This is a genomic window from Azospirillum sp. (assembly GCF_050789165.1).
This window is the reverse complement of record NZ_JBOZRT010000105.1, coordinates 112,752-167,811: the sequence shown is the minus strand read 5'-3', so window position 1 is coordinate 167,811 and position 55,060 is coordinate 112,752. Positions and strand designations below refer to the sequence as shown.

The following is a 55,060-nucleotide window of genomic DNA, read 5'->3' as shown; positions in this document are numbered from 1 at the left end:
GCGAAGGCGGGGATCCAGTGCTCGCGTCCGCGAGCCTCATGACTCATGTCGCCCCTGTCGGGGCTCATCCTGGATCCCCGCCTTCGCGGGGATGACGGTTTGGGACAGTGATTGGTCGCCGAAACCGGCCGCCAACCGCTAAACTGAGCGCCCATGGGGTCAAGCCCGGCCATGACGGTTAAGGGAGGGAATGCCGAGCAATCCGGCGAGACGCACCATGTCCAGGCCTTCCCATGGCAGGATGGGTTTCCCGCCTCAACGGTGCCTTGGCGGTCAGGTTCCTGCCACCGACGGGAGTCCTCCCAGCACGTCCTCGGCGATGCGGCGGGGCGTCGGCGCGATGCCGAAGGGGTGGGCGCCGGGCGGGCCGATCTCGATCAGGGGCATGCCGCGCTCCACCCGCGTGCCGTCCCGCATCAAGCCGGTCAGCACTCCATCCTGCGGCGCCCACAGCAGCGCGTTGCCGACCATGCCCACGAACTTGCCGCGCGGCACCCGCGTCCCGATGGACAGCAGCGTGCGGAACAGCCCGCCCATGGGGGACGTCAGCACGACGCTGTCTTCCGGCAGGCCGGGGTCGTACGGGCGGGCATCGACGATGGCGCGCCAGGGCGCGGCGGCCCACGCCGCGCCGGCGTCCATGCAGAGCACCGGGATGGTCGGGGCGCGGAACAGGCTTTCCTCCGTTCCAGCCGGGTCGCGCAGGCGGTGCGCGCCGATGCCTTCCAGACGCGCGAAGCCCTCGGTGGCCGCGTCGGCGAAGCTGTGGCCGCGGCGCAGCACGCGCTCCGGTGCCTCGTCGTGCAGCGCCACCGCGCAGCCGGAGGTGAACAGCCAGTAAGCGACAGCCGAACCGACCTCGCCCAGCCCACGCACCAGCACCGGCCCGCGGCGGGACGGCACGTTGGCGGGGGGACCGGGGTCCCGCACCACGGTGGCCACCGGGCGGATCGGGCGGACGTGCGTGCGCGGGCGCATGGCGAACCTCCTCCTCTTCGAAAGGGGTGCGGTGCGCTCTCCGAAAAAGCGCCACCACTATCCGATAAGGCTCTTGACCGGACTTTGGTTCCCGATGGAGCGCCGAGAAAGGGGAGGGGCCGAAACGCAAGCGGGCCGCGAAGACGCGGCCCGGCGAGACATTGCTGTGTGATGGTGAGGGCCGCGGCCTACGCCTTGCGGTCGGGGTCGTGCGAGTGGCGCACGTCGCGCTCACCCCCGCCGCCGGATGTGCGGCTGCGGTCGGGGTTGGTCGGTTCGCCGGGTTTGGGGCCGGCGCGGTCCGTGGTGGTCTGCTTCTCGTCCACCCGGTTGTCGGTCTGCGTGGCGGGCCGACCGTGATCGGACTTGGTCATGGTCAGCGGTCCTGCTGGTAGCCTTGATGGGTGGTGTTGATCTTGCTGTTGCCGGTGCGGCCCTGCTGGTCGGCGTTCTCCGGCACGCCGCGGTTCGGGCCGCCGGTGTCGGCCTCGACCTCGGGCGCGCTGCCGGGGCCCTTGTCGCTGCGGCCGGCGGGCGGCACGGGGGGCATGTGCTTGGTCATGGGTCCACCTCCTGCGGGTTCGGACCCAGGACAACAGGAGCCCGGCGCGGCGGTTCCCGCGTCAGCGGCGCAGCAGGTCGAGCGCCGCCATCGCCATCACCTGCGCCGAATGCACCATGTCGTCGATGCCCACGTACTCGTCCGGCTGGTGGGCGAGGTCGAGGATGCCGGGGCCGTAGGCGATGCAGTCCTTGAGGTGCCCCACGCGGACGATGTGCTTCTGGTCGTAGGTGCCGGGCGACACCACGTGCTCCGCCTTGCGGCCGAGCACGGCCGCGATGGCGGCCTCGACGGCGCGGACGACGGGCGAGTCCGCGTCGGTCATGGTCGGCAGGAAGGCCAGCACCTCGCGCAAGTCGTAGTCGAAGCCGGGGCGCGTGCGGCGCAGGTCGTCGAGGATGGCGACGATCTCGCCCTTCACCTCCTCGGGGTCCTCCTCGATCAGGTAGCGGCGGTCGATCACCATCCGGCAGGAGTCCGGCACCATCGGGCTCGGCAAGCCGTCGCGATTCTCCACCTGCCCGCCGTGGATGGCGTTGATGTTGATGGTGGACTGGCGGGCCCCCTCCGGCACCACCGGCATGGAGGTCCGCTTGGCCGCGAGGCGGGGGATCAGCTCGTGCTCGATGCGGTGCAGCACCTCGCCCATGTGGCGGATCGCGCAGTTGCCGAGGAACGGCATGGAGCCGTGCGCGACGCGGCCCTTGGTCTCGATCTCCGCCCACCAGACGCCGCGGTGGCCGATGCAGACGCGGTCGACGTTCAGCGGCTCGGGGATGATGACGTGGTCGACGCGGGGCTTGGAGAACCAGCCCTTCTTCGCCAGGTAGCCGACGCCGCCGTAGCCGCCGGACTCCTCGTCCACCGTGCCGGAGATTTCCAGCGCGCCGGGGAAGGGCAGGCCGGAATCCAGGATCGCCTCGACCGCCACGATGGAGGCGGCGATGCCGCCCTTCATGTCGCACGCCCCCCGGCCGTAGACCTTTCCGTCCTTCACCACGCCGCCGAACGGGTCCACCGTCCAGCCGCGCCCGGCCGGCACCACGTCGATGTGGCCGTTGAAGTGCACGCACGGGCCGGGGCTGCCACCCTCGATGCGGGCGACGACGTTGGTGCGCGGGTAGCGGTCGCTGTCGCCGGTCACGCCTTCGGCGCGGACGTACTCGACCTGGAAGCCGCGCGCGGCGAGGCGGCGGCCGATGAACTCGGCGCAGTCGGTGTAGACGTCGCCCGGCGGGTTGACGGTGGGGATGCGGATGAGGTCGCGGGTCAGCTCGACCAGCTCGTCGGTGCGTCCGGCGATCAGGCGGGACAGCGTGTCCTGTGGGTCGAGCGGCATCGGTCCTCCCTCATTGTTCTGTGTACTGGCCCCCCCCGACCCTCCCCCCGCGGAGCAGGGGGAGGGGACCAAAGGATACTACATCTCCTTGTAGTTCCCGTCGTGCCAGACATAGATCGAGTACGCGGGGTTCTTCACGTCGCCCTTGGCGTCGAAGCTGAGCGGCCCCAGCACCGTATCGCTCGGGGCCCCCTCCTTGAGCGCCTTGGCGACCGCCTCGGGCTTGGCGGCCTTGGCGCGCTCGATGCCGCTGGCGATCACCTGCACGGCGGCGGTGCTGAACAGGGTGAAGCCCTCGGGGTCGAAGCCCTGCGCCTTCATCTTGTCCACCGTCGCCTTGGCGGCGGGAATGTTGCGCGGCTCCTTGGGGAAGCTCATCAGCGTGCCTTCGCCCGCCGGGCCGGCGATCTTCCAGAACTCCGGGCTGGCCAGCGAATCGCCGGTCATCAGCGTGGCGTTCAGGCCCTGGTCGCGCGCCTGGCGGATCAGCAGCCCGGCCTCGCCGTGGTAGCCGCCGAGATAGATGATGTCGACGCCGGTCTGCTTCAGCTTGGTGACCAGCGCGGAGAAGTCCTTCTCGCCGGCGGTGATCGCCTCGTAGGTGACCTCCTGGAGGCCGCCGGCGTTCATCGCCTTCTTCACCTCGTCGGCGAGGCCTTTGCCGTACGCCGACTTGTCATGAAGGATGGCGACGCGCTTGCCCTTCTTCGTGTCGGCCAGCCACTTGCCGACGAAGGTGCCCTGGGCGTCGTCACGGCCATAGGTGCGCAGGATGGTGTTCCAGCCGGCCTTGGCCGCGGCGTCGGTGAAGTTCGGCGCCGACGAGGCCGGGCTGATCATGAACACCTCGTTCTCGCCGTAGACCTGCGAGGCGGGGATGGACGAGCCGGAGCAGGCGTGGCCGACCACGAACTTCACGCCCTTGCTGACCAGCTGGTTGGCGACGGCGACCGCCTGCTTGGGATCGCACTGGTCGTCGCCGACCTCGATCTTCAGCGTGTTGCCCTGGACGCCGCCCTTGGCGTTGATCTCGTCGATGGCGGCCTGGACGCCGCGCTTCATCTGCTCGCCGATGGCGGCGAGCTGGCCGGTCATCGGGCCGACCACGGCGACGCTCAACTCCGCGGCCTGCAACGGCCCGGCGGCGACGCCCGCCAGCAGCGCCACGCCCAACAGCACACTCCGCCTCATGCTTTCCTCCCCGTTTCCAATTAGGGTTCTGCTATGACCATACAGAACAGCATGGAGCGGCGCTCGCGCGGGCGTCAAGCGGGCCAGGGGGCGCAGGGCATGGCGAAGAAGGACGGAGGACCGGCGGCCGAACGCCTCAGCCGCGCCGACTGGATCGCCGCCGCGCGCCGCGCGCTGGTCGAGGGCGGCATCGCCGCGGTGAAGGTCGACCGGCTGGCTGCGCGCATCGCGGTGACGCGCGGCAGCTTCTATTGGCACTTCAAGAGCCGGGCGGAGCTGCTCGACGCGTTGCTGGAGGAGTGGCGGCACGCCAACGTCGAGCCGTTCCTGCGCGTCGAGGCGGGCGAGGAGGCGCCGCTGATGCGGCTGAAGCGATTCGTCGCGGTGTGGCTGGGCGCCGACGCGTTCGACCCGGACCTCGACTCCGCCATGCGCGACTGGGCGCGCGGCTCCAAGCGGGTGGCCACCCTGGTGCGCGCCGCCGACGCCACGCGCACCGACGTGCTGCGGCGGATCTTCCAGGCGCTGGGATACGGACCCGACGAGGCGGAGGTGCGGGCGCGCGTCACCTACTACCATCAGGTCGGCTACTACGCGCTGGGCATCGTCGAGAGCCGGAAGGTGCGCGAGGCGTTGTTCCCCACCTACTTCAAGGTGCTGTCGGGCTTCGATCCGCCGGAGGGGTGAGGGCCGCCTCCACGAAGGCGATCACGCTCTGCGCGTACCGCTCGGGCGTCACGCCGCGGCGGCGGTATTTGCTTCGCTTGACGTACCAGTCCTGCAACAGCGGCTTCACCAGCGCAGCGGTCATCGTCACGTCGGCCACCTGGAAGACGCCGCGCGCCGCGCCGTCGGCCAGGGTGTCGGCGATCAGCGCCTCGGTCGCCAGTTCGCTGCGCGTCGCGGCGTCGCGGCCGGCCTGGGGGAAAGCCTTGGCCTCCATGTAGGCGAAGGTGAACCACGGCTGCATGGCCTCGGTCAGGTAGACGTGCGTCTCCAGCAGCCAGCGCAGGCGCTCGCGCGGCTCCGCGGTCAGGTCCGGCGGCGGGGTGCCCAGCACCTCGTCGACCACCGACGCCACGGTGCCGAGGATCATCATCAGCAGCGTTTCCTTGCCGTCGAAGTAGGCGTAGAGCCCGCCCATGCTGAGGCCCGAGCCGTCGGCCAGATCGCGCAGGCTCATGGAATGGAAGCCCTTGCGGTTGGCGATGGTGAGCGTCGCCTCGACGATGCGGGCGAGGTTGGCGACCGCCACATGCGGCTTCTTGATGCGGACGATCTCGCGGTGGCGCTCCAGCAGGCGGGCGCACAGGCCCTCCATCGACAGGTCGCGGCCGGACTGGAATTCCTTCAGCGTGCCCATACCGTCTCTCCTGTTGCGCCGCCAGGCATGCCCGCTTAAAATAGCGAGCGCTCGCTCGATTTTTCCAGCGGAAACGGCGCGAAGACAGGGGCGGGGAAGCAAGGGAGGCAGACCGTGAGCTTTGAGGTGGACCTGACCGGCCGCGCCGCGCTGGTGACCGGGGCGTCGAGCGGCCTCGGGCGGCATTTCGCGCAGGTGCTGGCGCGCTCCGGCGCCAAGGTGGCGCTCGCGGCGCGCCGCGTCGAGAGCCTGGAGCGCGTCTGCGAGGACATCGTCCGCGACGGCGGCGAAGCGGTGGCCGTGCCGATGGACGTCACCGACGCCGCCTCGGTGCGCGAGGCGGTGGCCGATGCCGCCGAGGGGCTGGGCGGGCTGGACATCCTGGTCAACAACGCTGGCACCACGCTGGTCAAGCCGGTCCTCGACATCGAGGAGGCGGAGTGGGACGGCGTGCTCGACACCAACCTCAAGGGCTGCTTCCTGGTGGCGCAGCAGGCGGCGCGCGCCATGCGCGAGCACGGGCGCGGCGGCAGCATCGTCAACATCGCCTCGATCCTCGGGCTGCGGGTGGCCGGGCAGGTGGCGCCGTACGTGACCTCCAAGGCCGGGCTGATCCAGCTCACCAAGGTGATGGCGCTGGAGCTGGCGCGGCACCGCATCCGTGTGAACGCGCTGTGCCCCGGCTACATCGAGACCGACCTCAACCGCGATTTCTTCGCCTCGGAAGCGGGGCAGGCGCTGGTCAGGCGCGTGCCGCAGCGCCGGCTCGGCCAGATGGAGGAGCTGGACGGACCGCTCCTGCTGCTGTGCTCCGACGCGTCGTCCTTCATGACCGGCTCTGTGATCGCCGCCGACGGCGGGCATCTGGTCAGTTCGCTCTAGACGGAGACACCCATGGACTTCGCCCTGTCGCCCGAGATCGAGGACTACCGCCGGCGCGTGCGCGCCTTCGTGAACGATGAGATCCTCCCGGTCGAGGCGGACCGCGCCAACTGGGATGAGCACGAGATGATCGCGCTGCCGGCGCTGGAAGGGCTGCGCGCCAAGGCCAAGGCGGCGGGGCTGTGGGCCTTGCAGATGCCGAAAGCACGGGGCGGGCAGGGGCTGCCGGTGGTCGGCATGGCGGCCTGCTACGAGGAGATGAACCGCTCGATCTTCGGGCCGGTGTGCTTCAACTCCTCGGCGCCGGACGACGGCAACATGATGGTGCTCAACAAGGTCGGCACCGAGGCGCAGAAGGAGCGCTGGCTGCAGCCGATCATCGACGGCAAGGTGCGCTCCGCCTTCGCCATGACCGAGCCGCATCCGGGCGGCGGCTCCGACCCTTCGATGATGCTGACGAAGGCGGAGCGCAAGGGCGATCGCTGGGTGGTGCACGGGCGCAAGTGGTTCATCACCGGGGCCGAGGGGGCGCAGCACTTCATCCTGATCGCCCGTACCTCCGACGATAAGCGCAAGGGACTGACCGCCTTCCTGTTCGACAAGGACCAGCCGGGCTGGGAGCTGGTGCGCCGCATCCCGATCATGGGGCCGGAGGAGCACGGCGGGCACTGCGAGCTGGTGTTCGACGGGCTGGAGATCCCGGACGACCAGGTGCTGATGAACGTCGGTGATGGGCTGAAGGTGACGCAGATCCGCCTGGGGCCGGCGCGCCTGACCCACTGCATGCGCTGGACCGGGCTGGCGAAGCGCTGCCTGGAGATCGCCGGGGCCTACGTGAAGGAGCGTGAGAGCTTCGGCATCCCGCTGGCGCAGCACGAGGGCGTGCAATGGATGCTCGGCGAGGCGGCGATGCAGATCGAGCTGGGCCGGCTGATGGTGATGAAGGCGGCCTGGACGCTGGACCAGGGCGGCTTCGCCAAGAAGGAGCTGTCCATGGCCAAGGTGCTGATGGCCGACACGCTGTTCAAGGCGGCGGACACCGCCATCCAGCTGTGCGGCGCGCGCGGCTATTCCAAGGACACGGTTCTGGAGTGGATCTACCGCTACGCCCGGCAAGGCAAGCTGGTGGACGGCGCCTCGGAGGTGCACAAGATGGTGCTCAGCGGCTTCTACCTGAAGGAAGGTGACGGCTTCTGGAGCTGGGGATGAGCATGGGCGGGCTGATCAACGAGGAGACGCAGCCGCGGCTTGAGGCGTGGCTGGCGGAACAGCTGGGCGCGACCAGCGTCGCCGTCGACGACGTCAGCCGGCTGAGCGGTGGTGCCATCTCGGAGAACCTGGGGTTGACGCTGGCCGTGCAGGGGGGGCGGCTGGACGGCCGGAACGCCGTGGTGCTGCGCGCCGCACCGCCCATGGAGGTCTCGGCCAGCCTCAGCAAGGCGCAGGAGTTCGCCGTGCTGCGCGCCGCCTTCGCGGCCGGCATGGCGGCGCCTGAGCCGATCGTGGCGTGCGAGGATACCGCTCTCCTCGGCCGCGCCTTCTACGTCATGCGGCGGGCCGAGGGCGTCGCCGCCGGCTTCCGCGTGGTCAAGACCGACGAGCCCCAGCGCGCGCTGGCCCGCGAACTCGGGCGCCAGTTGGGCAAGCTGCATTACGTGCGGCCGGGCACGCCGGGTCTGGACTTCCTGCCGCAGCCGGAGCGTAGCCCGGCGCTGGACGCGGCTCGCCAGTATCGGGAGTGGGCCGGCGCGGTGGCGGAGCGCGACCCGGTGCTCGCCTACGGGCTGCGCTGGCTGGAGGTCAACGCGCCGCCGGCCGCCGAGGTGGTGCTGTGCCACCGCGATTACCGCACCGGCAATTACCTGGTGAAGGACGGCGAACTGACGGCGGTCCTGGACTGGGAGTTCGCCGGCTGGTCCGACCCGATGGAGGATCTGGGCTGGTTCTGCGCCCGCTCCTGGCGCTTCGGTCGGTTCGAGCGCGAGGCGGGCGGCATCGCCGACCGCGCCGATTTCTTCGCCGGCTACGAGGAGACGGCTGGGCGCAAGGTCGAACCGGCGCGGGTGGCGTACTGGGAGGCGTCGGCCTACCTGCGCTGGGCCGCCATTGCCATCCAGCAGGGACGCCGCCACACCTCCGGCACCGAGCCGTCGCTGGAACTGGCGCTGACCGGACGCATGCTGCCGGAGATCGAGCACGACCTGCTGCTGCACCTGGATTCCCTGGAGGGAGCATGAGCATCGACCAGCCGGATGCCCGCGGACTCGTGGAGATCGCGCTGAAGACCTTCCGCGAGGTGGTGCTGCCCGCCGTGCCGGCGGAGCAGCGCTTCCCCGCCCTGATGATCGCCAACGCGCTGTCCATCGCCGAGCGCGAGTTGAAAGGCGGTGCCGACGCGGCCGCGGCGCTGGGACGCCTGCTGGGCGAAGAGGGCGACGCCGACACGCTGTCGCGCCGGCTGTGCGCGGCGATCACCGAGGGGCGGTTCGACGGCAGCCCGGAGTTGCGCCCGGTGCTGTGGGAAATCACCCGCGCGCGGCTGTCCGTGTCCAACCCGAAGTACCTGCAAAAATGACCACCTTCACGCCGCTGGCCGGGACCACGGCGCGACGGCGCGTCGTGCTGATGCGACACGGGCACGTGTCGTACTACGACTCCGCCGGACAGCCGCTGAATCCCAAGACGGCGCCGCTCACCGACGAGGGGCGGGGGCAGGTGCGCGCGACCGCGGAGGCGCTTAAGGACGTGCCGTTCGACCGCATCGTCTGCTCCGGCCTGCCGCGCACCCGCGAGACGGCGGAGATCGTGGCGGACGGGCGCGGGGTGAGCGTGGAGGACGATCCCGGCTTCCTGGAGATCCGCGCCGGGCGCTACCGTCTGATCCCCAGGGAGGAGCGCGCCGCAGCCTACCTCTACGGTTTTGACGGCGCGCACCTGCCCGGCGCGCGCTTCGCCGGGGGCGACGCGATCGCCGAGGTGCAGGCGCGCGTCGTCGCGGCGCTGGAGCGCTGGCTGGCGAAGCCGGGCTGGACCCACCTGCTGCTGGCCGCGCACGACGGGGTGAACCGGCTGCTGCTGTCCTGGGCCTGCGGCGCCGGGCTGGCGGCGGTGGGCAGCTTCGACCAGGACTACGCCGCGTTCAGCGTGCTGGATGTCGACGTGGAGGATGGGCGCGCCACGCGCCGGATCCTCAAGGCGGTCAACGTCACGCCGGGCAATCTGTCCAAGGCCGGCCGTCACGAGACCAGCATGGAGCAAGTCTTCCGCCCGCTGCTGGCGCTGGACTGAGGCGCGGGTCAGACCGGCGTGCGCAGGCATGCCTCCAGCAGGGGCTTCCAACCCTCGATCATGACGCGGAAGGCGTCGTCGGTCAGCGCGTCGAGCGTCGCGGCACCCTCGTCGGAGAGGGCGGTGTAGGCATAGGCGATGGTGGCCCTGGTGTGATCCTGACCAATCGCGTCGCAGGCCACATCGACGAACCCGAAGCGCGATTCCGGCGTGACCCGGGCATAGCGGACCCGGTGCCGCTCCGGCTCCCAGCGGACGCAACTCCACAGCGTGGTCTCGCCGCCATGGTTGGTGCGGAAGATCATGCCTTCCTGCGTGTCGCCGGAAGCCGGGTGCAGGAACTCCGGCTCCCACTCCGCCACCCAGCGCCGCTCGCCGAGTGGCGTGAGCAGGGGAAACACCCGGTGGACCGGAGCCTCCACCACGATGGCGTGGCAGCGCTCGATGTGCATGGAAACGGTCATGCCTGTCCTCCGTCGTCCCGCAACGCGTGGCTGTCGCCTGCGGTGAGTTCGAGGCCGTAGATCCGCTTGAGTTCGGCAATGGCCTGCTGCGTTTCGGGGCCGAACGCGCAACGCCCCTCGAAGGCGTGCAGCACGATGCCCTCCAGCAGGTCGCCGAGGCTCATGTCCTTGTACTCGGCCAGGGCCTTGAGGACCTTCAGCATCCGCTTCTCAAGCCGGACCCCCGTCTGAACGCGTTCGACGGTCACGCTACACTCCATCTAGAATGGTACATTGGTACAATGGTAGGAGCCAGATGGCAAGCGAGTCGCCGACCGCTCATGGCTGAACCAACCGGAGCGCAGGCCCCTTGCGTTGGACAGCCGTGGCGCCGCTGCCCACACTGCGCCGCACACGAACGAGGTCGGAGCACACGGTGACGGGCAGCGAAGAGAGCGAATTTCTGATCGCCGGCACTCCGGCGTTCCGGCGGGCGCGTTGGGCGCTGGCGGCGGCAGGGTTCTCGACCTTCGCGACGCTGTGGTGCGTGCAGCCGCTGATGCCGGAGTTCGCCGCCGAATTCGGGGTGAGCCCGGCGCAGTCGGCCTTAGCGCTGTCGCTGCCCACGGGAATGCTGGCGGTCGCGCTGCTGGTGGCCGGGGCGGTGTCGGATTCGCTGGGGCGCAAGGCGGTGATGGTCGCGTCGCTGCTGGCGTCGGGGGCGCTCGGCGTGGTCGGCGCGCTGGTGCCCGGCTGGCACGCGCTGCTGGCGGTGCGGGCACTGGAGGGCGCGGCGCTCGCCGGACTGCCCGCCGTCGCCATGGCCTACATCGGCGAGGAGGTGGAGCCGCGCTCGACCGGGCTGATGATGGGGCTGTACATCGGCGGTACGGCGCTGGGCGGGATGTGCGGGCGCGTGCTGACCGCGCTGGTCGCCGATGTGGCGAACTGGCGCGTCGCCATGGCGGCCGTCGGCGTGCTGGGGCTGGCGGCGGCGGGCTGGCTGTGGGCCGGGCTGCCGGCCTCCCGGCGCTTCGTGCGGCGGCCGGCGGGCCTGGGCGGGCTGGCGGCGGCGTGGCGCGGTCATCTGGCCGACCCGACGCTGCGCGGGCTGTTCGCCGTCGGCTTCCTGATCATGGGCGCCTTCATCACGCTCTACAATTACGTGGGCTTCCGCTTCGCGGCGCCCCCGTTCGAACTGCGGCCGGCAGTGGCCGGAGCGGTGTTCCTGGTCTACGTGGCGGGGGCGGTGGCCTCGCCGTGGTTCGGGGCACGGGCGGCAAAGCACGGCAACGGGCGCGTGCTGCTGGCGGCGGCGCTGCTGAGCGTGGCCAGCGTGGCGTTGATGCTGCCAGCCTCGCTCCCGGCGGTGGTGGCGGGGCTGACGCTGTTCACGGTGGCCTTCTTCGGCGTCCACACCATTGCCAGCGGCTGGATCGGCCAGCGCGCCCGCACGGCGCGGGCCCAGGCCTCGGCCATCTACCTGTTCTGCTACTACATGGGCGCGACGCTGACCGGCTACGCCGGCGGCTGGTTCTGGACAGGGATGGGCTGGGGCGGGGTGACGGCGCTGGTCGGCGCGATGCTGGGCGCGGCGGCGTTGATCGCGCTTCGGTTGAATCGTTGAAAAGGAATGCGCGAGGGAGCATCCTGTGCCCGCTCACGAGGGAAGCGGACGCATGACCAGCCTCGCCATCCATTGGGACACCGACCCGGCCACGGCGGACGTCCAGACCAGCGACCCGCCGGTGGTCTCGGCGCACCTCGCCCACGCCGGCGTCCTGTTCGAGCGGTGGGACACCGCCACCGAACTGCCGACCGACGCCGACGAGGCGGCGGTCTCCGCCGTCTACGGCGAGGCGATCGAACGGCTGAAACTGCACCGCGCCTTCCAATCCTTCGACGTGGTGCGGGTGACGCCCGATACCCCCGGCCTGGACGCCCTGCGCGCCAAGTTCCTGGCCGAGCACACCCACACGGAGGACGAGGCGCGCTTCTTCGTCGCCGGGGCCGGCTCCTTCTTCCTGCACATCGGGCGCAAGGTGTACCGGGTGTGCTGCGAGCGCGGCGACCTGATCAGCGTGCCGGCGGGCACCCGCCACTGGTTCGACATGGGCGCGCGGCCGGGCTTCACCGCCATCCGCTTCTTCACCCGGCCGGACGGCTGGGTCGCGGCGTACACCGGCGACGCCATTGCCGAACGTTTCCCGGCCCCGGTCGCCTGACTCCGAGGTGCGTCGATTTGTGCTATGCGGAAACGGTGTGGAATGTTGCTGCTCCCTATGACAAAGGTTAGAAATAACCGTAGGGAGAAACGTTCGCGCCGTTACCTCCGATGGTAGTGGCGCGCCGAACGCCGAGGTGTGCATGGCGCCGAGTGGTCACGCGGTCAACGAGACCGGCAACGGGTTCATCGACGGCACGCACAACGCCCTGCTGCGCCGCGTCCACGACATCCGCGAGCAGTGCGTCGACGGCTCCCCGCGCGAGGCGGTGATCCCCTGTTTCGATGCCTTCGTCGGCGAGATGACCGCCCATTTCGGCCATGAGGAACTGATCCTGCGCGCCTCCGGCTTCGCCGGCTGGGAGGAGCACGCCGAGCAGCACCAGACGCTGGGCCTGCAGGTGGGCCGGCTGGTGGACTACCTGCGCGAATGCGACGTGTCGCGTGAGTTCCTGTGTACGGTGGCCGGCACGCTCGACCACGCACTCTCGCAGCACGAGATCAAGCACGACGGTGCCTACGCCGCCCTGCTGCGGGCATCGCCGGCGCCGGCGCAGGGCGCCGACCTGATCGCCTGGACCCCCGGCTTCGAGACGGGTGTCGCGCCCATCGACGCGCAGCACCGGGAGTTGGCCGGGCTGGTCAATGAGTTGCACCGGCTGGCCGCCGGCGTGCACGATCGCGCCGAGGCGATGGCGCTGCTGGAGCGGGTCGGCCTTCACGTGCGGGCGCACTTCGACGCCGAGGAGCGGGTGATGCGCGCCGCCTCGCCGGCCCGCTGCGTCAGCCATGCCGCCAGCCACGCCCAGATGCTTGGCCAGTTCGACGCCATGTGCGAGCAGGTGGTGGCCGGCGTGGTTGCGCTGGAGGTGGCGGTGCGCGACTTCCTGCGCTTCTGGCTGATGGATCACATCCTGGTCTGCGACCGCCCGCACTTTCTGGTGATGGGGCTGGTCCAGCCGCATGGGGCGGTGGCGTAGGCGCCTGTGGAAAAGGGCTGTAGCCCACTGTTCCGCCGGGCATTTTTCGGCCATGCGGCGGCGTATGGGCGTGCCATCAAAATATCACTTGAATCCGGGCCCAATCGGCGTATTTCGTAGCGCACGACGCACTCGCACGTGCCTATGGCCCACTGTGGTTATGCAACGACGTACCGCGTCCTTTTTGGCAGAGCCGGTCATCAGTGGGCCGGTCCCGAGAGGGAGCACAGTATGTTGTCCAGTCGCCACGGCAGGGCCCAGAGACGGTAAGCCCCAGCCGGACATCGACGCCGTGAAGACCCGGAGCTGTTGAGCCTGGGCCTGCGCACGACTCCGGCTGCACCCGTCACCATCCGACAAACCCGACCCTGGTCTGCGGCACAGCAATGGCCGCTCAGGACCGCTTTTGCTCACGGGCCCGCGCCGGGCCCGGAATGGAGTGCGCCATGGGCTTCATCCGTCCCCGTTCCGCGGTCACCCCGCTGCGCCGCGCCGCCAACACCTCCACCGCCGCCGTCGGGCACCGCCCGTCGGTGATGCAGGCCGTCGCCCTGCACCGGCCGGAGGACCCCATGCATTGCATCCGCCCCGGCGTCCTGGCCGAGACGGCGCGCCGCTTCGTGGGCGCCTTCGGCGAGGCGACCGGCGGCGACGTTCTGTACGCCGTGAAGTGCAACCCGGAGCCGGCGGTGCTGCGCGCGCTGTGGGACGGCGGGGTGCGCCACTTCGACGTGGCGTCGCTGGGCGAGGTGCGTCTGGTCCGCCAGATGTTCCCCGAGGCCGAACTGCACTACATGCACCCGGTCAAGGGCCGGCAGGCGATCCGGCAGGCCTACCACCAGTACGGCGTGCGCGACTTCGTCCTCGATTCGATGGACGAGTTGCAGAAGCTGATGCAGGAGACCGACGAGGCGGCCGACCTCGGCCTCGTCGTGCGCCTCGCGCTGCCGAAGGGCAACGCGGTGTACGACCTGTCCGGCAAGTTCGGCGCCCAGCCGGAGGAGGCGGTGAAGCTGCTGCGCGCCGCGCGCGTGGTGGCGCCCAAGGTGGGGGTGAGCTTCCACGTCGGCTCGCAGATGCTCGACCCGACGGCGTACGAGCGCGCCATCGCGCTCGCCGGCCGCGTCATCGCCGAGTCCGGCGTGACGGTGGACGTGCTGGACGTCGGCGGCGGCTTCCCGGTGTCCTACCCGGACGTCACGCCGCCGCCGCTGGACGATTTCATGGCGGCCATCGCGCGGGGCGTCGCCGCGCTCGACCTGCCGGCGCACTGCCGGATCTGGTGCGAGCCGGGGCGCGCCCTGGTGGCGGGCGGCGTGTCGCTGGTGGTGCAGGTGATGAAGCGGCGCGGCGACGAGCTGTTCATCAACGACGGCGTCTACGGCAGCCTGTCGGACGCCGGCGTGCCCGGCTTCCGCTTCCCGGTGCGGCTGCTGCGCCCGTTCGAGGGCATGTTCGGGGGCGACAGCGAGGCGGAGGCCGTGCCGTTCGCCTTCTACGGCCCGACCTGCGACAGCGCCGACCGCATGAACGGCCCGTTCCTGCTGCCGGCCGACGCGCGCGAGGGCGACTGGATCGAGATCGGCCAGCTCGGAGCCTACGGCGCCTGCCTGCGCACGGCGTTCAACGGCTTCGACCAGGCGCGGCTGGTGGAGGTCGCCGACCGTCCGCTGCTGGAGACGCCGGGCCACCGTATTTCTACGCAGGCGGCCTGAGATTTTTTGCAAAGCGTAAAATATCGAGTATAGAACCGCTCGCTCACTCCCACGCCGCGTGGGGGTGACCCGGCCGACGTGGCCATTCGTGGATCTTTTATTGGGGGACCCACCCATGACCCTGAACACCAAGCACTGCGATTTCGCGGGGCGCATGGTCATCGTCGGCTTCGGCTCGATCGGCCAGGGCGTGCTGCCGCTGATCTTCCGCCACATCGGCATCACGAAGGAGCAGATCACCATCGTGACCGCGGAGGAGCGCGGCCATGCGGAGGCGGACGAGTACGGCGTCCGCTTCATCAACAACGCGCTGACCCGCGACAACTACCTGGACGTCCTGCGCCCGATGCTGGGCAAGGGCGACTTCCTGGTGAACCTGTCGGTGGACGTGTCCTCCATCGCGCTGTTCGAGTTCTGCAACGAGGTCGGCGCGCTCTACATCGACACCTGCATCGAGCCCTGGCCCGGCGGCTACACCGACCCGAGCCTGAGCCCCAGCCTGCGCTCCAACTACGCGCTGCGCGAGTCGGCCCTGGGCCATAAGGAGAAGTACGTCGGCGGCCCGACCGCGGTGCTGACGCACGGCGCCAACCCGGGCCTGGTGTCGCACTTCATCAAGCAGGCGCTGCTCGACATCGCCCGCGACACCGGCGTCAAGACCGACGTGCCGAAGGATCGCGCCGGCTGGGCCGCGCTGGCCAAGCAGCTGGACGTCAAGGTCATCCACGTCGCCGAGCGCGACACCCAGGTCGCCAACCAGCCGAAGAAGGTGGGCGAGTTCGTCAACACCTGGTCCATCGACGGCTTCGTGTCGGAGGGCTGCCAGCCGGCCGAGCTGGGCTGGGGCAGCCATGAGAAGGCCCTTCCGCCCGACGGCCACCGCCACGAGTTCGGCTCCGACGCCGCCATCTACCTGCTGCGCCCGGGTGCGAGCACCCGCGTGCGCACCTGGACGCCGCTGGAGGGGCCGTTCCACGGCTTCCTGATCACGCACAGCGAGGCGATTTCCACCGCCGACTACTACACGGTCAAGGAGGGCGGCACGGTCACCTATCGGCCGACCGTGCACTACGCCTATCACCCGTGCGACGACGCGGTGAAGTCGGTGCACGAGTTCGCCGGCAAGAACTGGAACCTCCAGCCCTCGAAGCGCCTGATGATGGACGAGATCGTCAGCGGCACCGACGAGCTGGGCGTGCTGCTGATGGGCCACAAGAAGGGCGTCTACTGGTACGGCTCCCGGCTGTCGATCGGCGAGGCGCGCGAGATCATCCCGTACAACAACGCCACCTCGCTGCAGGTGACGGTGGCGGTCCTGGCCGGCATCGTCTGGGCGCTGGAGAACCCCACCGCCGGCGTGGTCGAGCCGGAGGAGATGGACTTCCAGCGCGTGCTGGAGGTCTGCCGCCCGTACCTCGGCGAGGTGGTCGGCGCCTACGGCGACTGGACCCCGTTGGAGGATCGCGGCCGCCTGTTCCCGGAGGACGTGGACACCGACTGCCCGTGGCAGTTCAAGAACTTCCGCGTGGTGTAAGACTACAGGTGTTCTGCAATGGAAAGGGGTGCTCTGCGGAGCACCCCTTTTTCCTTTGCGGAACCCTTCGCCCTCGAAGCGGTTGTTGCCGCCGATGGAGGGTTGATGCAATGAGAACACGGACGTTTGTTGCGGCTGTGGCGTTTGCTCTGGCGGCTACGCCGGCGCTCGCCGAGGGAAAGAAGCCCAGGCTTCAGGTCGAGAACGACGGGGGGGAGCCGGTGATCGTCCAGGAGGGCAAGGGGTCTTTCTACGGCGACGGCTTCCACGGCAAGAAGACCGCGACCGGCGAGCGATTCGACAAGAACAAGCCCACCGCGGCGTCAAAGGAGCTGCCGCTGGGCGCCAAGGCCACGGTGACCAACGAGGAAACCGGCAAGACCACCGACGTCACCATCAACGACCGCGGCCCGCACGTGCCGGGGCGGGTGATCGACCTGTCGGAGAAGGCCGCCAAGGACATCGGACTGGGCAAGGAGGACGGCGTCGCACCGGTGCGCGTCGAGGCCAAGCCGTCCGAGCAGCCGGATCCCGACGTGAAGGAGAAGCTGGAGGACAAGGCGGAGAAGATCGGCGCCGGGGCGTCGGGGAAGGGCGCGCGGGGCAGCGGGTCGGGAAAGTAATGGCCGTGTTCCCCCTCCCTAGCCCTCCCCCGCTTTGCGGGAGAGGGAACTCCGCCGTATGTCGGTAGCCCCCTCCACCGCAAAGCGGGGGAGGGACGGGGAGGGGGCAATCGGCCGCCCAAGGCACTTGACGCCCCCGCGCTCCCGCTGGATTGATGGGGCATGCGCCCCGCCGTCCTGTTCCCCCTGTTCAAGCCGCTGTCCAGCCTGCCCGGTCTCGGCCCCAAGCTCGCGAAGCTGGCCGAGAAGCTGGCGGGCCCGTGCGCCGTCGACCTGCTGTGGCACCTGCCCTGCGGCGTCATCGACCGCCGCTTCGCCCCGAAGATCGCCGATGCGCCGGGCGGGCGGGTGTGCACGCTGACGGTGCGGGTCGATTCGCACGTGGCGCCGATCAACCCGCGCCATCCCTACAAGGTGCGTTGCACCGACGAGACCGGCGTGCTGGAGCTGATCTACTTCCACGCCCGCGGCCCATGGCTGGAGAAGCAGATCCCGGTGGGCAAGAGCATCGTGGTCAGCGGCAAGGTGGAGTGGTTCAACACCACGCTTCAGATGCCCCACCCCGACGCCGTGGTGACCATCGAGTCCCGCGACGAGATCGAGGCGGTGGAGCCGGTCTATCCGATGACCGCCGGCCTGCCGGCCAAGACGCTGCGCAAGGCGGTCCGTGTGGTGGTCGGCGAGGTGCCGGAGCTGCCCGAATGGCAGGACGCCGCGTGGCTGAAGCGGCGCGGCTGGCCGACGTGGCACGACGCGATCCGCCGCGCCCACCACCCGGAGGACGAGGCCGACCTGCGGCTCTCCGCGCCGTTCCGCCAGCGCCTCGCCTTCGACGAGCTGCTGTCGAACCAGCTGGCGCTGACGCTGGTGCGGTTGCAGCAGCGTCGACTGGTCGGCCGCGCCACCAAGGGTGACGGACGGCTGCGTGCCGAGGTGCTGGAGGCGCTGCCCTTCTCGCTGACCTCCTCGCAGGTGCAGGCGGTCGCCGACATCGACGCCGACATGGCGGCGGAGCGCCGCATGCTGCGCCTGCTACAGGGCGACGTCGGCAGCGGCAAGACGGTGGTGGCGCTGCTCGCCATGCTGAACGCGGTGGAGGCCGGCGCGCAGGCGGCGCTGATGGCGCCCACCGAGATCCTCGCGCGCCAGCACGCCGAGACGCTGGCGCCGCTGTGCAAGGCGGCCGGCGTGGACATCGCGCTGCTCACCGGCCGCGACAAGGGCAAGGCGCGCACCGCGGTGCTGGAGCGGCTGGCGTCCGGCGAGCTGCCGATCCTCATCGGCACCCACGCGCTGTTCCAGGAGGATGTTGCGTTCAAGGACCTTGCCGTCGCGGTGATCGACGAGCAGCACCGCTTCGGCGTGCACCAGCGCCTGCAGCTGTCGGCCAAGGGGCGCGGCGTCGACGTGCTGGTGATGACGGCGACGCCAATCCCGCGCACGCTGACGCTGACCGCCTACGGCGACATGGACGTCTCGCGCCTGCTGGAGAAGCCGGCCGGGCGGAAGCCGGTGCAGACCGCCACTATCGCCCTCGACCGGCTGGAGGAGGTGGTCGCCGGCATCCACCGCAAGGTGGCGGAGGGAGCCCGCGTCTACTGGGTCTGCCCGCTGGTCGAGGAGTCCGAACAGCTCGACCTCGCCGCCGCGACCGAGCGGCACGCGTTCCTGCGCGCCACCTTCGGCGACCGGGTCGGGCTGGTGCACGGAAAGATGCGCGGTCCGGACAAGGACGCGGTGATGGCCGCCTTCGCCGAGGGGCGGCTGGATGTGCTGGTCGCCACCACGGTGATCGAGGTGGGCGTCAACGTGCCCGAGGCGACGGTGATGGTGGTCGAGCACGCCGAGCGCTTCGGCCTCGCCCAGCTGCACCAGCTGCGCGGCCGGGTCGGGCGCGGCGACAAGCCGTCGAGCTGCCTGCTGCTGTTCGACCCGCACCTGACCGAGACCGCGCGTGCGCGGCTGAAGACCTTGCGCGACACCGAGGATGGTTTCGTCATCGCCGAGGAAGACCTGAAGCTGCGCGGTGCCGGCGAGGTGTTGGGCACCCGGCAGTCGGGCCTGCCGGAGTTCCGCCTCGCCGACCTCGCCGAGCATGGCGAACTGCTGGCCGCCGCCCGCGATGACGCTCGCCTGATCGTCGAACGCGACCCCGACCTTGCCAGCCCGCGCGGACAGGCGCTGCGCACGCTGCTCTACCTGTTCGAGCGGGATGCGGCGGCGAAGACGCTGCGCTCCGGTTAGGCCCTGATCCGCTCCGGCTCCTGCATCGGCTTCTCCGGGGGGGTGACGATGCCGGCGGAGAGCACCATCTTCAGCCCCTCCTCGACCGTCATGTCGAGCACCGTCACCTCGTGCCGCGGCACGAACACCAGATAGCCGGCGGTGGGCGGGGCGCAGGGGATGAAGACGTTGACCATCGCCTCGCCGGACACCTTCTGGATCTCCGGGTGCGCGGTGCCGCTGATGAAGCCCAGCGACCACAGGCCCTTGCGCGGGTACTCGACCAGCACGACCTCGCGGAACGCCTTCGATTTGTTGGCCAGCACCGTCTCGACGATCTGCTTCACCGCGCTGTAGACGCTGCGCACCACCGGCGTGCGGCCGACCAGCCCCTCGCCGGCGCGCAAGACCAACCGCCCGACGTAGCCGGCGGCGAAGGCGCCGATCAGCGTCAGGAACAGGATCATCACCACCACCCCGATGCCCGGGATGGAGAAGGGGAGGTAATTCTCCGGGTTGTAGGTGCTGGGAATCAGCGGGCGGATGCGGCTGTCGATCAGCTCGATGAACCAGGAGGCCAGATAGACCGTGATGGCGATCGGCGCCGTCACCAGGATGCCGGCCAGGAAATAGGCCCTCAACCGGCCCATGAACCCGATGCCCTCGCGCCGGGCGCGGGGGGGCGCCGTCTCCTCGTGCTGCTCGCTGCCGTCCACGCCCGACCCCGGAATCATCGCAATGCATCATAGTGACCCAGGACACGGCGGCGGTCCAGCGCTTGCGGCGCCCCCCGCCAGCCACAACTTTGCTGGGCATGACCGCGACTCCCCGACTGCTGGCGCTCGCCACCGCGCTGCCGCCCCACCGCGTGACCCAGGCCGAGACGCTGGCAACCGCCCGCGCCGTCTTCGCCCCGCGCATGCGCGATTTCGACCGTCTCGCCCCGGTGTTCCCCAACACCGGCATCGAGACCCGCCACATCTGCATGCCGCTGGAGTGGTACCTGCAGCCGCGCGGCTGGCCGGAGCGCATGGCCGCCTTCCAGGACCGCGCGCTCGAGTTGCTGGAGCAGGCCGCCGCCGCGGCGCTGGAACGGGCGAGGCTGCGGGCGGCGGACGTCGACGCCATCGTCTGCGCCTGCACCACCGGCATTTCGACGCCGAGCCTGGAGGCTCTGCTGCTGGAGCGCATGGGATTCCGGCCGGACACCGTGCGGCTGCCGGTGTTCGGGCTGGGCTGCGCCGGTGGCGTGCTCGGGCTGGCGCGGGCGGCGATGGCGGCGCGGGCGATGCCGGGCAAGACCGTGCTGTTCCTGGTGGTCGAGCTGTGTACGCTGGCCTTCCGCCCTGGCGAGGCGACACCGACCAACGTGGTCGCCAGCGCCCTGTTCGCAGATGGGGCGGCGGCGGCGCTGGTGCGCCTGGATGACGGCGACGGCCCGCGCCTGCTGGGCAGCGCCGAGCACACGTGGCCCGGTACCCGCGAGGTGATGGGGTGGCGGGTCGAGGACGACGGGCTGGGCGTCATCTTCCGGCAGGACATTCCGGACATCATCCGCAACCGCTTCCGCGGCGTGACCGACGCCTTCCTGACGCGCGAGGGGTTGGCGCTCTCCGACGTCGCCGGGTTGGTCTGCCACCCGGGCGGCACCAAGGTTCTGCTCGCCGTCGAGGAGGTCATGGCGCCGCTTGGGCAGGGGCTGGGCGATGCCTGGGCGGTGCTGCGCGACTGTGGCAACATGTCGGCGGCCAGCGTGATGTTCGTGCTGGAGCGGCGGCTGGCCGGCGGGGCCGCGGGCTTGCAGCTGATGACGGCGCTCGGCCCCGGCTTTACCGCCGGGCTGATGCTGGTGGAGGTCTGAGGTGGGGTGGCCGCAGATCATCGTGCTGCTGGTCGCCGCCCAGCGCCTGGGCGAACTGGCGCTGGCGCAGCGCAACACCCGGCGTCTGCTGGCCGACGGGGCGCGGGAGGAGGGGGCGGGGCACTACCCGCTGTTCGTCCTGCTGCACGGCGGCTGGCTGGCGGCGCTGTTCGCGCTGACCCCGGCGGACGCCCCGGTGAACCCGTGGCTGCTGGCGCTGTTCGTGCTGCTGCAGTTGGGCCGTGTATGGGTGATCGCCTCGCTGGGGCGGTACTGGACGACGCGGGTGGTCACCCTTCCGGGGGCGCCGCTGGTGCGGCGCGGGCCGTACCGCTGGGTGCGGCACCCGAACTATCTGGTGGTGGCCGGGGAGCTGGCGGTGCTGCCGCTCGCCTTTGGGGAGGTCGGCCTGGCGGTGCTGTTCAGCTTGCTCAACCTGCCGCTGACCTGGCACCGCATCCGGGTGGAGGAAGGGGCGCTGGCGCAGCGGGTACAAACTTCGGGGCTCAGCCCAGCAGCTCCGCCGCGATGAAGGTGAGCATCGTCACGCCGATGGCGATGGCGGCGCCGTCCACGTGGTTCGGGAAGGCGTGCCAGAACGGGTCGGCGCCGCGGGGCAGGGGCTCCGGCTCCTCGCTCTCGTCCAGCCACAGGCCGGCGGGCAGGCCGCCGTTGGCCTTCTCGGCCAGCGCGCCGGACAGGTGCGCCATGCCCACCGCGAGATAGCAGAACTTCACGAAGCTCAGCAGGAAGGCGAGCGTGCCGCCGGCCTCGGCGATGCGGTCCACGGCGCCGCCGGTGGCCGCCACGGCCGAGGCCATGGCGATCGCCGCCGCCAGGGGGATCGCGACCACGGACAGCAGGCGCTGGGTGTCGATGCGGGCGGCGGTCGGGATGTTCATCGGTCGGCTCCGGGGCAACTGGCTTCTGCGATGCTTCGTATGCCCTTTGTCCGGCATTCTGGTTAACGGCCAGTTACCAAAGTTACGATTCGCGCAGACCAAGGGTGGCGGTGCGGCGTGAGCTGGGCTATCGTCGGTGGCGTGACCGAGCCCCCCAATCCCTCCCTCGACACCGTCGAGATCCTCAAGCCGCTGGACCCGGACGTCCGCGCGGCGACGGCCCGCCGCTGCCGCTGGCGCCGCTTCGATGCCGGCGAGCAGATCCTGGACCAGCAGAGCGGCACGCAGGACGTCTGCTTCGTGGTGCGTGGCCGGGTGCGGGTGGTGAACCACTCCGCGTCGGGGCGCGAGATCAGCTTCGACGACATCCCGGCCGGCGGCACGGTGGGCGAGATGGCGGCGGTGGACGGAGGGCCGCGCTCGGCCTCCGTGGTGGCGCTGGACGACGGCACGCTGATCGCCTTCCTGGCGCCGAAGCCCTTCCTGGAGCTGGCCACCGGCCACCCGGGGCTGGCGCTGGCGGTGATGCGGCGGCTGTCCGGCATCGCCCGGCGCGCCACCGACCGCATCATGGAGCTGAGCACGCTGGGCGCCAACAACCGGGTGCACGCCGAGCTGCTGCGCCTCGCCCGCCTGCACGCCAAGCCGGACAACACCGCGGTGCTGGAACCGATTCCCCTGCACGCCGACATCGCCGCGCGGGTCAGCACGACGCGCGAGACGGTGGCCCGCGTTCTGGGCGACCTGACCCGCGACGGGCTGCTGGCCAAGCGCGGCAACGCCCTGGTCATCCGCGACCTCGACCGCCTGGAGGAGATCGTCGAGGACGTGCGGGGGGCGCTGTAGATGCCGCATGCGCCGGCGCTGGCCGACGTCCTGGTCATCCTGCTGTCGGCGGTGCTGGTGGTGCCGCTGTTCGAGCGGCTGAAGGCCAGCCCGGTGCTGGGCTACCTCGCCGCCGGCATGCTGATCGGGCCGCACGGGCTGGCGATCATCGGCGACCCCGACGGCGCCGCCATGCTGGCGCACTTCGGCGTGGTGTTCCTGCTGTTCGCCATCGGGCTGGAGCTGTCGCTGGAGCGCCTGCGCGTGATGCGCACCTGGGTGTTCGGGCTCGGCACGCTGCAGGTGGCGGCGACCACGGCGGTGGGGTGGCTGGGCGCCAAGGCGCTCGGCCTGTCGAACGCGGCGGCGCTGGTTGCGGCGGGCGGACTGGCGCTGTCCTCCACCGCCATCGTCATGCAGATCCTCAAGGAGCGCGACGAGCTGGGCGCCAAGCACGGCCGCGTCGCCTTCGCCGTGCTGCTGATGCAGGATCTGGCGGTGGTGCCACTGCTGACGCTGGTGCCGCTGCTGGGCTCCTACCAGTCGGACGTCGCCTGGGCGCTGGGGCTGGCGGCGGTGAAGGCGGTGGCGGCGCTGGTCGGCATCGTCGTGGTCGGACAGGTGGTGCTGCGCCCGGTGCTGCGCATGGTGGCCGCCGCCCGCTCGCCGGAGCTGTTCACCGGGGTGACCCTGCTGATCGTGCTGGGGGTGGGCTGGCTGACCGAGCTGGCCGGACTGTCCATGGCGCTGGGCGCCTTCCTGGCCGGGCTGGTCATTGCCGAGACCGAGTACTGCCATCAGGTCGAGGCCGACATCGAGCCGTTCCGTGGCGTGCTGCTGGCGCTGTTCTTCATGACCGTCGGCATGACGGTGGACCTCGGGCTGGTCGCCACGGCGTTTCCGGTGGTGCTGGCGCTGGCGGTGGCGCTGGTGGCGGGCAAGGCGCTGGTGCTGGGCGGGCTGGCGCGGCTGTTCGGCATCTCCGCCGCCACCGCGGTGCAGGTCGGCCTGACGCTGAGCCAGGGCGGCGAGTTCGCCTTCGTTCTCTATGACCTCGCCCGCGGCCGCGGCGTGCTGGCGCCCGAGGAGGCGCAGCTGATGCTGGCGGTGATCGCGCTGTCCATGGCGGCGACGCCGTTCCTGATGGCCGCCGGCCGCCGTCTCGCCGGCCGCCTCGCCCAGCCGCCGAGCGAGGCCCTGCGCCAGATGGCCGGGGCGACGGGCGAACTGCGCGGCCACGTGCTGATCGCCGGCTTCGGCCGCGTCGGCCAGACGCTGGCGCGCGTGCTGGAGGCCAACGAGGTGCCGTGGGTGGCGGTGGACCTGGAGCCGAAGCGGGTTGGCGAAGGCCGGGCGCGCGGCCTGCCGGTCTATTTCGGCGACGCCTGCCGGCCCGACGTGCTGGCCGCCGCCGGTGCCGGGCACGCCCGCGCCGCCGTGGTGACGCTGGACCACCCGGCGCTGGCCGAGCGGGCGGTGCGCGCGCTGCGGGGCGGCAACCCGGCGATGACCATCGTGGTGCGCGGCCACGACGGAAGCCACGCCGAGGCCCTGGAGCGCGCCGGCGCCACCTTCGTGGTGCCCGAGGCGGTGGAGGCCAGCCTGGAGCTGGGCGGCACCGTGCTGCGCGGCCTGGGCCAGGACGCCTACGACGTGGAGCGCGGACTGCACCGCTTCCGCGAGGACGCGTACGCGAGCCTGGGGAACCTCATTCCGGCGAAGCCGCCACCGCGGCGGCATCCGGTGGCGGTGCCGATCAGCCTGGATGACCTGAACGATCCGCGGCGGTGAGGAGCCGAATGGAACACTGTGGAACACCATGGAACAATGTGCGCGGCGTGTTCAGTTCGGTGGGGTGGTCACAGTTCTGCTGCGGACCATCATCCTATACCGCTTGAGATCGAACATTTCAAGAACAAAGCCGCGCGGCCGGCGAGTGCCGGCCTGTGGTTTAGATGGTTTCCATCCGCGTGGGCCCTACATCGCAATCCGCGTCTGGATCCCGTCGTACTCGGCTCTCAGGTCGCCGGTTTCGCCCCGCTCGATCAGGCCGGCTTCGGTCAGCGCCTGCACGTCCGCGTGCACGTTCTTGTAGTCGCGCCCGAGCGCCGCCGCCAACGCGCGCACGCTGGCGGTCGGATGGCGGTGCAGATGCCGCAGCAGTTCCAACCGCTTGGCGGTCAGCGTGCGCGCCAACGCGTCCCAGTCCGCAAAGTTGATCGAGCTTTCCGCTTCGACGGTCTCGCCCTTCTCGACGCGGTGCACGGCGTCGGTCACTTCGGCGGCGATTTCCCGCAGACTCTTGCCCACCGTGATGCGCAGGTCGGTCATGACTGTTCTCCTCTCAGCGCTTCCACATCAGCCACGAAGTCGGCGAGCAGCGTTTCAATGTCGATGAACATGTAGGGCAGTTCCAGACCCTTGATGTGCTTGTGATCGCCCTTGCCGCGTTCGTTGTCGTAGCCGACCAGGCGTTCGCCGCCTTTGCCGTAGTACAGGGCATACTTGAAGCGATGCTCGCTCGGCGGGACGGGGGCGAGCACCTCCCACACCCGGATCTGCACGATGCCGCCATCCGCCAGGATCATCTTGCGGTCACGGAGGAGGCGAGCTTTCGGCATGCTTGATCGTGGTGTGGCCGCTCTATGGTGTCAAGGGCCATATGGTATGCATCGCCACTGGGCGTCGCCCCACTTGCCGCCTTCCCGCCGTTGGGCTACCTCTCACCCCCATGACGAACGATCCGACCGAATCCCCCGCCGATCCCGCCCCCGACGCGCTCGAATCCCGCCGCAAGCGTCTGCGGTTCCGGTCCTGGCACCGCGGCACGCGGGAGATGGACCTGATCATGGGCTCCTTCGCCGACGCCGCGACGCCGGCGTTCGACGCCGTGCTGCTCGACCAGTACGAGGCGCTCCTGGAATTGTCGGACCCCGATCTCTATAACTGGATCACCGGCAAGGAGCCGGTCCCGGCCGAGCACGACACCGAGGTCATGCAGCGGTTGGTCGCGTTCCGCTACACCCCCCGTCAGGGCTCCTGACGCCCGCTCCCTGATCCCAGTGCAAGGTCCGCCGTGATCAAGTTCGACTTGCAGCCCGGCCGGCCCGCCCGCCTGCTGGTCGGCGGCGCGCCGGAAGGGCACGACGCCCGCATCCTCGCAGCCCTGGCCGAGCGCGCCGGCGCGGCCGGCGTGCTGCACGTGGCGCTCGACGACGCCCGCACCGCGCGGCTGGCCGAGGCGCTGGCGTTCTTCGCGCCGGATCTGGAGGTCCTGCACCTGCCGGCGTGGGACTGCCTGCCCTACGACCGCGTGTCGCCGAACGGCGAGATCGTCGCGGCGCGCATCGACGCGCTGACCCGTCTGATGGAGCGGACCGACCGGTCGGCTCCCCTGGTGGTGCTGACCACCGTCAACGGGCTGCTGCAGAAGGTGCCGCCGCGCGCGGCGTTCCGCAACGCCACGTGGTCGGCGAAGATCGGCCAGCGCATCGACCTGGAGAAGCTGCAGACCTATCTGGCGCAGAACGGCTACACCCGCGCCCAGACGGTGCGCGAGCCGGGCGAGTTCGCCATCCGCGGCGGCATCGTCGACCTGTTCCCGCCGGGCACGGCGGAGCCGCTGCGCCTCGACCTGTTCGGCGACGAGCTGGAGGGGGTGCGCGCCTTCGACCCGATGTCGCAGCGCACCACCGAGAAGTGCGACGGCGTGGCGCTGAAGCCGGTGTCGGAGGTGTTCCTCGACGAGGCGGGCATCGCCCGTTTCCGCTCCGGCTACCGCGAGCTGTTCGGCGCGGTCACCGACGACGACCCGCTGTACGAGGCGGTGTCGGCCGGGCGCAAGATGGCGGGCATGGAGCACTGGCTGCCGCTGTTCCACGAGGGCATGGACACGCTGCCGGACTATCTGCCGCGCGCCATCGTTTCACTGGACCATCAGGCGGAGGAGGCGCGGGATTCGCGCCTCGCCCAGGTGCAGGACTTCTACCAGTCGCGCGCCACCATGATGGGGGTGGACAAGAAGGCCGGGCAGCCGGTCTACAAGCCGGTGCCGCCGGGCATGCTGTTCCTCGACAAGGGCGGCTGGGACGCGGCGCTGGCCGGTACGGCGGTGGTGCAGCTGCAGCCCTTCGCCACGCCGCCGGGCATCAAGGGCACGCAGGACGCCGGCGGGCGGCTCGGCCACGACTTCGCCGAGGAGCGGGCGCGGCCGGACGTCAACGTCTTCGACGCGGTGCGGCAGTTCATCGAGCGGCTGCGCGCCGACGGGCGCAAGGTGCTGGTGGCCGGCTACTCCGCGGGCTCGCGCGACCGGCTGATGAGCGTGCTGGCCGACCACGGCATCCACGGGCTGGAGCCGGCGGACAGCATCGCCGACGTGCAGCGCTTCGACCGCCATGTCACCGCCATGGTGGTGCTGGGCATCGAGCACGGCTTCGCGGCGCCCGACCTCGCGGTGATCACCGAGCAGGACATCCTCGGCGACCGCATGGTGCGGCCGGCCAAGAAGAAGCGGAAGAACGCCAACTTCATCGCCGAGTACTCGGCGCTCACCGTCGGCGACCTCGTGGTGCACACCGACCACGGCATCGGGCGCTACGACGGTCTGGCGACGCTGGAGGTGTCGGGCGCGCCGCACGACTGCCTGCGCATCATCTACCTGGGCGACGACAAGCTGTTCGTGCCGGTCGAGAACATCGAGGTGCTGACCCGCTACGGCTCCGAGGACGCCGGGGCGCAGCTCGACAAGCTGGGCGGGGCGGGCTGGCAGGGGCGCAAGGCGCGGGTCAAGAAGCGCCTGAAGGACATGGCCGAGGCGCTGTTGAAGATCGCCGCCGAGCGCGAGCTGAAGCGCGCCGAGGCGCTGGCCCCGCCGGAGGGCATCTACCAGGAGTTCGCGGCCCGCTTCCCCTACCCGGAGACCGACGACCAGCTGAAGGCCATCGAGGACGTGTTCACCGACCTCGGCTCCGGCAAGCCGATGGACCGGCTGGTGTGCGGCGACGTCGGCTTCGGCAAGACCGAGGTGGCGCTGCGCGCCGCCTTCCTGGTCGCCATGAGCGGCCAGCAGGTCGCCGTGGTGGTGCCGACCACGCTGCTGGCGCGCCAGCACTTCAAGACCTTCACGACGCGCTTCGCCGGGTTGCCGGTGCGCATCCAGCAGCTGTCGCGCATGGTGACGGCCAGGGAGCAGACGAAGGTCAAGCAGGAGCTGGCCGAGGGCACGGTGGACGTCGTCATCGGCACGCACGCGCTGCTCGGCAAGGGGCTGGAGTTCAAGCGGCTCGGCATGGTCATCGTCGATGAGGAGCAGCACTTCGGCGTCAAGCAGAAGGAGCGGCTGAAGGAGCTGCGCACCGACGTGCACGTGCTGACGCTGACCGCGACGCCGATCCCGCGCACCTTGCAGATGGCGCTGTCGGGCGTGCGCGAGCTGTCGCTGATCGCGACGCCGCCGGTGGACCGGCTGGCGGTGCGCACCTTCGTGCTGCCCTACGATCCCGTCGTGATCCGCGAGGCGATCCTGCGCGAGCACTACCGCGGCGGCCAGACCTTCTGCGTCTGCCCGCGCGTCGAGGATCTGGCGAAGGTCGCCGAGCGGGTGCGCGAGCTGGTGCCGGAGGTCAAGGTCGTCACAGCGCACGGCCAGATGGCGGCGTCGGAGCTGGAAGACGTGATGACCGCCTTCGACGAGGGCAAGTTCGAGGTGCTGCTCGCCACCAACATCATCGAGAGCGGCATCGACATCCCCTCGGCCAACACGCTGATCGTGCACCGGGCGGACATGTTCGGGCTGGCGCAGCTCTACCAGATCCGCGGGCGCGTCGGGCGCTCGAAGGTGCGCGGCTACGCGTACCTGACCTACGCGCCGGGCAAGCCGCTGTCGGGCACGGCGCAGCAGCGGCTGCACGTGATCGAGACGCTGGACAGCCTGGGTGCGGGCTTCCAGCTGGCCAGCCACGACATGGACATCCGCGGCGCCGGCAACCTGCTGGGCGAGGAGCAGTCGGGCCACGTCAAGGAGGTCGGCGTCGAGCTGTACCAGCACATGCTGGAGGAGGCCGTCGCCAACGCCAAGGCCGGCATCGGGCCCAATGGAGATCAAGGCCAGCAGCCGGCGGGCGACGAGTGGACGCCGACCATCAACCTCGGCACCCCCGTGCTGATCCCGGAGGAGTACGTCGCCGACCTGACGGTGCGGCTGTCGCTGTACCGCCGCATCTCGGAACTGGTCGACCGGCCGGAGATCGAGGCCTTCGCGGCGGAGCTGATCGACCGCTTCGGCAAGCTGCCCGGCGAGGTCGAGAACCTGCTGGACGTGGTGACCATCAAGCAGCTGTGTCGACAGGCGGGGATCGAGCGGGTGGACGCCGGGCCGAAGGGCGCGGTGCTGACCTTCCGCGGAAACACCTTCGCCCGGCCGGACAAGCTGATCGGCTACATCGCCGGGCGCGGCGGGCTGATGAAGCTGCGGCCCGACCACAAGCTGGTCTACACCCGCGTCTGGGACGACGAAGCTCTGCGCGTCACCGGCGTGAAGCGGCTGATGAAGGACCTCGCCGACATGGCGGCCGGGATGGACGTGAAGGGTGAGCCGCCGCCCCCGCCGCCTCCACCCCCGCCGCCGCGGCCGACCGCGCTCAAGGCCGGCTCGAAGTTCGGGCGCGTGCCGCCCGGCCGCTTCGGGCGGCGCTGAGGTGGGGGATCTCGCCGCCCGCCTCGCCAAGGAAGACCGCCGCACCACCGGCGACGCGCCGAGCGTCGCCGACGCGGTGACCGCCGACCCGGCGCTGCTGCCGGAACTGGTGGAATGCCTGTTCGTGCCGAGCCCGGGCGTGCGCATGCGCGCCGCCGATGCGCTGGAGCGGGTGTCGCGGGTGCGGCCGCGCGACCTCGACGCCTACACCGACCGGCTGCTGACCGAGGTCGCCGCCATCGACCAGGCGGAGGTGCGCTGGCACGTGGCGCAGATCCTGCCGCGCCTGGCGCTCGACGACATCCAGCGCTGGCGCGCCGCGGCGCTGATGGCGCAGTGGTTCGGCCGCGCCGAGAGCCGAATCGTCCGCACCTCGGCGCTCCAGGCCATGGTGGACCTGGCGGAGAACGACGCGGGCCTGCGCGAGCTGGCGGCGGAGATGATGCGCTCGGCGCTGCGGTCCGGCGTGCCGTCGCTGGCGGCGCGGGCGCGGCGCATCCTCAACCCGCTCCAGGTGGACGAGGCGATGATGGCCGCGGTGACCGCCGCCCCGGAACCGCCGCCGCTGGTGCTGACCCTCATGGACGGCACGCTGGCGGTGGCGCGGCTGGACCCGGGGGAGGGCGTGCCGGCCTGGGTGGACTGGACCGATCCGTTCGTCAGCGTGACGCGCACGGCGGCCGAGCTGTCGGTGGTCTGCGCCGACGCGCGCGTGCCGGAGGACGCGAAGGCCGAGCGCGGCTGGCGCGCCTTCACGGTGGAGGGGCCGCTGGACTTCGCGCTGACCGGCATCCTGGCGCGGCTGGCGGGCGCGCTGTCCGACGCCAACATCCCGCTGTTCGCGCTGTCCACCTACGACACCGACTGCGTGCTGGTGCGCGCCGGGGACGTGGAGCGCGCGGCGGACGCGCTGGGCACGGTCGCCGCGGTGCGGCGGTGACGGCGCTGCGGCGCGCCGGGCCGGACGACGCGGGCTCCATCGCACGGCTGGTGCAGCGCGCCTATTCCAAGTGGATCCCGGTGGTCGGCCGCGAGCCCAAGCCGATGAAGGCCGACTACGAGCACGCCGTGCGCGACCACGCGGTGTGGGTGCTGGACGGCGAACGCGGCGTGATCGCCGTGCTGGAGCTGATCCCGGCGCACGATCACGTGCTGGTCGAGAACGTGGCGGTCGAGCCGGCGATGCAGGGCCGCGGCATCGGCCGCCGGCTGATGGCGTATGCCGAGGCGGAGGCCAAGCGGCTGGGCGTCGGCGAGGTGCGGCTGTTCACCAACGAGCGCTTCGCCGACGACCTGCGCTTCTATGGGCAACTGGGATACGAGGAGTTCGACCGCCGGCCGTACGGGGACTCGCAGCTGGTGTTCCTGGCGAAGCGGGTGGAGTGACTACCGCGCGAACGGCTCCAGCGCGACGCCCTGCCGCAGCGCCGCCAGGGCGATCCCGGCGCAGGCCTGCGCGTCGGACAGCGCGTCGTGGTGCTTGAGCGCGATGTTCAGGTGGCGGCAGACGTCGGGCAGCTTGGTCGGGTAGACGTTCCACACGTGCCGGGCGATGCGCACCGTGCAGGCGAAGGGCTTCAGCGGGTTGCGCAGGCCGTACGCCGCGCAGCAGGCGTTCAGCACGCCCTTGTCGAACGGCGCGTTGTGCGCCACCAGCAGGTCGGCGCGCTCCAGCAGCGGCGCCATGCGCGGCCACAGGCCGGCGAAGTCGGGCTCGCCGCGGCAGTCGTCCCAGGTCAGGCCGTGGATGTGGGTGAAGCGGAAATACGGGCGCGGCGGGCGGATCAGCGCGGTGAGCTGGTCGGCGATGCGCCCGTCCTCCACCAGCACCACGGCGACCGAGCAGGCGCTGTCCCGGCCGTTGTCGGCGGTCTCGAAGTCGATGGCGGCGAAGCGGGTCATGCGCGGGTTGTAGCGCGGACGGGGCTCTTCGCCAACGGACAATCGGGGGGCCCAGCGCTGCGGCTTACCCGGCCTTGCGCGCCTCCTCCTCCGGCGTTTCCGGCGCCACGAGGCCGAGTTCCTCCAGATGCGCCAGCGCACCGTGCGTGTTGGTGGCGACGCGGTCGGCGGCGGTCTCGGCGGTGGCGCGCGGCGTGGCGTCGGCCTCGGGATGGGCGCTCCACAGACACAGCAGGATCGGTGCGTTCGGCCCGAAGTGCAGGCGCAGCCGGCGCACCAGGCGGCGGGCGTGCGGAAGGGCCGAGGGGTTCAGGTACGATACCGCCAGCGCCGCCACGCCGGCGGTGCCCAGCGCGCCCACCGCGCGCGGGCCGACACGCTCGCACGGCAGCACGGTGGCGGCGGTGCCGCGGCGGCGCAGCAGGTCGGCGAGCAGGCCGGCCGCCGCCTCGTCCAGGTCGTTGCGGGCGGCGACGCAGAGCACCGACGGGCTGCCCTCGGCGATCGGCGGGCCGGGCTCGCCGACCTCGGCCAGCGCCTCCAGCACCTCGGCGAAGCCCGCGGCCACCGCCTGCCGGCCCTCGGGACCCAGCGTGGCGCGGGCGCGGTCCTGCTCGGCGAGCGACAGGGCGGGGAGCAGGACGGCGTCGTAGACCTCGGGGACGGAGCGGGTCGCCAGCTCGCCCTCGAGGATCTCCACCGCCTCCTCGGGATCGCGGGCGAGCAGGCGCTGGTAGATCTTGGCCTCGACCGGCAGCACCGGACGGTCGCCCAGCATGACCTCCAGGAAGTTCAGGGCCGGGACGTGCCGGCCGAGCACCACGAGGCACACCGTCAGCGGCGTCGCCAGCAGCAGGCCGACCGGCCCCCACAGCGTCGTCCAGAACACCGCCGCGACGATGATCGCCACCGACGACAGCCCGGTGGCGGAGCCGTACAGCCAGGGCTCGACCACGTTGTTGCTGACCAGCTCGACCGCGACGAACAGGGCGATGGTGAGGACCGGCATCATCCAGCCGGGCGCCACCGCCAGCGACAGCAGGATGGGGAAACTGGCAGCGATGGCCGGGCCGGCGAAGGGGATGAAGCGCAGCACCGTCGCCAGCATCCCCCAGAGGATCGGGTTGGGGACGCCGATCAGCGCCAGCCCGACGCCGATGGGAATGCCGTAGGTGACGTTGACCACCACCTGCATCAGCAGGTAGCGCGCCACCCGTTCGGCGGCGTCGTTCATCGCCTCGGTGGTGCGCGACAGGTCGCCGGAGCCGGCGAGGCGGATCAGCCGGTCGCGCAGGTCCTCGCGCTGCAGCAGCATGAAGATGACGAAGACCAGCACCATGCCGGCCGTCGCCAGCGGGCCGAGCACCGGGCCGAGCACGCCGCTCACCACGTCCAGCGGGCTGGGATCGGGCGGCTGCACCAGCACCGGCACCGGGCGCGGCGGCTCGGCGGCCGGCCGGGGCGGGCCGACGGTCGGGGCGGCGGCCGGAGCGGCGGGTGGCGCGCCGGAGGGGGCCGGCGTCTGGGCTTGGCGCCCGGCCTGCTCCAGCTCGGCGCGCAGGTCGCGGATCATCTGCGAGGCCTCGCGCAGCACGCCGCCCTGGGTGGCGGAGCTTTGCAGGGACCGGATCTTCGCCTCGATGTTGCGCTGGTAGGCGGGCAGGTTCTGCGCGAGGTCGGCGACCTGCGTGCCGACCACCGTGCCGAAGCCGGCGATGGCGACGAACAGCAGCGCCGTCACCGCGATCACCGACGGCACCCGTTTCAGCCCCCAGCGCTCCAGCCGCCCGACGATGGGGGTGAGCACGAAGGCGAGCAGCACCGACAGCGCCAGTGGCACCAGCAGGTCGCGCCCGACATAGAGCGCCGCGACCACCAGGGCCACCAGCAGCAGCGTCGTGCGTGGATCGCTGCGCGGGGCGGCCGGCGCCACGCGGATCGGCCGCGCCTGGAGCGTCGACGCGGTGTCCTTCGCCATGCGGGCGGCCTCCTGCTCTGTGCCCAGCGGGAACAGGGCGGGGCCGGCGGCGGTTCCCAGCGTGAAGGCCGGCGGCTGGGGTCAGGGGGCGACGGCGGTCGCCAGATCCTCGCTCTCGTCGACGGCGAGGTCGAGCAGCGGGAGGAAGCTGGCCGGCTCCTGCGCGCCGGACAGCGCATAGCGGCGATTGAAGACGAAGCAGGGCACCGCCTGAAGGGTCAGCTGGCGGGCCAGCGTGTCGGCGGAGCGGACGTTGGACACGTCGGCGTCGCTCAGCAGTTGGGCCCTGATCTCGGCGGCGTCGAGGCCGATCCGCCCGGCGGTGGCGGCCAGCGTGTCGATGTCGCCGATGTCCAGCCCCTCCACGAAATAGGCGTGGAACAGCGCGTCCACCATCGCCCCGGACGGGCCGCGGCGGCCGGCCATGCGGATCAGCCGGTGCGCGTCGAAGGTGCTGGGCATGCGCCTGATGCGGCCGAGGTTCAATTCCAGCCCGTCGCGGTCCGCCGTGTCCTCGATCACCGAATGGATCTGCCGGGCCCGTTCCGGGCCGCCGAACTTGGCGGCCATGTAGGCGTCGCGCTCCATGCCGCCGCGCGGCAGGTCGGGATTGAGCTGGAAGGGCTGCCAGCGCACCTCCGGCCGTACCCGCGGGCGCTCGGCCAGGGCGCGCAGCAGGCGGTGGCGGCCGATGTAGCACCAGGGGCAGGTCAGGTCGGCGAAGGTCTCGATGAGCATGGTCCCTACTATCCCCAAATCGCCGCCGCCCGGCAATGATGCAACCCTTTGTTAACCCATACAGCCCGACAGTCGTGACGCTCGAACGGACGGAGGCGGTCGTGAGCGATTCCTATGTCGACGGCAAGGTGCGCGAGGCGTTGCAGGCCGCGAAGGGCAGCCCGTCGGTGGCGCAGAAGCTGCTGATCAGCTGGGCGGTCAATGACCCCGACCTGCTGCTGGGCATGGCGCAGCCGTTCCTGAAGGCCATCGCCGGCGCGGCGGTGGCGCGCGCCGGACGGCGCACCGCCGCCCCCAAGGCGGCCGGCGGCGCCCTGTCGCGCGAGGCGCTGGAGCGGGTGCTGAGCCGCATGGGCGAGGCGGACGACGGCGACGTCGCGCCGCAGCCGGCCGCCCGCGCCGCGGCGGCTCCGACGGCGGCTCCGGCCCGTCCGGCGCCGTCGGGCGTCAGCCACGAGAAGTCCATGCTGACGCTGGCCAAGGCGTTCGCGGCGAAGAAGGTCCGGTAGGGCCGCCTAATCGAACACCCCGTCGAACCAGCCGGGCTTCGGCGGGACTGTCTTGTAGACCGGCGGCGGGCTGGCCAGCGCGGTCTGCCCGTTCTTGTACGGGTCGGGCAGGTAGTGGCAGTTCACGTCGGCCAGCGTGCGGTAGCAATAGATGTTGGAGCGGTCGACGACCTTCGGCTCCGGGCACAGCTCGCCGGTCTGCTCGTAGCTCACCACTGAACAGTCGCGCCCGGTGATGCCGGACTCGATGTGGTTCGCGATCGTCTTCTTGGTCGTGGTCACCGCGACCACGTCGGCGGTCGCGGTGATCGCGGCGAGGGGGCCCGGCTTCGGCGACCAGCAGCCGGCGAGCAGCGCGGCGGCCAGCGTCAGAACGGCGGTGCGGCGAAGCGTCGGCATGGCGCGGTTGCGACTCCTGTGGATCCCCAGCGGGCATTGCACGCCCACCCTGTAAACAAAGTGTGAATTCAGCGCAGCAACGTGCAGATCCGCGACCGGCATTCGACCAGCACGAACGCCTCCTTGTCCTCCGAGCAGCCGACCTTGAACACCGTGGCGGCCTCGCGGCCGACGAGGTGGCGCAGCACCTCCACCTTGGCCGGGGTGCAGCCGCCGGCGCGCGCCGCCTCCTTCGCCTCGGCCTGGCCGGCGGACACGGTGACGGCGCCGGCCGGGACGGCGGCCAGGAGCAGCAGGAGGGCGGCGAGGGCAGGGGCGCGGTGCATGGTCCCCGCAGTATGCCACGGCCGGCCAGTGCCGGCCAACCGCGGCTGAACCAGGCAACGCCGAGTATGACCTCGCGCCGGCTTGAAGGTCGGCCGGTGCCGCGGCATTGTGCGGTCGATGGGTGGTTTTACCAATTGCGGGGCGGATCGGCACGCTGCCATGAACGACCGGCTGAGCGCGTTGCGCGCACTGTGGGAGGAGCGGAGGGGCGACCGCGCGCTCCCGGAACGCCGCGACTTCCTGGCGGAGGAGTTCCGCCCCTGGTTCGGCCACCTGTGCATCGTCCGAGTGGAGGAGCCGGCGGCGCGCTTCCGCGTCACGCTGGCGGGGCTGGAGGTGGTGCGCTACTACGGCCGCGACCTGACCGGGCGTTGCCTGGACGACGAGATGTCGGTGGAGGGCTTCGGCTGGGTCGTCGAATCCTACCGCGAGTGCGTGCGCCGGGCCGCGCCGTACTGCGCCAGCGTCCCGGCGCTGGCGTTCAACGGCACCGCCATGGCGCTCAACCGGCTGATGCTGCCCTGCGGGCGCGACTGCCGGGTGGACACCGTCATCGTCGGCATCTACCCCGCCGGATAAGAAAAAGGCTCCCCGCGGGGTGGGGGAGCCTTGCGGGCGATGGGCCGGACCGTTTCCGGATGGCCGCGCCGCCAGGGTGAAGTGCGATCCGCCAGGATATCGCGACGTGCAACTTCGGCAGCCGGTCTGCGTGACCCAGATCGCAAACCATCCGCCGATCCTCACTGTGATCCGATAACCATGGCTGTGCAAATGTACCGTTTGCTTTGGGAATTGTTTCGGATTTCGTAGCGTATCCGTGCAAACGAAAAGGGCCGCCCCGAAGGGCGGCCCTGGACGTGACGAACCGAGACCGGCCGATCAATCCTGCTGCACCGTGCTTGCGTACGGCGCTGCCGACGGCGTTCGATGGAGGCCATCGAACGCCTTCGTCATCAGCAGGAGTAGTACATCTTGTACTCTTTTGCGGCCCTGAAGCCCTTCATTTCCGCCACTTTCCGAAGCCAAAAAGTCTAACGCGTTAGACTTTCTTGTTCCGGCGCCGTTCCTCGACCGCCTCCTCCCACTTGGTGATGGCGCCCTGGGCCATCGCGCGGGTCCGCGGCAGGTAGGTCTCGAGGATCTGGCGGGTCGTCTCGATGGTGTGCCCGGACACCGCGCTGATCTGCGCCTCGGTCGCCCCGGCCTCGGCCATGCGCACGCAGGCGGTGCGGCGCAGGTCGCGCGCCTGCAGCCCGGCGCCGGCCAGACCGGCCTTGGCCAGGATCTCCCGGAAGGCGACGTTGAACGCCGGATAGCTCACCGGCTTGCTGTTGTACGCCACGACGGTGGTGGCCGTCGGCCGTAGGGTCTCGAGGTGCGCGGCCAGCGCCGAGTGGCACGGCACCTCGACCAGCTTGCCGGTTTTCTGCTGGCGGACCAAGGCGGCGCCCGACCGCAGATGCGACCAGCCCATCTTGAGCATGTCGATCGGGCGCTGCGCGAAGAAGTGCAGCAGGTGAAACGCGGTGATCATGGCCTCGCCGCGCGGGTGCGCCGCCGCCGCCTTGAGCCAGGCGGCGATCTCCTCGTCGGACCAGATGCGGTCGCGGGCCGCCGGCGCCGACAGGTCGAGCTCCGAGGCATGATTGACCGGGACGATCCGCCAATACTGCGCCGTTTTGAACAGGTTGCGGAGCACGGCGGCCACCTTGCGGTCGTCGCCGATGCCCTCGTAGGTCCCGATGAAGTCGAGGACCATGCGGCGGTCGAACACTTCGAACGGCAGTCCGGGGCCGAGTTCACGAATGTCGTTCAGGATGCGGTTGTAGTACTTCAGCGTGCCTGCCGACAGGTCCTGGTACCCCTTGCTTTCCTTGTACTTGTCGATGACCCACGCGATGCTACCTTCTGCCGCCACCTGCGTGCCGGCCTCGGCGCGATCGGCCTGCGCGTTCAGATGCTCCGCCATCGCGTACCGCTTCACCGGCTCGTCGGGCAGACGGGTGAGCGGGTGGCCGCGGCGCTGCCAATACCAGCGGGATTTGCCGTCGGCGTTATGCCGCTCGGTGACGTACCGCAGCCTTACGTGCATTGATGGCCTCCATGAGCTTGGTCCTGGCGTCCGACGCGGTACCAGCGGAATCCTCGCTCAGCCCGCTGAGCCTGTCGAGGGCGCGGTCGAGCGCCCGGACGTCCCAGACGTTCCGCGCGATACCGGCGCGGTCGAGCGGCAGCGCCGACGGGTACAGCCCCGCCTTGATCGCCCGCTCGAAGCTCGGCGCGGACAGGCCGACGTACTCGGCCGCCTCGTCGACGGTCAGGCACCGTTTCGGCAGGTTGTCCGGCAGCTTCCGCATCGTCTCGTAGTCCGCATTTCCGCGACCCGTTGTCGCCGCGGGGGATATCCGGTCGCGGATCTCGCGGCGTCCCTCGCAGCAAGAAAGAATCTCGGAAGCCGCCGCGCGGACGCCGCCGCTGAGGGCTCGCGGTACGATGCAACGGCAATACACTGGCGTGCCGTTGGGCTGATCGCGTGTTCCTATACATCCCGCTGGAAAAGCGGCGGACAAACTGATGCAGCCCGGAGGATGCGTGGGGTGACCACGAGGAAGGGGCCGAGGAGACCAAGTTCGGCAAGATCATCGACACGCCTCCCTGTTGTTTGCCGAGCGGCCGTCACAGCGAGGGGGGCGGTTGTCGGCGAACCCAACCGTCCGGCGGCTGGGTGGCGGTGAGTCCCCGCGGGCCACGCCCTCGCGCAGGCGATTGCAGCGGCCCTCACGCTCGGCAAGATGTCGAGGGCGTTATCGAGGTCCTGGTGCACCCGGGCCGCCACCCAGTCGCCCCGATCGCCGACGGCGAGCGAGCTACTCGCCGTCGCGTGTCCGCTCCCGGAGTTCGCCGTCTCTCGGGGCAACATGGGCTCTGAGGCGCTGGGCGGGGTCGGACGCACGCTCGGGGCGGGGAACGCAGATCGCTGCCGGCTGGTAGGTTCTGGCGAGCCAGCCGTCGTGAGCTCGGCGCGCCTCGGCGTGATCCCTTGCAACCACCGGGGTTAAGAAATCGCAGACATCCTCGACCGCGCAGCTTCTTCGCTTCCGGCGCAGCCAGAGACGGGTCGTTGCGACAAGGGCCCGCCACGCCTCTTCCAGGCGCCGGAGCGAATCGCCGATGCGGTCGTCGGCGCGGCCGAGACAGGCGTCCCACCAGTCCAGCAGGGCGCCGACGTAGGTTCTGAGCTGGCCGGCGATGTCCTGCTCGGCGGGGGTGGGAGGACCATCGGCGGGTGCCGCGTTGAGCGGCTTTCGCGCCATCAGATCCTGGATCCGGCGGGCGGCGGTTTTGTCCGCGTGGGCCGCGCGCCGACGGTTCTCGTCCTGCTGCGCGGCAGACGACGGATGCGGCAGCCCCTGGGGCCAATCGCCGTCCCGCTCTTGCCAGGCAGGCGCCAGCGGCAGGCGCGCCCAGCGCTCGGGGCTGTGCGACGCGGACGGGCGGCTCGGGCAACGATCATCCGCCGGCATTTGGCCCGGCCGTCGGCGCTGGCCTCCCGTGCGGTCCATGATCCGTTCTGTGGGTGGCAGGCGACCGTTGGGCGCTGGTGCGCAATAGCTTCCGGGAGCGGCGCTGCCGGACGGCGTCTCAACCGCGGGTTTGCTGCGGTCTGCCGCCGCCCGTCGGGTGGACGGCGCTCCGACCCGTGCGTCTGCCGGCGGGAGGCTCACGTTCAGCCCGGGTTCGCGCGGGCCGTCTGGCTGCGGCGTCATGGCGGCGGCACCGGCCTCCGGCGGCGGGGAAGCGGCCGGGGACTCAGCCGGTTCGGCCGCCGCTGTCTCCGCGTACTCGACGTCGGCATCGCCGCAGGTTCCGGCGAGGTCAAGGTCTGGTGGCATCGCCGCGTCGGCGCCCAGCCGGCCGATGACCGGCGCCGGGTCCGGCGGCGCCTGCGTCGGGCTCGCGTCGTCGGGCCCGATCAGCCAGTACGTGTCCGCGTCCTCGATGTCCGCTTCGCCGCCGGGGCCGGCGACGTCCGGCGCCGGCAGCGCCGGCGCGCCGGCGCTTTGCGGGCAGAACCAGTACGCGTCCGCCTGATCCTCCAACGGCGGCGCTGGCGCGGCTGGAACCTCCCGCTCCGCTGGCGGGGCGTCCGGGAGGCCGGTTGATCCGCGCCCCTTGCCGCAGGGTTGCCGCGCGCCGTCCTGGGCCGCGCCTTCATGCCGTCCGCTGCGAAGCTCCGCAACGCTTGGCAGAGCGTCGAGGACGCCATCGAGGTCCCGGCGCACCAGCGCCGCCGTCCAGGCGCCCCGCTCGCTGGCCGCCAGCAGACGATGGAGCGCCCAGGCCTCGCCGTTGCCGTCAACAGCGAGCACCGTGTTGCGCCGGTCGCCCCAGGCGAGCGTGTAGCCGGCTTCCTGCAGGGCGGCGCGGCGCGCGAGCGGGCCGTCGGCGAGTCGCCATGCCGATGCGACGATCTCGGCGACGGCGGCCTTTCGAGAGCCCGAGCGGCTCTCCTGCTGAGCCTCGGCCTCTGAGCGGCCGGCGCGCGGACGCTGCCGTACGGTCAGCCCACGGAGCTGATCGGCCTCCTCGACGTAGCCGTTCTGTTCGAGATAATTGACCACGGAGCGGTTGTGTGCACCCTTTGTCACGGAGTGGCCGAAACGCAGCTCACAGAAACGGGCAACGACCTCGTTTGCCCGGAAGGAATGTCCAAGATGGACCGCCCGGCCGTCCGGACGGATCCGCAGGTAAGCACGGTGCCGGTGGTTGGGCCGGCCGGTGTCGCCGGGCTTGGCGTGCTCGACTTCGATGTATGGCTGTCCGGAAAGGCCCAACTGCCGCTCGTAAATCTCCCAGGCTTCCGCCCACTGCAGGTCCGACAGTGGCTGGGCGGGCGAGATGGCGGCGTGAAGGAGGAAGTCGCGGGCCCGCGAGCTGGAGATCCGCCACTGCGCCTCGAACTGGCGCAGGGCCGCGTGGACGTCCAGCTCAACAACGCCACGGCCGTCGATGATCCGCACCGACTCGTTGGCGTCGGTGCGAGTCAGATGGGCGGCAAGCCACGCGGCGGCGCTGCGCTGGGACGTCTTGACGATCATGGCGCCGTGCGCTTCCCCAGGACGGCGGCGATCACCCGGTCGGCAAGATCCTTTACGGCGGCTTCAGCCTTTGCGTAGCCGGCCATGGCAGCCGCGACGGCGCCGGCATTGCCCCGGGCCGCGAGCTGGTTGAGGAGCGCACGGATGTGCCGGATGTCCGTAAGCGCCTCGGTGAGGATGGGGAGCGCGGCCTGGAGTTCCGGCGGCGCCGCGATCGGCCGGGGGCGGCGGACCTTCGGTATGGCTTGTCCGGTCGAAGACAGGGCAGCGGCGCGCGCGTACTGCGCCGCCGACAACCCGCGCTCCTCGCCGGCGCGCTGCAGCCTCGCGAACTCGTCCGGCTTCAGGCGGTAGGTGACGAGGCTGGAACGGGCGCGCTGCTCGCTGCCGCTGCCGATGCCGGGGGGATGTCGGGTCGTCCTCGGCATCAAAGCCTCCTGTTGGGGACCGGGGAGGCGGGCCTCTCCGGCGGGTGGGTCCACGGGAGGGCTGGCCCTCCCTGGCGGGGTCCACGGGGCAGCGCCCCTGGCCGGCCTGTGCGTGTTGAAGCCCCTTGGGGCGTAAACCGCGCATGGCTGGCCGGCCCCAGAAGGGGCCGAGACGGCCGGAGAGATGGTGGCGGACGTCGACGTCGCAACGGCCCGGGACAATAATCGCGACGCATGCGGAGGAACCGCGGCGGGTGGCCGGCGCCGTCCGCCTCAGCCGCCGGCCGGCGGTTCGAGCGGCATGCCCGACGCGACGGCGGGTGCGGCCGGCACCAAGCCGGGAATCGGCAAGGGCTGGTCGGCCGGGTGCATCTCCGGAACCGGCGGCGCTGTGTCGCTGTCCTTCCCCGCGCGCAGCCCGGCCGAGGCCGCGCCGGCGGCGGGCCTCGCTGTGCGGGGGCGGGCCAGCTGTTCGGTCATGCGGGCGATGACCTCCTCGAACGCCTTGGCACGGGCGAGGGCCTCGACACCGGCGGTGGCCTGATCCGACAGCTCGGCAATTCGGGCCTCCAGCACCGGAATGCGCGACGCGGTTCCGCTCAGGTCCTGGAGCCGGTGTTCGGCCCGGTCGGCGGCTTTCTGCAGCTCCTCGGCGCGGGCGTGGGCTGTCGTGGCGTCGGCTTCCCACCGCCTAGCGTCGGCCTCGAGATCCGGGACGCGCGCCGCCGCATGGGTCAGCTCGCGGATCCGGCTGACGGCGAGGCCGGCGGCATCGCGCAGTTCGTCGGGGTCGTCGGAGGCTTCCAGACCAATTGCCGCCAGCAGGGATACGACGATCTCCTGCAGCGCCTTCACCTCGTCGGCGGCGACGTCGAACTCCGACACGGCTCGCTCCCGGCTTTCGAGCAGCCCGCGCCGCAGGGCCTCCGCCTCTGCGCGCGCCGCGGCGACGGCAGCTCCCCGAGCTGCAGCTTCCGCCTCCAGAAGCTGCCCAGCCCGCTCCCTTTCTGTCGCGATTGTACGGGTCAGAACGCCGGCGACGACCTGGGTCAGGCCGTCCATCGCCGCCCGGAGTTCGAGGGGCAGATCGACCGGAGCCTCATCGGACGGTGCGGCGGGGGGCGGCAGAGAGGCCGCCGGCGGCGCGGAGTCGGCGCAGATATCGCGGAGGTGCCGGGAGATCGTGGTCATGGATCCGCCGCCGATCCGCTCGCGAACGGCGTCGTAGGTCGGCGGGATTCCGTGCGCGATGAGATCATCGTAGGCGGCCTGCACGGCGGCGCGGGTGGCTTTGGGCATCATGGTCATTCCTTGGCTGCGTCATGCGCTGTTGATGCAAGGACGTGCCGGCAGGCACTACGGCGGCCTACACCCTACGGTCCGACGCGATGTAGGACCGTAGGGTGTAGGCCGTAGCCTACGTTCGTCCCCGCGGCCATATGGTTCTCCGCGAACGGCCGTCTTCGCAGCTGGGGAGCATTCTCCCGCGCCGCGGTCCGGTACGCTCCGGCCGCGGCCTGCGGTGCTCAGGGACCGAAGGGATTCTCGACGCGGCTGAAGGGCAGAGCGCGGCACACGCCGTTCAGCGGCCGAAGAATTGGGCGCTCGAGTTCAGTACGCAGGCGCTCGATCTGCCCATCCGGCACCACGACGACGAGCCCTCCTTCCGGCTCGCCGTCGGCGGCCAGGACGTCGCCGAGGCGGACCAGCGCGCTGGTCGATTTGCCGGCGTTGGTCTCGATTTCGTAGAGCCGGTAGAGCCGGCCGCCGCGCAGCACGACGACGTCGGCCTGGGCGAGGCTCCGCATCGCTGCTGCGTGGCCGAGATCGGGGAGCGTCCGCGTCAGCCGCCCACGGAGACCGGGATGCCGGCCGCGATCGCCCGGCGGCAGGTAGACGGCGTCGCCGGACTGGAGATGGAAGCCGGCCAGCAGGCTTTGCAGACGTTCGTGATGGGACAGCGGTCGGGGAACGCCGGGCACGGCTGCCGACGCCCCGGCAGCCGGCAGCGCGACCGCGCGAACGAGCGAGCCGGGCCGCACCTGGATGTCCGCATAGCGCCCCTTCCGGGCGGGCGGCAGCAGCTTTGCGCGCAGCTCGTTGGCGATCTGCGCGGTCGCCTTGCCGGCGCGGTGCGGGGCATCGGCGCCGGCCAACACCTCGGCGAGGCGGTCGGCGTGCATCCAGCTCCCGAGGCAGCTCGGGTCGCGCAGCACGGTGAGGGCGTCGCCGACGAGAGAACCCGGCCGATGCCGAGCGGACGCATGGATGGCGGGATGGAGAGAGACGGGATAACGCATGGCATGCTCCTGCCCCATGATCGGCCGTCCGGCACGATGCCGGCGGCGGGGCAAGGAGGGCGGGACGTCCGCCGGTGCGGCCGTTCTGCCGGATCGTTCCCCGGATCGCCACCCCGCCGCGCGGCGGCGGTGCGTGCCGGAACTGTTCCTCGGGGCGGCGGGTGGATTTGTGGGAACCGCCCGAAAGGGGCGATCCCATATGATCCTCAGTCCCCGGTCTTGACCGCGCCGATCAACGGATCGGCCGCCGTCGTCATGACACAGGAGGACACCATGCGGATCGTCTACGTTCACTCCGGCACGGCTTCCGCGGCCGCCAGCCTGCTCAGCGGGCACGCCGTTGCCATTACCGATGCCCGAATCCTTCACGATTCCAGCGCCGACGCAGCCGGGCGCGACATGCTGCTGGCAATTCTCGCCGACGGCGATGAACTCCTGGTGCCCGGCGTCGACCACCTCGGCGGAACCGCCGGCGCGGTCCTGGCATCGCTGCGCCGCGCGGCCGATGCCAGGGTCCGGGTCACGATCCTATGTGAGGATCTGGACGGAGCCGCCATTGTCCAGGCCGCCGCTCTTCTCGCAGCCCTGCCGACCGCTGACGACGCGCCGGAGCCACGCAAGGTTTGCAGATCCTATGGCCGCGCAACCCCGGAGCGCGTCGCCAGGATCCTGGCCCTGTCCGCGGGCGGCACCCCGGTGCGGGCGATTGCGGCGGCAGTCGGGCTGTCCATCCCCACGGTCATGCGTGTTCGCCGTATCCACAGGGCTTCCCGGGCTTCTTCCCAGGCCGCTGGCTGCCTGGGCAGTGTTCACTGATTCCGGCCTGCAAGGCACCGGTAGGCAGGATCCACAGGTTAGGGGAACAGTCGTGCAGCCCAACCGCCATATCCTCATCCACCTCGACGGGCCACGTTCGGTGAAAACGGTCGCGGTGTCTCTCGAGCGCTGTGTCGTCATGCTCAATCGCTACACGCCCGACGGACTCTACGACGAGAGCGAACTGCTCGACCGTCCACCGACGCCCGCCGAAGCGCGCGAGGCAATGCGATCCGCGTATCAGAGCGATGATTTCTCCGCCCTGACGCACCAGGACCGGGCGGACGTCCTCTGGCGGTTGGCGCTCATCGCCGCCGGAGAGCCGTCGTATAGGTTTCCGGACGCACCGCGCAGCGGGCGGTGGCGGGATATGGGGGGCTGATCGGCCGTTTTGCCCCGTAGAACAGTGCTCCCCCCTTTTCAGGGCTCTGGTGCTCGCCTCCTGCTGTTATCTGATGCCCACCGCGCGCGACAAACTGTCCGGTCGGTCACGCGCGAGAGGCGAGCTTGCGCGCGGCCTCGGCGCTGATGCCGAGGGCCTCCCCGACTTCGAGCCAACTCTTTTCGAGGTCGCGGAGCCGCCGGGCCTCCGCCCTGCGGTCGGCCTGCTGTTGTCGGCCACTCTTCAGAGCGAGCTGTGCTGCGCGCTCGTAGACCCGGTCTCGGGCGACTCCGGCGGCCGCGGCAATGCTCGTGACGCTCGGAGCGGCTCCGGCTGCGGCGGCCACCTTGACAGTTCGCTCGAGGCTGTTTTGAAGGCGGGAGTCCGTCCTGGCGGTGCGGACCCCGTTGGTCCGGTGGGCCGACAGGCGCTGCCGTTCCGACAACTCCATATCCGACGGCAGCGCCATGATGCCTCGTTGGACATTGCTCGTACCGGTGTAGCGGTACCAGACCCACTTCGCGACTGACCGGCTGATCGCCCGAACCTCGCGCTCTTGTAGAGGATTGTCGAAGTCATTCATTGCCTGCGCCTGACGCTGAACCGCTTCGAACCAGCCTGAGTAGGACTGGTGCCGTTCGCGTGCCCGGTAGGCCCATTTCCGCAGCCAGTCGAACAAGGCGACGTTTCGACCAATGTAGCTACGATCCTCCTGTGGCCTCAGGTTCGTGTTCGCCGCCCGCATGTCGACGGATCCGGCCAATTCGTCGAGCAGATACGTGCGCGCATGCAGCGAATGAACCATCCAGTGGCCGTGAAGGGGGTTCTTGGTCAGTAGGCCGGCATAGCCGGCATCGGCGTCCAGCGTGGCCGACATGGCCCGGTGGACCGCCGCGGCAAAGGCGATGGGACCCCGACGGCCACTGGGGCCCGTGTTCACTGGGACGTCAAGGGCGTAGAGGTAATGACAGCGGCGTGTTTTTGGAGACAGTGTGATGATGTTCGGAGCGGGCAAACCGGCATCCTCCCAATCATAGCCGGCGTTTTCCCGGTCGATGTCGAAGGCCAGCCAATTCTGGATGACCGGTCCGTTGACCTGGATGTACCGCATCGTCTGGGCGATGGGCGCAGGGCGGATCCTTGTCGTCCCAAGTTCGTCCGAGCAAAAAGGCCGATGCGGCAACCGCGAAACAAAAAGCTCTTTCGCGGGGTGAAGGACATTAGCTTGCGGGAGCGCGGTCACTGGATGATCGGCAGGGATGGCTCCATATGCGGAGAGCTGTCGCATGTACGGTCTCACGTGCGCGGCCGGCGCGCGGGCCGGCACAGCCCAAGCGCCTTCCGGGTTCGAGGGCCCAGCCGGCAAGCCTGGGCCCTCTTCGTTGCGCGGCGGAGTTATGGGGATTGAGGGAGGCCACAAGCGGAGGCCGCGTTGCGATCGCACCCTGAATCGTCTGTGGGCGTGATCCCCGGCGACCTCAGGCAGCCTGATGACGCTTGTGGAGGGTGTTGACGGTGCTCGAGACTGCGCCAAGGTCCTTTGGTGATGGCGTTCACCGTTTTGCCGCCGTCCAGCCGTCGCAGCACCTCGGCCTGCGAAACCGGCTGGCTCAGCTTCTGTCCACCGCTGCCTGGGGCTGCCTTGCGGTTAGCGTCGGGAAGCGGACCAAGGCCGATCTTGCTGGCTCCATCGAGCCAATGATCCGTGGAGGAGAAGTTGGGCAGCAGCATCAGTGCTTGGACGATAGTCTGGGCCGTGTAGCCGTCAGTGGCGATCAGCACGTCGGCTTTCGCGCGGGCATCTCTAAGCAGTACATCCAGTTCATGGATATTATCCGCGGTCTGCCGAGTTGATTGGATGACCAGGGGAGCCCCGCGGGAAGAAGCAGGGCGAAGGTCACTAAACGTATTGCGGTCGTGGTCCATGCAGTCATGCAGGATGCGATCGCAGGCGGCCTCAATGAGGATGAGCAGGTTCTCATCGACGGCAGCTTTCGAACAGAAGAGGTATCCGATCTTCATGGCGGCGCCTTTGGGAGTGGCTACGGGCACCGCCCAAATGGGAGCGCCGGGAAGCGCGCATCCCTCGGAATCAGAAAATTTTCAGGCCGCCTGATCAAAGCAAGCCGACAGACGGCGAACCCATATCGGCCTCTATGATGAGCACATGGTGCGCGGGACAATCCGGAACCACATGCGTGTGGCGCTCGTGGGCGTGTCGTTCTGTCGATCGTTCGTTCCACAATATGGATCGGAGGTGATTATGCCGTCCTGGGTGTAAGCGGCCGCGGAAAGCCCTTCAGGCTGCGGCGGGCTCCGGCGCCATGCTCCAGGGCAGGAGCGCATCGAAGTCGGTGAGGTCGCGGTCGCGCCCGAAGGTCTCCAGGACGCGGGTCAGCCAGAGGCGCGGGTTGTGGCCGTTGCTCTTGGCGGTTTCGATGAGCGTGTAGAACACCGCCGCGGCTTCGCCCCCGCCGTCCGAGCCGGCGAACAGCCAGTTCTTCCGCCCCAGCGCCACGGCGCGCATGGCACGTTCGGCGATGTTGTTGTCGATCTCCAGCCGGCCGTCGGCGAGGTAGCGCGTCAGCGCCGGCCAGCGGGAGAGCGCGTAGCGGATCGCCTCGGCCAGGGCCGATTTGCCCGAAACCTGGCCGAGCAGCTGTTCCAAGTGCGTGCGCAACGCGATGATCTCCGGCTTCGCCTCGGCCTGACGCGCGGCGGCACGCCGGGCGGCCGGCTGGCCGCGCACACGCTCCTCCACCGCGTACAGCCGGCCGATGCGCTCCAGCACCTCCTTGGCCGCCGCTCCCTTGTGCGCTTGGTGGACGTCGAAGAACTTGCGCCGCACGTGCGCCCAGCAGGCCACCTCGCTGATCGCCGGCGGGTCGGCTCCCTTGGTCTCGTACAGCGCGTTGAAGCCGGCGTAGCCATCGGCCTGCAACGCGCCCCTCCAGCCGGCGAGCTGGCGCTGCGGATGCTCCCCCTTGCGGTCGGGGGTGTAGCGGTAGAGCACGGCCGGAGGGGCGGTGTCGGCGCTGGCGCGGTCATCACGTGCATAGACCCACAGCCGTCCGGTGCGGGTCTTGCCGGCGCCGGGGGCGAGCACCGGTACCGGGGTGTCGTCGGCGTGCAGCTTGGTTCCGGCGAACACGTGCGCGGCGATGCGCTCGGCCATGGCCGAGAGCGCCGCCTTCACATGCCGGGTCTCCAGCAGCACCGCCTCGTAGCCCGCCTGGCTGAGCCCGGCGTGCAGCCACTGCGACAAGGGGCCCGCCTCCAGTCCGATGCGGAGCACCGGAAAGCCAAGCTCGCCGAAGAACCGCACCAGCGCCTCGGGCTCGCTGGCCACCTTGGCCTCGCGGATGATCTTGCCCGTCGCATCCACCACGCACACGCTGCTCAGTTCCAACGAGACGTCGATTCCGGCACGGCGTCGATCCCCAGGCGTGGCTCGCCGACGTCCTGGCCCGCATCGCCGACCTGCCACAGAACCGCCTGCCTGAACTCCTGCCCTGGAACTGGAAACCGGCCTGACCGCGGCGCTCACCGAATTCGTACGACATGAGAGTGGAAGATGCGGTTGCAAATGAACGCGAACCCCAATCCGTAGGCTTCACAACCGTTTGCGCTTGGTTAGCATGAACGATGCAAGCCTGTCTCCACACCCAGAACTTCAAGCAACCGGCATCTTATACCAAGCGCCCCTTCAAGGATACTAGGTTGACTCTATCTCGCCCGCGCGCGAAAAACGTGCATCTTGATAAGCCGTATGGGTTGAAAAACAACATGGCGACCATTTCGTGGCTGCATCTATCCGACTGGCATCAGCGTGGCCCTAACTTCGACCGGGCTGTGCTGCGCGACGCGTTGCTCACCGACATCGCAGACCGCAGCACAATTGATCCGCGACTGCAATCAATCGATTTTGTAGTTTTTAGCGGAGACGCCGCATATAACGGTAAAGCTGAGGAATACACCGAGTTTCGTAATCATCTACTCGAGCCCATCCGGAAAGCTCTAGACCTCTCTAGCGATCGCTTCTTTTTAGTCCCAGGAAACCATGATTTGGACCGGAGAACGATCAGTCGATTTTTGTCATATGAGCTCCAGACTCCCTTATCGACAGATGATGCCGTGCAGAGCTGGCTGACCGATGCGGAGAGCCGAGAGCATCTCTTACGCCCCTTCCGCGCCTACGAGGAATTTGTCACTAGCTATACCGGCCAGCCGAACCCGGCATACGCATCTATCAAGCACCTGGATGTGGCCGATCGATCGGTGGCGCTCCTCGGCCTCAACTCGGCCTGGATGTGCGGTCGGAACATGTCAAATGATAAAGTAGATGATCGCGGACACCTCCTTATTGGTGAACCACAGATACACGACGCGTTAGCTGCAATTGCTGACAGCGATTTACGTATTGTCGTAATGCATCACGCGTTCGAGTGGATGGCGGAATTTGACCGCGCTCGCGTCGAAACACGACTGAAGCGTGCCGCGGACATTGTTCTGTGGGGGCATGAGCACCGCCCTCAAATCCGTCAGGAGAATGGCACTGACGGGCAGTGCCTTATTGTGCCAGCTGGCGCCACCTTTGACCGACGGATTCCCAGCAATCCACGTTACACCAATGCGTACAACTTTTCTGTGCTCGACCTTGAGGTTGGGCGCGGAGTTATTCACCTACGCCGCTGGAACGAAACGCAGAACAAGTGGGTAAGGGACGCCGAGACTTGCGACGACGGCCGCTTTGAATTCGCCTTGCCCACTTCACTGGTCGTCACACAAGAAGGCAGCCCGTCGCAAGCTACGGAAGCTCGCAAGCGCAGTGCAGCGGAGCAGCGCTACCGTTCATTGTTGTTAGAGAGCTGCGACATCATAGATCTCGCCAACTTGCCAGAACGAGACCGTAATGTAGCGCACCGTCAACTGGAACTGCGCAGCCTCTATGTGCCGCTGCGGGTTCGCATCGAAGCGGAGGCGAAGACTGCGGATCTAGAAGGCGACGAAGCCTGGGATGCTCTGGAGCAACGTCGAAAGGCAACTTGGGCTGGTCTCGGCGAACATGACGATGAAGCCTCCGACGCGAAAAGGGTTTCTGTCGGTGAGCGGTTGACTGAGGCGCTTCGATTGGTAGTGCTCGGCGATCCTGGCGCCGGCAAGACAACGCTCACGCGCTGGATTGCCACCGCTTACCTGCTAAGACTTAGAGCCGATCCGGACTGGATGGAACTACCAGATGTCAAAACGCTTCCAGATGCCAATTGGCTACCAATCCTCGTTCGCTGCCGCGATTTGGACAAAGTAGGATGCACAGCCACACTCGATGACGTGCTCAAACACACCCTTCGTAAGGCGGAGTTGAGCGAGCAGGACGGCTCCGCAGTGCACTGCTTCCTGCGTTCCAAGATCGATTCCAAAGAAGCTCTACTAATTCTTGACGGCTTAGACGAAATAGCCGACCCCGTTGTGCGCGCCCGCTTCTGTGAACAAATCGAGCAAATCACCAAGGCCCACCCGGCTCTGCCTGTTATCGCCACGTCGCGAATCGTCGGATATCGAGAGATGGGCCGGCGACTGGGTCGTGGCTTCGAGCATCTAACGCTCGCTGGCTTCAATTCTGAGGAGAAGGATGCATTTGCCCACCGATGGTGCGCCCTGACCGAACACCCGGAGCGGTACGCGACGGCCGCAGCCGAGCTAATCGCCGATATCCACAGCAATGACCGCATCGAGCGCCTGACTAGCAATCCTATGCTGCTGACCACCATGGCACTGGTCAAACGCAGCGTTGGAAAGCTACCGCAGCGCAGAGCTGATCTATACGGTGAGGCTGTCCAGGTACTTCTTAAGTGGAGAAGCGAAATTGACGAGGCAATTGATTACCGTGAGGCACTGCCACAATTAGAGTATCTCGCATATTCTATGTGCGACAAGGGCGCGCAGAATCTGCGTGAGGATGAAGTCATCCGGCTATTCAAGCAGATGCGAGAAGATTATCCCAATGTCCACCCTGCTCGGAACCATACACCCGAGGATTTCCTGTGTTTATTGGAGCGACGCACGGGCATTCTGATCGAAGCCGGGCGGACCCGGTATGGCGGACGCCAAGTACCAGTCTACGAGTTCCGCCATTTATCCTTTCAGGAGTATCTCGCGGCCCAAGCGTTGGTAAACGGCCGCTACCCAGGCCATGACTCAGCTCAAAGCCTTGCTCTCAGCATTGCGCCGCTCGCCGGACGCATTGAAGAGAGTTCAAGCTATCAAGACTTTGAAGAAGTCTCACCCGAATTTTCTGTCATTGAGAGCTGGCGGGAGCCGCTACGTTTGTGCGTTGCCATTTGCCCGGATAAAGAGGTCGATGCCGTCTTAGGCGCCATTCTCCACTGCCTTCCTGGCGAGCCAGCCGAGGCCGCTCGCGCCCGCGCTATACAGGCTGCGCAGTGCTTATCTGATGAGCCAAACGTCAGTGACCATGTAGGAGCAGAAATTGTTCACGCGCTTACTTCTCACGTTAGCGTGATTGATGACAGCTTCACTCATGGATCATCTCTGGCCGAAGCGACCATTTCTCTGGCAAGCACGCGGTGGGCTCCTGTTCTACAAGATGCACTGGCGCAAGAATTTTTTTCACGAGGCGCAGAAACACGCGGCGACGCTGGTGGGTTGCTCGGTGAATTCGGCAGATCACGAACCCCCGATGACGACGCAGCCTTGAGCGAATGGCTCCGCAAGTGCATAGACCAACTGGAAACGGGTAGTGAGCGAGAGGCCGCAGCACAAGCTCTCACCGTAATGGAACTGGCTTATGAGCGCCGTCTCACTGTCCCCTCTGAACTTATTGTTGCATTAGCAGACCGCCTCAGTGGCTCGGCACCGATGGCCCACGCTGCTGCCTGGGCTCTTGGATGGATAGCTTGGAACTATTCGGTCGCCGCGCCGGGCGCAGCCACACGTATAATGTCCGTAATAAGCAATCCGCAAGCTGATCATGAAGCGGCCCGCTGGAGTATAATTGCGCTCACAAAACTCAAAACTGCTATACCTGTAAAACACCTGTCCTTTTGGGCCGAGCAATTTCTCAATGATCACGCAAGGCGAGTCACGTTAGATGCACTCGAGCTCAATGGGAGCAGCGAAGCCTTTAAGATTGTAGAAACCTTCATCAATGACAGCAGCATGCAAACGAGGCGAATTGCTTTTGGCGTCCTGATAAAACAGGCGTTCTCTGAAAGCAATACGGTCATCAACCTCGCTGGGCATGAAATTACCCACATTGACCCACGCGAGGAGATCGATACAGATAAAGTTCGATTGGTATCTGAAAAGCTTAAGAAGCCGCAACTTGAGGTCCACAATCGCCTCGAGGCGCTTGCAAAGAGGCTCAATTTAAGTTTCACAGCGAAAACACCGATGTAGCACAATGACACAGCCGGAGGCCCACAGCCTCCGGCACATACTTTTACTGCAAATAGTGCGAACCCCAGGGTGCTGCTTGGCGAAATGTGGCACCGGCACGTCTCGCAATGTGACGGGTTGGTCAGGCGGCATCAGTAACGCGGCTTGGGTGACCTTAATGCCGTCGATGGAGATTCTTGAAGGTTTCGTCACCAACCTTGATACATCGCTCTCTTCAAACGGAATCACTCAGCTTCTCGTATAGCTCGTTTGCTACCGAATGCCGTTCTTATATGCGGGATCTTTCCCAGCAATTCGGCGGGCTTGGAGGCCACGGTCCAGATTGTCGGCGTTGAGCGGCTAACGCCGACCTTGTTCGAGATGGCCCGCTAGGGCTTACTGTGCGAGGATGGTGCGTCCGGGTGCAGATGCTTCTTGGGTCGCATCGAGCGCTGACTTGGGGCGAGAAGCGGAAGCGGTCGTATAGAGCGACTTGGAGGCAATCGGTGACCACATCCATTGTCAAGACTGATCTGCCCCCTCCTTCGACCCTCGCGTCACTACTCGGCCGCGCCGACTATGTGCGCTTGTCGCTGACGTCCGACATCGATTTGGAGGCGCGGACGGGTCCCGTTGACGGACAGCCGACGGCGACGCTGGATGATGCGTGGTTCGTGAGGATGGATGAGCGGGAGAGCCGTAGCGCACCTTGGGCGACATTCTTGCATGCCGTCGGCTTTGTCGATGGCTTTGACGAGCCGGTCGTCACGAGTCCAGTCGAGCGGATCGACGCGGCGCGCGGCGTTGCGCTGACGCAATCCGGCTCGATCTACCGTCTGCACGGCGGACTTGAGGCGCGAGGTGGTGGCGAGCCGCCGGTTGATCACCTTCTTGCGTTGGCGCGGGCACTGCTTGCCTGGGGCTATGGGCGCGCGTGCCACCTGCGCGTCGGCTGGGTGGAGCCGATGATTGCGCCGCGCTGGGGAGGATGGCCGCGCGATTGAGAGAGGGCGCATGACGATGGGGGCAGAATACGGTAGCATCGGATGTGTGCGAAGAAGAAGGCGCTCCTATCGGTTATAGCCGAAACTCCACTGCAAGCCGCTCGACTGTTGGTCACTTTCCCCCGCCCCCATGCATCATCGTGTCGGTGACAAAGCGCAGCGGCCGCGCAAGCGTGTTTGCCACGCCAGCGTGGTCGGATAGCCGTTGGGACAGAACTGCACGCGCCAAATGGTCGGGCAAGCACTGCGCGAATTTCAGGTCGTGCAGCAAGTCGGCATCGACCGCAGCCTCGAAATTTATAGGGTTAATGGTGTCCAGCGCGTGGCGGATGACCGGTGCGTCTTTGGCGTCGGACTGAACAGAGAGGTCATCGTGGCCGCGTGTGGTTACGCCTGCGGCACCGAGCGCCTGTGACAGCATGGCGTTGACGCGGCCTCCAGCAAAGGTCCACCACCGCATCCGCCCGTTGCCGCTGGCCACCAGCGGCAGGGAGACGCCGTCGCAAAACGTGTAGCCCTCGCGCAGCGACTCCAGGCAGGCAGTTCCCCGCTTGGACAGCTTGGCAGGAACATCGTCACCAACCGCCACCCGCTCCATGGCCCTACAGAGGGCGAAGCCCAAGCTGCGCGCACCTCCCATCCAGCGCGACCGTCCTCCATCGCTCGACGGCTCGACCGACACGAGGCGGCGAACCCAGTCAACACCAACAACGCGCCAGCTGCGCCCGGCCAGCAACAGCGTCGCAGTATCGCCCTCGCCCCGCTGCAGGCCGGTGGGGTCGACCTGCCCGATCTCCGCGGCACCGAACCGTACGGAAAGCAGCAGGGGCGTGGTGAAGGCCGCCATCAGGTCCAAGAAGTTCCGGTGGCCGATCTCGCGTTCTCCCACCGGCCCCATGCCGAGGACGCCCCCATTGTCCGCAAGAATGCCAGTGTCCAGCATGTGGCCGACGACGGTGTCGGCGCGCCGAACGTTGACACCGTCGAACACGCGGCCGAGCCAGTCCCTCCAGCCGCCGCTTTCTAGTCCGCGCTCCTGAAGGATCAGGGCCATTATCTGCTGAGCGAAGAGGTGCAGCGGGTCCGCTGGAGGCTCCACCGGCTCGACCCAGCCGTCGCCCCACAGTCGGACGATGCCGGTGGCTTGATGGAACGCGCTTTCGGATGTCGCCAGGAGTAGGCAGTTGCGTGTGGAGCCCGAGCGGCGCCCCGTGCGGCCCATGCGCTGCAGGAACGACGACACACTGGATGGTGCATCAATCTGGATGACGCGGTCGAGGTCGCCGACGTCGATTCCCAACTCGAGTGTGCTGGTGGCGACGATGATGCAGTCCTCGCCGGTGGCAAACGCCTCCTCCGACCGGCGACGCTCGTCGATGCCGAGCGAACTGTGCGAGACGAAGACCCGCATGCCCGCAGATCGGAGCAGCGCGCCCAGGCGTTCGACCTTGCTGCGGCTGTCGCAGAAGACGAGCCGCTTCTCTCCGCGGTGGAGCCGCGACAGTACCGTCGCCGCATTCTCCAGCGACCCGACGTGGTCGAGCATCACGTCGCCGCCCGCCGGCGGCGCAGGCTGACCGACCACGGCTCCGCCCTCGCCTCTGGTCAACCACCCCAGCAACGCGTCCGGGTTGCCCACCGTGGCTGAGAGACCGATGCGCTGGACCGGACACCCGGCGACACGGGCGATCCGTTCGGCCACCGCCAGCAGATGCCAGCCGCGGTCGTCCCCGGCGAAGGCGTGCAACTCGTCCACCACCATCGTCCGCAGGCCGGCGAACAACACGCGATGGTCCACTTTCCTCGAGATCAGGATGGCTTCCAGGGACTCCGGAGTGGTGAGCATGATGTCGGGCGGCTGACGCAGCATGCGCCGCCGTTCCCCCGCGCCGATGTCGCCGTGCCACAACCCGACAGTACGTCCCAGCAGTCCGGCATAGTGCTTAAGCCGCGGCTCCAGGTTGTTAAGCAGCGCGCGCAGCGGGCAGACGTAGAGGACTGACAGCCCGTCCCACCGTTCGCTCATCATCCGCGAAAGCACGGGGAAGACCGCCGCCTCCGTCTTCCCTCCCGCTGTGGGTGCCAGTAGCAAGGCATGGCGACCGTCCAGGACGGGATCGATCGCCGCCAGTTGTGTAGGCCGCAGGGTC

General features: G+C 69.1%; 54 protein-coding genes and 2 pseudogenes (1 of these 56 running past the window's edge). 28 read left to right on the top strand and 28 right to left on the bottom strand.

What is annotated here, in order from left to right; all coding sequences use genetic code 11:
- Nucleotides 1–273: 273 nt before the first annotated feature.
- The 5 genes from ACRWK7_RS24430 to ACRWK7_RS24410 all read right to left on the bottom strand — a co-directional run bounded on the left by ACRWK7_RS24430 (nt 274) and on the right by ACRWK7_RS24410 (nt 4,070).
- Nucleotides 274–978, bottom strand: a complete 705-nt coding sequence (locus tag ACRWK7_RS24430) for a hypothetical protein (RefSeq protein WP_431858921.1) — start codon at nt 976–978, stop codon at nt 274–276.
- 188 nt (nt 979–1,166) lie between these two features.
- A complete protein-coding gene (locus ACRWK7_RS24425) occupies nt 1,167–1,352 on the bottom strand; it encodes a hypothetical protein (protein WP_431858920.1) in 186 nt (61 codons plus the stop codon).
- 2 nt (nt 1,353–1,354) lie between these two features.
- Nucleotides 1,355–1,540, bottom strand: coding sequence for a hypothetical protein (locus tag ACRWK7_RS24420; RefSeq protein WP_431858919.1), 186 nt, complete (start codon nt 1,538–1,540; stop codon nt 1,355–1,357).
- A gap of 61 nt (nt 1,541–1,601) precedes the next feature.
- Entirely contained in the window at nt 1,602–2,879 is a 1,278-nt protein-coding gene (locus ACRWK7_RS24415; RefSeq protein WP_431858918.1) for an acetylornithine deacetylase/succinyl-diaminopimelate desuccinylase family protein, read from the bottom strand.
- Between the two features lie 78 nt (nt 2,880–2,957).
- Nucleotides 2,958–4,070, bottom strand: coding sequence for a branched-chain amino acid ABC transporter substrate-binding protein (locus tag ACRWK7_RS24410; protein WP_431858917.1), 1,113 nt, complete (start codon nt 4,068–4,070; stop codon nt 2,958–2,960).
- 33 nt (nt 4,071–4,103) lie between these two features.
- Between ACRWK7_RS24410 and ACRWK7_RS24405 the strand changes: the two genes are divergently transcribed.
- Complete coding sequence (locus ACRWK7_RS24405; protein WP_431858916.1) at nt 4,104–4,757, top strand: TetR/AcrR family transcriptional regulator; 654 nt, start codon at nt 4,104–4,106, stop codon at nt 4,755–4,757.
- Here ACRWK7_RS24405 and ACRWK7_RS24400 read toward each other — a convergent pair.
- The gene (locus ACRWK7_RS24400) at nt 4,720–5,433 is read right to left on the bottom strand and encodes a TetR/AcrR family transcriptional regulator (protein ID WP_431858915.1); all 714 of its coding nucleotides are present in this window, start codon (nt 5,431–5,433) and stop codon (nt 4,720–4,722) included. The genes ACRWK7_RS24405 and ACRWK7_RS24400 overlap by 38 nt on opposite strands.
- 114 nt (nt 5,434–5,547) lie before the next feature.
- On the opposite strand from ACRWK7_RS24400, the gene ACRWK7_RS24395 reads away from it, so the two are divergent.
- From ACRWK7_RS24395 to ACRWK7_RS24375, 5 genes are read left to right on the top strand one after another with little or no spacing between them, the layout of a single operon-like run.
- Nucleotides 5,548–6,315, top strand: a complete 768-nt coding sequence (locus ACRWK7_RS24395) for an SDR family NAD(P)-dependent oxidoreductase (protein ID WP_431858914.1) — start codon at nt 5,548–5,550, stop codon at nt 6,313–6,315.
- Between the two features lie 12 nt (nt 6,316–6,327).
- Nucleotides 6,328–7,524: an acyl-CoA dehydrogenase family protein gene (locus ACRWK7_RS24390; RefSeq protein ID WP_431858913.1), complete on the top strand. Its 1,197-nt coding sequence runs from the start codon at nt 6,328–6,330 to the stop codon at nt 7,522–7,524.
- Nucleotides 7,521–8,552: a phosphotransferase family protein gene (locus tag ACRWK7_RS24385; RefSeq protein WP_431858912.1), complete on the top strand. Its 1,032-nt coding sequence runs from the start codon at nt 7,521–7,523 to the stop codon at nt 8,550–8,552. The genes ACRWK7_RS24390 and ACRWK7_RS24385 overlap by 4 nt, the downstream gene beginning before the upstream one ends.
- The gene (locus ACRWK7_RS24380; RefSeq protein WP_431858911.1) at nt 8,549–8,890 is read left to right on the top strand and encodes a DUF6285 domain-containing protein; all 342 of its coding nucleotides are present in this window, start codon (nt 8,549–8,551) and stop codon (nt 8,888–8,890) included. Before ACRWK7_RS24385 ends, ACRWK7_RS24380 begins: the two co-directional genes overlap by 4 nt.
- Complete coding sequence (locus tag ACRWK7_RS24375; protein WP_431858910.1) at nt 8,887–9,603, top strand: histidine phosphatase family protein; 717 nt, start codon at nt 8,887–8,889, stop codon at nt 9,601–9,603. Before ACRWK7_RS24380 ends, ACRWK7_RS24375 begins: the two co-directional genes overlap by 4 nt.
- An 8-nt stretch (nt 9,604–9,611) precedes the next feature.
- On the opposite strand, the gene ACRWK7_RS24370 is transcribed toward ACRWK7_RS24375, so the two are convergent.
- Nucleotides 9,612–10,067: a hypothetical protein gene (locus tag ACRWK7_RS24370; protein ID WP_431858909.1), complete on the bottom strand. Its 456-nt coding sequence runs from the start codon at nt 10,065–10,067 to the stop codon at nt 9,612–9,614.
- Nucleotides 10,064–10,315: a hypothetical protein gene (locus ACRWK7_RS24365; RefSeq protein WP_431858908.1), complete on the bottom strand. Its 252-nt coding sequence runs from the start codon at nt 10,313–10,315 to the stop codon at nt 10,064–10,066. The genes ACRWK7_RS24370 and ACRWK7_RS24365 overlap by 4 nt, the downstream gene beginning before the upstream one ends.
- A 167-nt stretch (nt 10,316–10,482) precedes the next feature.
- Here ACRWK7_RS24365 and ACRWK7_RS24360 point away from each other — a divergent pair, with 167 nt between their 5' ends.
- The 7 genes from ACRWK7_RS24360 (at nt 10,483) to recG (ending at nt 19,366) form a co-directional block, all read left to right on the top strand.
- Complete coding sequence (locus ACRWK7_RS24360; RefSeq protein ID WP_431858907.1) at nt 10,483–11,673, top strand: MFS transporter; 1,191 nt, start codon at nt 10,483–10,485, stop codon at nt 11,671–11,673.
- A 52-nt stretch (nt 11,674–11,725) separates the two neighbouring features.
- Nucleotides 11,726–12,271: a 1,2-dihydroxy-3-keto-5-methylthiopentene dioxygenase gene (locus tag ACRWK7_RS24355; protein WP_431858906.1), complete on the top strand. Its 546-nt coding sequence runs from the start codon at nt 11,726–11,728 to the stop codon at nt 12,269–12,271.
- 142 nt (nt 12,272–12,413) lie between these two features.
- Nucleotides 12,414–13,250: a bacteriohemerythrin gene (locus tag ACRWK7_RS24350; RefSeq protein ID WP_431858905.1), complete on the top strand. Its 837-nt coding sequence runs from the start codon at nt 12,414–12,416 to the stop codon at nt 13,248–13,250.
- 446 nt (nt 13,251–13,696) lie between these two features.
- Entirely contained in the window at nt 13,697–14,965 is a 1,269-nt protein-coding gene (locus ACRWK7_RS24345) for a type III PLP-dependent enzyme (RefSeq protein WP_431858904.1), read from the top strand.
- 115 nt (nt 14,966–15,080) lie between these two features.
- Nucleotides 15,081–16,499, top strand: coding sequence for a homospermidine synthase (locus tag ACRWK7_RS24340; RefSeq protein WP_431858903.1), 1,419 nt, complete (start codon nt 15,081–15,083; stop codon nt 16,497–16,499).
- A gap of 137 nt (nt 16,500–16,636) precedes the next feature.
- Nucleotides 16,637–17,122: a septal ring lytic transglycosylase RlpA family protein gene (locus tag ACRWK7_RS24335; protein ID WP_431858902.1), complete on the top strand. Its 486-nt coding sequence runs from the start codon at nt 16,637–16,639 to the stop codon at nt 17,120–17,122.
- 162 nt (nt 17,123–17,284) lie between these two features.
- Nucleotides 17,285–19,366 (top strand): ATP-dependent DNA helicase RecG, encoded by a 2,082-nt coding sequence (recG, locus tag ACRWK7_RS24330; protein ID WP_431858901.1) that lies wholly within the window; start codon nt 17,285–17,287, stop codon nt 19,364–19,366.
- On the opposite strand, the gene ACRWK7_RS24325 is transcribed toward recG, so the two are convergent.
- The gene (locus tag ACRWK7_RS24325; RefSeq protein WP_431858900.1) at nt 19,363–20,079 is read right to left on the bottom strand and encodes a DUF502 domain-containing protein; all 717 of its coding nucleotides are present in this window, start codon (nt 20,077–20,079) and stop codon (nt 19,363–19,365) included. The genes recG and ACRWK7_RS24325 overlap by 4 nt on opposite strands.
- Nucleotides 20,080–20,159: 80 nt before the next feature.
- Between ACRWK7_RS24325 and ACRWK7_RS24320 the strand changes: the two genes are divergently transcribed.
- Together ACRWK7_RS24320 and ACRWK7_RS24315 are read left to right on the top strand one after the other, a co-directional pair.
- Complete coding sequence (locus tag ACRWK7_RS24320; RefSeq protein ID WP_431858899.1) at nt 20,160–21,206, top strand: type III polyketide synthase; 1,047 nt, start codon at nt 20,160–20,162, stop codon at nt 21,204–21,206.
- A gap of 1 nt (nt 21,207) precedes the next feature.
- Complete coding sequence (locus tag ACRWK7_RS24315; protein WP_431858898.1) at nt 21,208–21,738, top strand: isoprenylcysteine carboxyl methyltransferase family protein; 531 nt, start codon at nt 21,208–21,210, stop codon at nt 21,736–21,738.
- On the opposite strand, the gene ACRWK7_RS24310 is transcribed toward ACRWK7_RS24315, so the two are convergent.
- The gene (locus ACRWK7_RS24310) at nt 21,713–22,108 is read right to left on the bottom strand and encodes a hypothetical protein (protein WP_431858897.1); all 396 of its coding nucleotides are present in this window, start codon (nt 22,106–22,108) and stop codon (nt 21,713–21,715) included. The two genes, ACRWK7_RS24315 and ACRWK7_RS24310, sit on opposite strands and share 26 nt — an antisense overlap.
- A gap of 117 nt (nt 22,109–22,225) precedes the next feature.
- Here ACRWK7_RS24310 and ACRWK7_RS24305 point away from each other — a divergent pair, with 117 nt between their 5' ends.
- Nucleotides 22,226–22,954 (top strand): Crp/Fnr family transcriptional regulator, encoded by a 729-nt coding sequence (locus tag ACRWK7_RS24305; RefSeq protein ID WP_431858896.1) that lies wholly within the window; start codon nt 22,226–22,228, stop codon nt 22,952–22,954.
- Entirely contained in the window at nt 22,955–24,724 is a 1,770-nt protein-coding gene (locus ACRWK7_RS24300; protein WP_431858895.1) for a monovalent cation:proton antiporter-2 (CPA2) family protein, read from the top strand.
- A gap of 186 nt (nt 24,725–24,910) precedes the next feature.
- Here the strand turns inward: ACRWK7_RS24300 and ACRWK7_RS24295 are convergent, their stop codons facing one another.
- Nucleotides 24,911–25,264 carry a MarR family transcriptional regulator gene (locus ACRWK7_RS24295; protein ID WP_431858893.1) on the bottom strand — a complete coding sequence of 118 codons (354 nt, stop codon included), beginning with the start codon at nt 25,262–25,264 and terminating at the stop codon, nt 24,911–24,913.
- Entirely contained in the window at nt 25,261–25,554 is a 294-nt protein-coding gene (locus ACRWK7_RS24290; protein WP_431858891.1) for a toxin-antitoxin system TumE family protein, read from the bottom strand. The genes ACRWK7_RS24295 and ACRWK7_RS24290 overlap by 4 nt, the downstream gene beginning before the upstream one ends.
- A 110-nt stretch (nt 25,555–25,664) precedes the next feature.
- Here ACRWK7_RS24290 and ACRWK7_RS24285 point away from each other — a divergent pair, with 110 nt between their 5' ends.
- From ACRWK7_RS24285 to ACRWK7_RS24270, 4 genes are read left to right on the top strand one after another with little or no spacing between them, the layout of a single operon-like run.
- The gene (locus tag ACRWK7_RS24285; protein WP_431858890.1) at nt 25,665–25,976 is read left to right on the top strand and encodes a succinate dehydrogenase assembly factor 2; all 312 of its coding nucleotides are present in this window, start codon (nt 25,665–25,667) and stop codon (nt 25,974–25,976) included.
- 33 nt (nt 25,977–26,009) lie between these two features.
- Nucleotides 26,010–29,630, top strand: a complete 3,621-nt coding sequence (gene mfd, locus ACRWK7_RS24280) for a transcription-repair coupling factor (protein WP_431858889.1) — start codon at nt 26,010–26,012, stop codon at nt 29,628–29,630.
- A gap of 1 nt (nt 29,631) precedes the next feature.
- Complete coding sequence (locus ACRWK7_RS24275) at nt 29,632–30,570, top strand: ACT domain-containing protein (RefSeq protein ID WP_431858888.1); 939 nt, start codon at nt 29,632–29,634, stop codon at nt 30,568–30,570.
- Nucleotides 30,567–31,016: a GNAT family N-acetyltransferase gene (locus ACRWK7_RS24270; protein ID WP_431858887.1), complete on the top strand. Its 450-nt coding sequence runs from the start codon at nt 30,567–30,569 to the stop codon at nt 31,014–31,016. The genes ACRWK7_RS24275 and ACRWK7_RS24270 overlap by 4 nt, the downstream gene beginning before the upstream one ends.
- On the opposite strand, the gene ACRWK7_RS24265 is transcribed toward ACRWK7_RS24270, so the two are convergent.
- The 3 genes from ACRWK7_RS24265 to ACRWK7_RS24255 all read right to left on the bottom strand — a co-directional run bounded on the left by ACRWK7_RS24265 (nt 31,017) and on the right by ACRWK7_RS24255 (nt 34,248).
- The gene (locus tag ACRWK7_RS24265; protein WP_431858886.1) at nt 31,017–31,532 is read right to left on the bottom strand and encodes a 3'-5' exonuclease; all 516 of its coding nucleotides are present in this window, start codon (nt 31,530–31,532) and stop codon (nt 31,017–31,019) included.
- A gap of 64 nt (nt 31,533–31,596) precedes the next feature.
- Nucleotides 31,597–33,510 carry an AI-2E family transporter gene (locus ACRWK7_RS24260; RefSeq protein WP_431858885.1) on the bottom strand — a complete coding sequence of 638 codons (1,914 nt, stop codon included), beginning with the start codon at nt 33,508–33,510 and terminating at the stop codon, nt 31,597–31,599.
- Nucleotides 33,511–33,591: 81 nt separating this feature from the next.
- On the bottom strand, nt 33,592–34,248 hold the full coding sequence (locus ACRWK7_RS24255; RefSeq protein WP_431858884.1) for a DsbA family oxidoreductase: 657 nt from the start codon (nt 34,246–34,248) through the stop codon (nt 33,592–33,594).
- A 101-nt stretch (nt 34,249–34,349) separates the two neighbouring features.
- Between ACRWK7_RS24255 and ACRWK7_RS24250 the strand changes: the two genes are divergently transcribed.
- On the top strand, nt 34,350–34,757 hold the full coding sequence (locus tag ACRWK7_RS24250; RefSeq protein ID WP_431858883.1) for a hypothetical protein: 408 nt from the start codon (nt 34,350–34,352) through the stop codon (nt 34,755–34,757).
- 6 nt (nt 34,758–34,763) lie between these two features.
- On the opposite strand, the gene ACRWK7_RS24245 is transcribed toward ACRWK7_RS24250, so the two are convergent.
- Together ACRWK7_RS24245 and ACRWK7_RS24240 are read right to left on the bottom strand one after the other, a co-directional pair.
- The gene (locus ACRWK7_RS24245) at nt 34,764–35,156 is read right to left on the bottom strand and encodes a hypothetical protein (protein ID WP_431858882.1); all 393 of its coding nucleotides are present in this window, start codon (nt 35,154–35,156) and stop codon (nt 34,764–34,766) included.
- A gap of 68 nt (nt 35,157–35,224) precedes the next feature.
- Nucleotides 35,225–35,482 (bottom strand): hypothetical protein, encoded by a 258-nt coding sequence (locus ACRWK7_RS24240; RefSeq protein ID WP_431858881.1) that lies wholly within the window; start codon nt 35,480–35,482, stop codon nt 35,225–35,227.
- Between the two features lie 160 nt (nt 35,483–35,642).
- Between ACRWK7_RS24240 and ACRWK7_RS24235 the strand changes: the two genes are divergently transcribed.
- The gene (locus ACRWK7_RS24235) at nt 35,643–36,062 is read left to right on the top strand and encodes a PAS domain-containing protein (protein ID WP_431858880.1); all 420 of its coding nucleotides are present in this window, start codon (nt 35,643–35,645) and stop codon (nt 36,060–36,062) included.
- 460 nt (nt 36,063–36,522) lie between these two features.
- Here ACRWK7_RS24235 and ACRWK7_RS24230 read toward each other — a convergent pair whose 3' ends face one another.
- The 6 genes from ACRWK7_RS24230 to ACRWK7_RS24205 form a co-directional block, all read right to left on the bottom strand.
- The gene (locus ACRWK7_RS24230) at nt 36,523–37,575 is read right to left on the bottom strand and encodes a tyrosine-type recombinase/integrase (protein ID WP_431858879.1); all 1,053 of its coding nucleotides are present in this window, start codon (nt 37,573–37,575) and stop codon (nt 36,523–36,525) included.
- Entirely contained in the window at nt 37,538–37,840 is a 303-nt protein-coding gene (locus tag ACRWK7_RS24225) for a helix-turn-helix transcriptional regulator (protein ID WP_431858878.1), read from the bottom strand. The genes ACRWK7_RS24230 and ACRWK7_RS24225 overlap by 38 nt, the downstream gene beginning before the upstream one ends.
- A gap of 510 nt (nt 37,841–38,350) precedes the next feature.
- Entirely contained in the window at nt 38,351–40,582 is a 2,232-nt protein-coding gene (locus tag ACRWK7_RS24220; protein ID WP_431858877.1) for a relaxase/mobilization nuclease domain-containing protein, read from the bottom strand.
- The gene (locus tag ACRWK7_RS24215) at nt 40,579–41,010 is read right to left on the bottom strand and encodes a plasmid mobilization protein (RefSeq protein WP_431858876.1); all 432 of its coding nucleotides are present in this window, start codon (nt 41,008–41,010) and stop codon (nt 40,579–40,581) included. Before ACRWK7_RS24215 ends, ACRWK7_RS24220 begins: the two co-directional genes overlap by 4 nt.
- Nucleotides 41,011–41,283: 273 nt before the next feature.
- Nucleotides 41,284–42,318, bottom strand: coding sequence for a DNA-binding protein (locus tag ACRWK7_RS24210; protein WP_431858875.1), 1,035 nt, complete (start codon nt 42,316–42,318; stop codon nt 41,284–41,286).
- Nucleotides 42,319–42,536: 218 nt separating this feature from the next.
- The gene (locus tag ACRWK7_RS24205; protein ID WP_431858874.1) at nt 42,537–43,310 is read right to left on the bottom strand and encodes a hypothetical protein; all 774 of its coding nucleotides are present in this window, start codon (nt 43,308–43,310) and stop codon (nt 42,537–42,539) included.
- Nucleotides 43,311–43,583: 273 nt separating this feature from the next.
- Here ACRWK7_RS24205 and ACRWK7_RS24200 point away from each other — a divergent pair, with 273 nt between their 5' ends.
- Nucleotides 43,584–44,126 (top strand): hypothetical protein, encoded by a 543-nt coding sequence (locus ACRWK7_RS24200; RefSeq protein WP_431858873.1) that lies wholly within the window; start codon nt 43,584–43,586, stop codon nt 44,124–44,126.
- A gap of 52 nt (nt 44,127–44,178) precedes the next feature.
- A complete protein-coding gene (locus ACRWK7_RS24195) occupies nt 44,179–44,508 on the top strand; it encodes a hypothetical protein (RefSeq protein ID WP_431858872.1) in 330 nt (109 codons plus the stop codon).
- A 106-nt stretch (nt 44,509–44,614) separates the two neighbouring features.
- Here the strand turns inward: ACRWK7_RS24195 and ACRWK7_RS24190 are convergent, their stop codons facing one another.
- The 4 genes and pseudogenes from ACRWK7_RS24190 to ACRWK7_RS24175 all read right to left on the bottom strand — a co-directional run.
- Entirely contained in the window at nt 44,615–45,796 is a 1,182-nt protein-coding gene (locus ACRWK7_RS24190) for a replication initiation protein (protein WP_431858871.1), read from the bottom strand.
- 107 nt (nt 45,797–45,903) lie between these two features.
- Nucleotides 45,904–46,530 carry a hypothetical protein gene (locus ACRWK7_RS24185; protein WP_431858870.1) on the bottom strand — a complete coding sequence of 209 codons (627 nt, stop codon included), beginning with the start codon at nt 46,528–46,530 and terminating at the stop codon, nt 45,904–45,906.
- A gap of 277 nt (nt 46,531–46,807) precedes the next feature.
- Entirely contained in the window at nt 46,808–47,704 is an 897-nt protein-coding gene (gene tnpC / locus ACRWK7_RS24180) for an IS66 family transposase (RefSeq protein WP_431858928.1), read from the bottom strand.
- Nucleotides 47,681–47,929, bottom strand: a pseudogene (locus tag ACRWK7_RS24175) (IS110 family transposase); the annotation flags it as partial. The gene tnpC and the pseudogene ACRWK7_RS24175, both read right to left, overlap by 24 nt.
- Nucleotides 47,930–47,940: 11 nt before the next feature.
- On the opposite strand from ACRWK7_RS24175, the pseudogene ACRWK7_RS24170 reads away from it, so the two are divergent.
- The 3 genes and pseudogenes from ACRWK7_RS24170 to ACRWK7_RS24160 form a co-directional block, all read left to right on the top strand.
- A pseudogene (locus ACRWK7_RS24170) lies at nt 47,941–48,042 on the top strand (transposase domain-containing protein); the annotation flags it as partial.
- 252 nt (nt 48,043–48,294) lie between these two features.
- Entirely contained in the window at nt 48,295–51,927 is a 3,633-nt protein-coding gene (locus ACRWK7_RS24165) for a metallophosphoesterase (protein WP_431858869.1), read from the top strand.
- Nucleotides 51,928–52,412: 485 nt separating this feature from the next.
- Nucleotides 52,413–52,910: a hypothetical protein gene (locus ACRWK7_RS24160; RefSeq protein ID WP_431858868.1), complete on the top strand. Its 498-nt coding sequence runs from the start codon at nt 52,413–52,415 to the stop codon at nt 52,908–52,910.
- Between the two features lie 112 nt (nt 52,911–53,022).
- On the opposite strand, the gene ACRWK7_RS24155 is transcribed toward ACRWK7_RS24160, so the two are convergent.
- Nucleotides 53,023–55,060, bottom strand: partial view of a DEAD/DEAH box helicase gene (locus ACRWK7_RS24155; RefSeq protein ID WP_431858867.1) — the 3' portion only. It continues 65 nt past the right edge of the window; the window shows 2,038 of its 2,103 coding nt (coding positions 66–2,103); the start codon falls outside the window, past its right edge — the gene reads right to left on this strand; the stop codon is at nt 53,023–53,025.

Bases quoted from the DNA above. Each gene is read 5' to 3' on its own strand.
- ACRWK7_RS24430 (WP_431858921.1), bottom strand. From the start codon at position 978: ATGCGCCCGCGCACGCACGTCCGCCCGATCCGCCCGGTGGCCACCGTG.
- ACRWK7_RS24425 (WP_431858920.1), bottom strand. From the start codon at position 1,352: ATGACCAAGTCCGATCACGGTCGGCCCGCCACGCAGACCGACAACCGG.
- ACRWK7_RS24420 (WP_431858919.1), bottom strand. From the start codon at position 1,540: ATGACCAAGCACATGCCCCCCGTGCCGCCCGCCGGCCGCAGCGACAAG.
- ACRWK7_RS24415 (WP_431858918.1), bottom strand. From the start codon at position 2,879: ATGCCGCTCGACCCACAGGACACGCTGTCCCGCCTGATCGCCGGACGC.
- ACRWK7_RS24410 (WP_431858917.1), bottom strand. From the start codon at position 4,070: ATGAGGCGGAGTGTGCTGTTGGGCGTGGCGCTGCTGGCGGGCGTCGCC.
- ACRWK7_RS24405 (WP_431858916.1), top strand. From the start codon at position 4,104: ATGACCATACAGAACAGCATGGAGCGGCGCTCGCGCGGGCGTCAAGCG.
- ACRWK7_RS24400 (WP_431858915.1), bottom strand. From the start codon at position 5,433: ATGGGCACGCTGAAGGAATTCCAGTCCGGCCGCGACCTGTCGATGGAG.
- ACRWK7_RS24390 (WP_431858913.1), top strand. From the start codon at position 6,328: ATGGACTTCGCCCTGTCGCCCGAGATCGAGGACTACCGCCGGCGCGTG.
- ACRWK7_RS24385 (WP_431858912.1), top strand. From the start codon at position 7,521: ATGAGCATGGGCGGGCTGATCAACGAGGAGACGCAGCCGCGGCTTGAG.
- ACRWK7_RS24380 (WP_431858911.1), top strand. From the start codon at position 8,549: ATGAGCATCGACCAGCCGGATGCCCGCGGACTCGTGGAGATCGCGCTG.
- ACRWK7_RS24375 (WP_431858910.1), top strand. From the start codon at position 8,887: ATGACCACCTTCACGCCGCTGGCCGGGACCACGGCGCGACGGCGCGTC.
- ACRWK7_RS24370 (WP_431858909.1), bottom strand. From the start codon at position 10,067: ATGACCGTTTCCATGCACATCGAGCGCTGCCACGCCATCGTGGTGGAG.
- ACRWK7_RS24355 (WP_431858906.1), top strand. From the start codon at position 11,726: ATGACCAGCCTCGCCATCCATTGGGACACCGACCCGGCCACGGCGGAC.
- ACRWK7_RS24350 (WP_431858905.1), top strand. From the start codon at position 12,414: ATGGCGCCGAGTGGTCACGCGGTCAACGAGACCGGCAACGGGTTCATC.
- ACRWK7_RS24345 (WP_431858904.1), top strand. From the start codon at position 13,697: ATGGGCTTCATCCGTCCCCGTTCCGCGGTCACCCCGCTGCGCCGCGCC.
- ACRWK7_RS24340 (WP_431858903.1), top strand. From the start codon at position 15,081: ATGACCCTGAACACCAAGCACTGCGATTTCGCGGGGCGCATGGTCATC.
- recG (WP_431858901.1), top strand. From the start codon at position 17,285: ATGCGCCCCGCCGTCCTGTTCCCCCTGTTCAAGCCGCTGTCCAGCCTG.
- ACRWK7_RS24325 (WP_431858900.1), bottom strand. From the start codon at position 20,079: ATGATTCCGGGGTCGGGCGTGGACGGCAGCGAGCAGCACGAGGAGACG.
- ACRWK7_RS24320 (WP_431858899.1), top strand. From the start codon at position 20,160: ATGACCGCGACTCCCCGACTGCTGGCGCTCGCCACCGCGCTGCCGCCC.
- ACRWK7_RS24310 (WP_431858897.1), bottom strand. From the start codon at position 22,108: ATGAACATCCCGACCGCCGCCCGCATCGACACCCAGCGCCTGCTGTCC.
- ACRWK7_RS24300 (WP_431858895.1), top strand. From the start codon at position 22,955: ATGCCGCATGCGCCGGCGCTGGCCGACGTCCTGGTCATCCTGCTGTCG.
- ACRWK7_RS24295 (WP_431858893.1), bottom strand. From the start codon at position 25,264: ATGACCGACCTGCGCATCACGGTGGGCAAGAGTCTGCGGGAAATCGCC.
- ACRWK7_RS24290 (WP_431858891.1), bottom strand. From the start codon at position 25,554: ATGCCGAAAGCTCGCCTCCTCCGTGACCGCAAGATGATCCTGGCGGAT.
- ACRWK7_RS24285 (WP_431858890.1), top strand. From the start codon at position 25,665: ATGACGAACGATCCGACCGAATCCCCCGCCGATCCCGCCCCCGACGCG.
- ACRWK7_RS24265 (WP_431858886.1), bottom strand. From the start codon at position 31,532: ATGACCCGCTTCGCCGCCATCGACTTCGAGACCGCCGACAACGGCCGG.
- ACRWK7_RS24260 (WP_431858885.1), bottom strand. From the start codon at position 33,510: ATGGCGAAGGACACCGCGTCGACGCTCCAGGCGCGGCCGATCCGCGTG.
- ACRWK7_RS24255 (WP_431858884.1), bottom strand. From the start codon at position 34,248: ATGCTCATCGAGACCTTCGCCGACCTGACCTGCCCCTGGTGCTACATC.
- ACRWK7_RS24245 (WP_431858882.1), bottom strand. From the start codon at position 35,156: ATGCCGACGCTTCGCCGCACCGCCGTTCTGACGCTGGCCGCCGCGCTG.
- ACRWK7_RS24240 (WP_431858881.1), bottom strand. From the start codon at position 35,482: ATGCACCGCGCCCCTGCCCTCGCCGCCCTCCTGCTGCTCCTGGCCGCC.
- ACRWK7_RS24235 (WP_431858880.1), top strand. From the start codon at position 35,643: ATGAACGACCGGCTGAGCGCGTTGCGCGCACTGTGGGAGGAGCGGAGG.
- ACRWK7_RS24230 (WP_431858879.1), bottom strand. From the start codon at position 37,575: ATGCACGTAAGGCTGCGGTACGTCACCGAGCGGCATAACGCCGACGGC.
- ACRWK7_RS24225 (WP_431858878.1), bottom strand. From the start codon at position 37,840: ATGCGGAAGCTGCCGGACAACCTGCCGAAACGGTGCCTGACCGTCGAC.
- ACRWK7_RS24220 (WP_431858877.1), bottom strand. From the start codon at position 40,582: ATGATCGTCAAGACGTCCCAGCGCAGCGCCGCCGCGTGGCTTGCCGCC.
- ACRWK7_RS24215 (WP_431858876.1), bottom strand. From the start codon at position 41,010: ATGCCGAGGACGACCCGACATCCCCCCGGCATCGGCAGCGGCAGCGAG.
- ACRWK7_RS24210 (WP_431858875.1), bottom strand. From the start codon at position 42,318: ATGACCATGATGCCCAAAGCCACCCGCGCCGCCGTGCAGGCCGCCTAC.
- ACRWK7_RS24205 (WP_431858874.1), bottom strand. From the start codon at position 43,310: ATGCGTTATCCCGTCTCTCTCCATCCCGCCATCCATGCGTCCGCTCGG.
- ACRWK7_RS24200 (WP_431858873.1), top strand. From the start codon at position 43,584: ATGCGGATCGTCTACGTTCACTCCGGCACGGCTTCCGCGGCCGCCAGC.
- ACRWK7_RS24190 (WP_431858871.1), bottom strand. From the start codon at position 45,796: ATGCGACAGCTCTCCGCATATGGAGCCATCCCTGCCGATCATCCAGTG.
- ACRWK7_RS24185 (WP_431858870.1), bottom strand. From the start codon at position 46,530: ATGAAGATCGGATACCTCTTCTGTTCGAAAGCTGCCGTCGATGAGAAC.
- ACRWK7_RS24165 (WP_431858869.1), top strand. From the start codon at position 48,295: ATGGCGACCATTTCGTGGCTGCATCTATCCGACTGGCATCAGCGTGGC.